Here is a 55812-nt window from a genome sequence, read left to right as displayed (position 1 = left end):
AGGCGGGGCAGGACCAGTTCAGCGGTTTCGAACGTGGTGAAACGCTCGCCGCAGGCAACGCACTCGCGACGACGGCGAACCTGGTCGCCTTCGGCAACGAGGCGCGAATCGATGACTTTGGTGTCGTTGGCACCGCAAAAGGGACAGTGCATGGTGGCAGGCAACAAAAAAAGGGAGGGCCATGGTAGCGCATCCCGCTCGCAAGACAAGTCTCGACCTTTGAGGTATATAGACGCGCATTCGATGCAGCCAAAGCGCTCGCCCTCGGCGATACTGCGCGATGTTGCGCTTATCCCCTGTTTTTTGCTTTTTTGCTGGAGCTGTTCATGACGCTACGTCCGCTCGCTGTACTCAGCCTCGTCGGCCTGCTTGCCGGCGCGCTTGTCGCCTGCAGCACGGCAGAGCCGCCCAAGCCTGCCCCGGCCAAGCCTGCGCCTAACGCCATCAAGCTGCCGGAAGGCCCGGGCCCGCTGCTGCCGTACCAGCGCGAAATCAGCGGCCAGTTGCTGGGCGTGCCGGCGGGCGCTGAAGTCGAACTCGCGCTGTTGGTCATCGATGAGCGCAATCGCCCGCAAAAACTGCTGAGCAGCACCAAGCTCACGGGCAACAACCAGTCGCTGCCCTTCCAGCTGCGTTTCAACCCCGAAGCTTTCCCTGACGGGGCGCGGGTTGAACTGCGTGGCCGCGCCAGCCAGTCTGGCCAGTTGATTCTGCACCTGCCCTCGGTGTTGATCGCCAAGCCTGAAACCCAGTCGCTGGGTCAGCTGCAATTCTTCAAGATGCCATGACCCCACCGGCTCATCTGCAAGCAGCGTTAAACGAGTTGCTGGGCGATGCCCGGCTGGTCGCGCAAACGCTGCCGGGCACGGATCTGAAGTTGTGGCTGATCGATGCCGAGAATATGGACCGCGCGTTCAGCCCGGATGAAACCCGCCGCATTCTCGAAGACCCTCCCTACTGGAGCTTCTGCTGGGCCAGCGGCCTGGCCTTGGCACGCTTTCTCGCCGAGCATCCGCAGTGGGTCGAGGGCAAGCGCGTGCTGGATTTTGGCGCGGGGTCCGGGGTTGCGGGGATTGCGGCAATGAAGGCCGGGGCGCTGGAAGTGGTGGCCTGCGATCTGGATCCGCTGGCCATCGAGTCGTGCAAGGCCAACGCGCAGTTGAACGATGTGGCGCTCAGCTATTCTGCGGATTTCTTCGCACAAGACGATCGCTTCGATCTGATTCTGGTGGCCGATGTGCTTTACGATCGCGCCAACCTGCCGTTGCTGGATCAGTTTTTGAGTCGCGGGAAACAGGCGCTGGTGGCCGATTCGAGGGTGCGCGATTTTCAGCACCCGGCGTATCAACGACTGGGGATTCTCGAGGCGCTGACCTTGCCCGATCTGGCCGAGCCCTGGGAGTTTCGCAAGGTGAGCCTGTATCACGCGCTCAGATGATCGCGGCTTGGCCTGTAGGAGCGCGCTTGCCCGCGATTGCGGTGTGTCAGCGGCAAATTCGGTACAGGTAGATCCTCATCGCGGGCAAGCGCGCTCCTACAATCAAAGCAGCGACTTTCAACAACACCCCCCAGCCCTTTATAGTTGCCGCCATTGAGCCTTTTTCGAGACTTGCGATGAGCCAGGACACGCCGTACATCTTCGATGCGACCACCGCCACCTTCGATCAGTTGGTCATCGAGAATTCCTTTCACAAGCCCGTGCTCGTGGATTTCTGGGCCGAGTGGTGCGCGCCGTGCAAGGTGCTGATGCCGCTGCTGCAACAGATCGCCGAGAGCTATCAGGGCGAGCTGCTGCTGGCCAAGATCGATTGCGACGCCGAGCCGGACGTCGTTGGCCGTTTCGGCATTCGCAGCCTGCCGACCGTGGTGCTGTTCAAGGATGGCCAGCCGGTCGATGGTTTTGCCGGAGCGCAGCCTGAGTCCGAAATCCGCAAGCTGCTCGAACCCCATGTGAAACTGCCGCCACCGGCTGCCGCTGACCCGCTGGCAACCGCCCAGGCGATGTTCGCCGAGAGCCACTTCGCTGAAGCCGAAGCCGTTCTGCAGACCATCCTGACCGAAGACAACACCAACGCCGCAGCGCTGATTCTGTACGCCCGCTGCCTGGCCGAGCGCGGCGAGCTGACCGAAGCCCGCGCCGTGCTGGATGCCGTGAAGGGTGATGAGCACAAGGCAGCGCTGGCTGGCGCCAAGGCCCAACTGACCTTCCTTGGCGAAGCGAAAGCCCTGCCGGACGCCGCCGACCTGAAAACCCGTCTGGCGCAAAATCCGCAGGACGACGAAGCGGCGTATCAACTGGCGATCCAGCAACTGTCCCGCCAGCAGTACGACGCCGCGCTGGACGGCCTGCTCAAGCTGTTCATACGCAACCGCAGCTACAACGAAGGCCAGCCGCACAAGACGTTGCTGCAGGTGTTCGATCTGCTGGGCAACGATCACTCGCTGGTCACCACCTATCGCCGGAAGTTGTTTGCTGCGTTGTACTGACCCAGCGATTTGCCCCCTCGCCATGGCCTGTTCTGGCATGCCGGGCCCGGTCTGTGGGAGCCAATTCATTCGCGAGAGGCCAGTACATCTGGCATATAGCCGTCGGACGTGCGATTTTTCGCGAATGAATTCGCTCCCACGGGGAGGGTGATGTATTTGTCCTGAAAAATCACTCGACCCAGTGATACTCCGGCGCATCGCCATGGCTTTCGATTCTGACGTTGGCACTGTGGCGCATGCGCACCATCAGGCGTTTGCCTGCCGCTGTGCTTCCCGCCAGGCCTTCCAGTTGCCCCAGCAGATCCGGCCCGCTCATGTGTCCGGCCTTGCGCAATAGGTCTTGAGCGATGTCCCAGACGGCATCGTTGCGACTGGCCAGTGGCTTGGTCGTGGTCGTGGTCGTAGTCGCGCCACTGTCCGCTTTGGCGTCTTGCGCCTGAACGCCCAGTTGCGCGCCCAGCTTCGCCCAGTCGCCATCGTCCATTTCCATAGTCAGATCCACCGGCAGGTCGCCGACGGTTCCACGGATTCGCAACATGATGTGTGTCCTCTGATTGGCGGTGTGGCATGGTCCCACAGGATTTCAGGCCCCGCATCCCTCCTGTGTTCATCTGGCGTTCAGGTTCGAACTCATAGCGTCAGACTGCGGAAAAAGTTAAGAACTCGCCGACTATATTGTTATAAGATCACATAACAATTTCTGACCCTCCTGGAGCCCTCCTCATGCGCCGTCTGCTACTCGCTTTGCCTTTCGCGCTGCTTCCCCTGGCCATCGCCCACGCCGCTGACGAACATGACCACGATCATGAGCACGGCAGCCTCGGCGCCCATGTGCATGGCGTGGCGCGGCTGGACATGGCGCTGGACGGCCGCACCCTGGAGTTCGAGCTGGACACCCCGGCGATGAACATCGTCGGTTTCGAGCACCCGGCCACCACCGACGCCGACAAGATGAAGCTGGCGCTGGCCCGTGAGTCGCTGCTCAAGCCCCACGGTCTGTTCAGTATTCCGGAAGCGGCAGGTTGCTCGGTAGTGAAAGCCAAACTGGAAAGCCCGCTGTTCGGTGACAAGGATGACGATCACGACGATGGCGATGCCGACGAGCATGAACACGAGCACAGTGAAATCCACGGTCGCTATCAGTTCACCTGCACAACACCTGCGGTACTCAACAAGCTGGACCTGACCCAGCTGTTCAACACCTTCCCGGCCACCCAGACCATTCAGGTCCAGTTGGTGACGCCGAAGCGCCAGATGGGTGCCGAAGTGCGTCCGAGCAACCCGATCGTCAAGTTCTAAGCCGCGCGCCTGCACACACGACCGGGGTTTCTCCGGTCGTTCATTTCTGGATATGACTCAGGCCATGACTCAAGCACTTATCGAGCTGTCCGAACTCGGCTTCACCTGGCCGGGGCACCCACAACTGCTGGACATCCCGGCGTTTCGTCTGGAGCCTGGCGAAACCCTGTTCCTCAAAGGCCCCAGCGGCAGCGGCAAGACCACGTTGCTGGGCTTGCTCGGCGGCGTGCAGAAGCCCAATAGCGGCAGCATTCGCCTGCTCGGCCAGGAGCTGACGCAACTGTCGGCCAGCGCCCGCGACCGTTTTCGTGTCGACCACACCGGTTACATTTTTCAGCAGTTCAACCTGTTGCCGTTTCTGTCGGTGCGGGAAAACGTCGAGCTGCCCTGCCATTTCTCCAAGCTGCGCGCTGAGCGGGCGACGCAACGCCACGGCAGTGTCGATCAGGCCGCCGCCACCCTGCTCGCCCACTTGGGCCTGAAAGACCCGCAGCTGCTCGAGCGTCGCGCCGATTCGCTGTCCATCGGCCAGCAACAGCGGGTCGCCGCTGCTCGCGCCTTGATCGGCCAACCGGAACTGGTGATCGCCGACGAACCCACTTCGGCGCTGGACGCCGATTCGCGGGAAGCCTTCATTCAACTGCTGTTCGCCGAATGCCGCGAGGCCGGGGCGAGCCTGTTGTTCGTCAGCCATGATCAGAGCCTGGCGCCGCTGTTCGACCGCAACCTGTCGCTGGCCGAACTCAATCGCGCCGCCGTCGCCCCCGAGGTTTGAGATGTATCTTCTTCGCCTGGCGCTGGCCAGTCTCGCCAACCGCCGCTTCACTGCCTCTCTCACGGCCTTTGCCATCGCGCTTTCCGTCTGCCTGCTGCTGGCGGTGGAGCGGGTGCGCACCGAGGCCCGCGCCAGCTTCGCCAGCACCATCAGCGGCACTGACCTGATCGTCGGCGCCCGTTCGGGCTCGGTGAACCTGCTGCTGTATTCGGTGTTTCGCATCGGCAACGCCACCAATAACATCCGCTGGGACAGCTTCGAGCACTTCGCCAACAGCAAGCAGGTGAAGTGGGCAATCCCGATTTCCCTGGGCGACAGCCATCGCGGTTATCGAGTGATGGGCACCAACGAATCGTATTTCGAGCACTACCAGTACGGCCGTCAGCAACATCTGGAAATGGCCGATGGCCGCCCGTTCGCCACTGATCCGTTCGAAGTGGTGCTCGGTGCGGAAGTCGCCGATGCGCTGCATTACAAGCTCGGCGACAAACTGGTATTGGCCCATGGCGTGGCCGTGGTGAGCCTGGTCAAGCATGACGACAAGCCGTTCACCGTGGTCGGCATTCTCAAGCGCACTGGCACGCCGGTGGACCGCACGCTGCACATCAGTTTGGGTGGCATGGAGGCGATTCACATCGACTGGCACAACGGCGTGCCCGCCCAGGGCGCTGGCCGCATCACCGCCGATCAGGCGCGCAACATGGACCTCACGCCCACGGCCATCACGGCGTTCATGCTCGGCCTGAACAACAAGATTTCCACGTTCGCCCTGCAGCGCGAGATCAACGAGTTCCGCGGCGAACCAATGCTGGCGATCCTGCCGGGCGTCGCGCTGCAAGAGCTGTGGAGCCTGATGGGCACGGCGGAAAAGGCGCTGTTCGTGATCTCGCTGTTTGTGGTGCTGACTGGCCTGATCGGCATGCTGACGGCGATTCTGACCAGCCTCAACGAGCGCCGCCGAGAGATGGCGATATTGCGGTCGGTCGGCGCGCGGCCGTGGCATGTGGCAAGCCTGCTGATTCTCGAGGCCTTCGCGCTGGCGTTGGCAGGCGCGGTCAGTGGTCTGGCGCTGCTGTACATCGGCATCGCTGCGGCTCAGGGTTACGTGCAGGCCAACTATGGTTTGTACTTGCCATTGTCGCTGCCCAGCGCTTATGAATGGACGCTGCTGGGCGGCATTCTCGGCGCCGCGCTGCTGATGGGCACCGTGCCGGCCTGGCGTGCCTATCGCCAGTCACTGGCCGATGGCCTGTCGATTCGCTTGTGAGGACGTTGTGATGCGCAGGGTGTGGCTGCTGTTTTCGTTGTTGGTCGCCTCGTCCGCCTGGGCGCAGGACCTGCGCGTGCTGACCTGGGAGGAGATGATCCCGCCCGACGCCCCGCCGGTGAAGCTGATCACCGCGCCGATCCACGACCTGTCGAAAATGGCGGACACCCTGTCGATGGAGTCCGCGCCCGCCGCCCATCAACTGGCGCCCCACGCCCCGGTGGTTAAAGCCCTCGACGGCCAGACGGTGCGGCTGCCCGGTTACATCGTGCCACTGGAGGTCAGCGAAGAAGGCCGCGTGACAGACTTTCTGCTGGTGCCTTATTTTGGCGCCTGCATTCACGTGCCGCCCCCGCCGCCGAACCAGATCGTCCACGTGATCAGCGAGCTGGGGGTCAAGGTCGACGAGCTGTACCAGCCGTACTGGATCGAAGGGCCGATGCAGGTCAAATCCAGCACGACGGACCTGGCCGATGCGGGGTATCAGATGGAAGCGGACAAGATTCTGGTTTACGAGCTGCCAGATCAGTAAGTGTAGGACGGGCGCCGCACATATCCTGTGGGAGCGAATTCATTCGCGAGAGGCCCTTACATTCTATAGATCGTCATCGGATGTACCGCCGCCTCGCGAATGAATTCGCTCCTACAGTAAAAGTTCACAACTCAACCCGTCGATCAGCTTTTCATTGAGCTGTGTCAAAACCCGCGCGCCAGACGCTTCGTAACATAGGGCATCCCTTTTCAACGCCCTTACGGAGCCCCCATGAACAAGTCCCTGCTCGGCGTCTCGCTGTTTGCGCTCGCCCTCGCCGTTCCTGTCGCCGCCGAAGCTCACCAGGCCGGTGACATCATCGTCCGCGCCGGTGCCGCGACCACCGCGCCCAACGAAGACAGCGGCAATCTCAAGCTTGATGGCGTCAAGGCGCCGGGCACCAAAGCGACCCTGGACAGCGACACGCAACTGGGCCTGACCTTCGCCTACATGCTGACCGATCACGTCGGTATCGAACTGCTCGCCGCCACGCCGTTCCAACACACCGTTGCCGTGAAAGGCCTGGGCGCCGGTCTGGACGGCAAGCTGGCAGACGTCAAACAGCTGCCGCCGACCCTGTCGCTGCAGTACTACCCGATGGACGCCAATTCGAAGTTCCAGCCTTACGCCGGCCTTGGCGTGAACTACACCTGGTTCTATGACGAAGACCTGAGCAGCAACCGCAAAGCCCAGGGCATGAGCAACCTGAGCCTGAAAAACTCGTGGGGCTGGGCCGGCCAGGTGGGCATGGACTACATGCTGACCGACAAAATCATGGTCAACGCCGCCGTTTGGTACGTCGACATCGACACCCAGGCGACCCTGGACGGCCCGTCGGCGCTGAGCGTCGGTCGCACCAAGGTGAACGTCGACGTCGACCCATGGGTGTACATGGTGGGTTTTGGTTACAAATTCTAAGCACCGCCCCCAAAAAAAGGCCCCGATCATCGGGGCCTTTTTATTGCACGGGCTTCAGCGCCCCAACAGCCGCGCCAGCCCGACATTTAGCGGCGTCGGCTCTGGCACTTTGAAGCGCTGCAGCAGACGGTGATTGTCGGCGCGGGAATGCTTGATGTCCCCCGAACGCGCCGGCAGATAGGTCACTGGCGGTAGCGAGCCGACCACCTGACCAAAGGCCGCCAGCAGCTCGTTCAGCGACGTGGTGGCATTCAGGCCGACGTTGATCGCGCCCTCTTCCACGACCGATGATTCCAGCCCCTGCACCACCAGATCGACCAGGTCTTCGACGTAGAAAAAGTCCCGGGTTTGCTCGCCATCGCCGAACACCGAAATCGGCAGGCCTTTCTCGGCGCGCTCGGCAAAAATGCTGATCACCCCGGAATACGGCGATGACGGGTCCTGGCGTGGCCCGAAGATATTGAAGAAGCGAAACACTACCGGCTCCAGACCGTGCTGGCGACGGTAGAAATCCAGGTAGTACTCGCTGGCCAGCTTGTCCGACGCGTAAGGGGTCAGCGGCGCCTTGGGCGTGTCTTCGGTGATGGACTGGCCTTCGCCGTTGTTGCCATAAACGGCGGCGCTGGAAGCAAACACCACGCGTTTGATCCCTGCCTGACGCATGGCCTCGCAGACATTCAGCGTGCCGATGAAATTGCTCTGGTGAGTCTTCACCGGATCGTCCACCGACGCCTGCACCGACGCGACTGCCGCCAGATGCGCGACCGACTGGCAGCCCATCGCGGCGCGGGCTACCAGGGCTGAATCGGCGACATCGCCCTCGATCAACTCGACCCGAGGGTTTTCCAGCGGCAGGTTGTTGCGTTTGCCCGCGGACAGATCATCCAGCACACGCACGGCATACCCCTTGGCGAGCAAGGCGTCGACCAGGTGCGAGCCGATGAAACCGGCGCCGCCGGTGATGAGGACAGGAGCATCAGACATGACGGTAATAGCGGTCCAGTAAGCTGGGCAAACCGGCACGCCAGGCGCGGGGTTTGATACCAAAGGTGTGAAGGATTTTCTTGCAGGCCAGCACCGCGTTCTGCGGTTCATCGCTGGCATCGGGGCTGGCGGCGTGGGCCTGGGCGGTGGGTGCTTCGATGGCCAGCGGACGCATCAGACGCGCTTCGGTCAGCACGGCCTGCCCCAGCGCCAGCGGCGTGGTGGCTTCGTGGCCGGCGTAATGATAGGTGCCCCACAACGGCGCCGCGCAATCGAGCTGTTTGAGCACCGAAATGATCACCCGCGCAGCATCGTCGACCGGTGTCGGATTCCCGCGACGGTCATCGGCCAGCAGCAGTTCGCCAGCGGTTTCGGCGCGGGTCAGAAAACGCCCGAGCACGCCGTCGGCGCTGTCATCGAGCAGCCAGCCGAAACGCAGCAGCACGTGCTGTGGGCAGGTCGCGCGCACGCTTTGTTCGATGCGCCACAGGGCCTGGCCGCGAACCCCCATCGGCATCGGTTCGTCTTTTTCGCTGTAGGCCGTGGCCCGCGAACCGTCGAACACGCGGTAGCTGGACGGTTGCACGAGAACGATGTTGTGGTGCTGGCACAGCTCGGCCAGACGTTCAATGGAGCGTTCCTGAGCGTCCAGCCGCTCTGCGCTCACGCTCTGCGACTGAAACCAGTCGTAGTAGTAAGCCAGGTTGATCAAGGCATCCGGGCGGGTGTCATCGAGCAGTTGCGTCAGGCTTGCCGCATCCCAACCGTCTTGCGGTGGACGCGGTGCGAGGAAGCCAATGTCCTCCTCGGCACCCAGACGAATCAACGCCTGCCCAAGGGCATTCCCGCCGCCCAACAGCATAAGGCGCATTCGCATAGAGTCAGCAGGCTCAGTCTTGGAATTCAATTGAAAAAAATAGATGAAAAACGGCCGCAAACATAACACGTCCTGTGGATAAGCCCCAAGGGGTGCACAGGCCACGGTTCTGCGCCTGACCTTTTATCTGTGGGAGTGAGCTCGCTCACGAAAGGGCCGGTACATTCACACCATCTCCAGCAACTCGACATCGGTCTTGGTGAGCAAGCTTACTCTCACAGGTTTAGCACGCTGGCCCTTCCAGCCCACCGATCACCGGGCCTTGCATCTGTCGCGTGGCGACCGCATAACTTGACCCATGAATCTCTCCGAGCCCCTTGAGCCGGTGCTAGACGCCTTTCATCCGGCGGTCAGTGCCTGGTTCAGCCAGACTTTCCCGGCCGTAACGGCGGCGCAGGCCCAGGCGTGGCCGTTGATCAAGCGCCGACAGTCCACCCTGATCGCCGCGCCCACCGGTTCGGGCAAGACGCTGACGGCGTTTTTGGCAGTGATCGACGATCTGGTTCATCAAGGGCTGGAAATGGGCGGCGAACTGCCGGATCAGACCTTCGTGGTCTATGTTTCGCCGCTCAAGGCGCTGTCCAACGACATCCAGATCAACCTGCAGAATCCGCTCGCTGGCATCACCGAACAGCTGCAACGTCAGGGCCTGCCGGGGCTGCGCATCAGCACCGCCGTGCGCACAGGCGACACACCACAGAAAGAACGTAACGCGATGCGCAAAACCGCGCCGCATATTCTGGTGACCACGCCGGAATCGCTGTATGTGCTGCTCGGTTCGGACTCGGGCCGACGCATGCTGTCGAGCACGCAAACCGTGATCGTCGATGAAATCCATGCCATCGCCGCGGGCAAACGTGGCAGCCATCTGGCGCTGAGTCTTCAGCGCTTGCAGGCGCTGTGTGACAACCCCCTGCTGCGCATCGGCCTTTCGGCGACGCAAAAACCCATCGAGCGGGTGTCGCGCTTTCTGGTCGGCAGCGACCCGGTCAGCAGGCCGTGTGCGATCGTCGACATCGGCCATGCCCGCCCGAGGGATCTGGCGATTGAAGTGCCGCCCGTGCCGCTGACTGCAGTGATGGCTAACGATGTCTGGCAACTGGTTTACGACCGCCTTGCAGAACTGGCCCGGGAACATCGGACCACGCTGATATTCGTGAATACCCGGCGTCTGGCCGAACGCATGGCGCGCTTTCTCAGCGAGCGGCTAGGCAAGCAAGCCGTGGCCGCGCACCACGGCAGTCTGGCCAAGGAACAACGTCTGGACGCCGAGCAACGGCTCAAACGCGGCGAGCTGCAAGTGCTGATTGCCACCGCGTCCCTTGAGCTGGGCATCGACATCGGCGATGTCGATCTGGTCTGTCAGATCAGTTCCCCGCGCTCCATCGCTGCCTTCCTGCAACGCGTAGGACGTTCCGGCCACCACGTCGGCGGCACGCCCAAAGGCCGGCTGTTTGCAGTCTCCCGCGATGACCTGATCGAATGCGCCGCGCTGCTGGACTGCGTGCGTCGTGGCGAGCTCGACACGCTGCTGATCCCCGAGGCGCCGCTGGACGTGCTGGCCCAGCAGATCATCGCCGAGGTCAGCTGTCAGGAGTGGCAAGAGCAGGCGCTGCTGGCGATGTTTCGCAAGGCCTCGCCCTACGCTAACGTCGACGAAAGCCACTATCAGGCGTTGCTGAGCATGCTTGCCGAAGGCTACAGCGGGCGTCAGGGCGTGCGCGCGGCGTATCTGCATCGCGATGCCGTGACCCGCACCTTGCGCGGTCGGCGGGGCAGCAAACTCACGGCCGTCACCAGCGGCGGGACGATTCCGGACAACGCCGATTACAGCGTGATTCTCGAACCTCAGGCGCTCAACATCGGCACGGTCAACGAAGACTTCGCGGTGGAAAGCCTCGCGGGCGACGTTTTCCAGCTGGGCAATACCTCTTATCGCATCCTGCGCATCGAGTCCGGTCGGGTGCGGGTCGAGGATGCGCAAGGCGTGCCGCCGAATATCCCGTTCTGGATGGGCGAGGCGCCGGGGCGCAGCGATGAGCTGTCGTTTGCAGTAGCCCGTTTGCAGGCCGATATCGATCAGCGGCTCAGCGAGCATCCCGGCCAACTGCGACCTTGCATCGACTGGTTGATGTCCACGCTGGGCCTGGGCCTGGACAGCGCCGAGCAATTGGTCGAGTACCTGGCGCGGGCGCGCTCTGCCCTTGGCGCCCTGCCGTCGCAGGACACGCTGGTGATGGAGCGTTTTTTCGACGAATCCGGCGGCACGCAGTTGGTGATCCACACGCCTTTCGGCAGCCGTATCAATCGCGCTTGGGGCCTGGCGCTGCGCAAGCGTTTCTGTCGTACCTTCAACTTTGAATTGCAGGCAGCGGCCAGCGAAGACGCGATTGTATTGTCGCTGTCCACCAGCCACAGCTTTGCGCTGGACGAGGTCTGGCGCTACCTGCATTCCAACAGCGCCGAGCACATCCTGATTCAGGCCGTGCTCGACGCCCCGCTGTTCGGTGTACGCTGGCGCTGGAATGCCGGTGTCGCCTTGGCCTTGCCGCGTTATGCGGGTGGGCGCAAAGTCGCGCCGCAGCTGCAACGCATGAAAAGCGAAGACTTGATCGCCACCGTATTCCCGGACCAGATCGCCTGCCTGGAAAACCTGGTCGGCGAACGGGAGGTCCCCGAGCATCCGCTGGTCGAGCAAACCCTCGATGACTGTCTGCATGAAGCCATGGACGCCGACGGCTGGCTGACCCTGCTGCGGCGCATGGAAAAAGGCGAGGTGCGCCTGATCAGTCGCGACCTACCAGCGCCCTCGCCGCTCGCCGCTGAAATCCTCAACGCCAAGCCCTACGCCTTTCTCGACGACGCCCCGTTGGAAGAACGTCGCACCCAGGCCGTGCTCCATCGCCGCTGGAGCGATCCGGAATCGGCCGATGATTTGGGCGCGCTGGATGCCGACGCAATCGTCGCGGTTGCCGAAGAGGCATGGCCGCAGCCGCAGAACCTCGACGAAATGCACGAAGCGTTGATGAGCCTGGGTTGCATCAGCGGCCCCGAGGCGCGGGATCAGAAAGACTGGATGAAGTGGCTCGAAAGCCTCGCTCGATCGGGCCGCGCCACGCGCTTGCAAGTCACGCCCGATCAGGCGTTGTGGATTGCCGTGGAGCGCCTGACCTGCGCGCAGGCAGTCTATCCCGCAGCCGAAATGCACCCGCCACTGGCCGCGTTGCAGGGTTTCGATGAGCTTTGGAACGAGGATGATGCCAAGGTCGACCTGGTGCGCGCTCGCCTCAGCGGGTTCGGCCCCTTGACCCTCTCAGCCATCGCAGAACCCTTGGCGCTGTCTGCGGGCGAGGTCGCCCAGGCACTGGCTCAGCTTGAGACCGAAGGCTACGTATTGCGGGGTCGCTTCAGCCCCGGCGCCAGCGAGGAGCAATGGTGCGAGCGGCATCTGCTGTCGCGCATTCATCGCTACACGGTCAAACGCCTGCGTCGGGAAATCGAGCCGGTTTCGCTGCAGGACTTCATGCGGTTTCTGTTCGACTGGCAGCACCTGTCCACATCAACGCAGAGCCAGGGCCACGCCGCATTACCGGAAGTGGTCCATCAGCTCGAAGGTTTTTCTGCCGCCGCTGGCGCTTGGGACAGCGACATTCTTCCTGCACGGCTGAAGGACTATTCCCAGAGCTGGCTGGATGACCTGTGTCGGTCCGGCAAGGTGGTGTGGATGCGTCTGACCAGTCGCAACAAGGTTGGCAGCGCGGCATTGCGCAGTACGCCTATTGTGCTGCTCCCGCGCCCGCAAGTGCGCCTGTGGAGCGGCCTGACCGAACAGCCTGTGCCCACCGAGCTATCGTTGCGGGCCCAGCGGGTGCATGAGGTGCTGTCGACGCAAGGCGCGATGTTCTTCGATGAGCTGACCGGTGAAGCGCACCTGCTGCGCACCGAACTGGAAAACGCTCTGCAGGAACTGGTCGGCGCGGGCCTTGTGAACGCCGACAGTTTCGCCGGTTTAAGAGCGCTGATTACCCCCGCCAGCAAACGCGCGGCACACACCAGTCGGCGCAATCGCGGGGCCTTCATCGGCGGGATGGACGACGCCGGGCGTTGGGCACTGCTACGCCGCTCAGCTGCGACACCGTCGGCACAGCTCGACAGCGATACCCTCGAACACATCGCCATGACCCTGCTGCGCCGCTACGGCGTGGTGTTCTGGCGTTTACTCGAACGCGAAGCCGACTGGCTCCCGAGTTGGCGCGAACTGCTGCGCACCTTCCATCGGCTGGAAGCACGCGGCGACATTCGAGGTGGGCGTTTCATCGCAGGGCTTGCGGGTGAGCAATTCGCCTTGCCTGAGGCCATTCCGGTGCTGCGAGAAGTGCGCAAGCGCCCGCTGGACGGCAACCTGATCGGCGTCAGTGGCGTCGACCCGCTGAATCTGGCAGGCACCCTGCTGCCGGGCGCGAAGGTCCCGGCGGTGATCGGCAATCGGTTGGTCTACCGCGACGGCATCCCCATCGCGGCGATCGTGGCAGGCAAGCCGCAGTACTGGGGCGAGCTGGATGCCGGGATGATGTTGCAGGTGCGGGACCGATTGTTTAGGTAGCGCCCGCTAAACCGGGCTTTCCGACCCGTCCTTGTTCACCACCGTCGTCTTGCCCGGCAAGGCCTGCTGCTCGTCGCCATCTTCCATCTGCGAGAACTGCCCGTTGTGCGGGCTCATCACCAGTTGTGGATACGTTTGCGCGAAGCGTACGTCTGGGGACTTATCCACAAGGCGCTTGAGTTTGTCGTTGAACGCTCGACTCACCGCATACTGCCCACCCGACGAGGTGCGGAATTGCGCAGTGATCACGATGCCGTTCATATCCATGCGGTCGAGACCGAACACTTCCAGCGGCCCTTGCAGTTTGCTCGCCAGCAGGAAGTCGTCGGTGATCGCCTGCCCCGCTTCGCGAATCAGCGAGGTCGCCGAATCCACATCCGAGTCGTAGGTGAACTGGAACGAGAAGAACGCGTAGGCGAACTGACGGGACTGGTTGGTGACTGCCTTGATCTGGCCGAAGGGCACCGAATGCACGAAGCCCTTGCCATCGCGCAGACGCAACGTGCGAATCGTCAGGCTTTCCACCGTACCCGCATGGCCGGAGTCGAGCACCACCCAGTCGCCGATGGAAATGGTGTCTTCGATGATGATGAACAGCCCGGTGATCACGTCCTGGACCAATTGCTGCGAGCCGAAACCGATGGCAAGACCCACCACCCCGGCACCCGCCAGTAGCGGCGCGACGTTGATCCCCAAGTTGGCCATTGTCGTGATCGTACAAATCACCACCAGGATGATTTTGATCGCGTTGCGCAGCAACGGCAGGATGGTCTTGACCCGCGTGCTGGGCTGGCGTGACGAGCGGTTGTTGGTCGGCGGCTTGAGGGCCTCCTGAATCGCTGTGTCCATCACCACCCAGAGCAGCCAAGTCACCAGGAAGATCAGACCGATGCTGCTCAGAGAATCACTGATGACCTTGCCGAGCGCATTGCGCTGGGCGAATTCGAACAGTGAAAAGCCCCAGATCCTGCCCAGCAGCTCGATGAATCCTACAGCCAAGGCAATGCGCAGCACGGCATGCAACAGGCTCAGCAAACGCTCCTTGTAAACCCGTGAGCTGCGCGCTTCGGCCGGTTTGAACATGTGTTGAAACAGCGTGCTGAGAAACACGGTCCCAATCAGCAGAATGGTGGTCAGCACGGCACAACGCAGGGCTTCCTGGCTGTCTTCGCCCGCACCGATCAGGTTGACCGCCGAGACCAGAATCATCAGCAGAATCGGCAGGTGCCACAGGCTCGAAAAAATCTTCAGCGTCTGCTGCAACGCGGGGCGCGACAGACGGGCACTCAGCGGGCGATTGCGGATCAAGTGCGCCACGGGGCGTCGCATGCGAATCACCACAATGCAGAACATCACCGAAGCCATCAGTCCGGTGAACGCTGCGACGCTGGTGGTCACGTTGCCGCCCAATTGCCGGGAGATCTGCGGGCTGGTCAGCGCGTCGCTCAAGGCCGCAAAGAAGCCGATGATGAACAGCGGATGCGGTGCGTATTCACGAATGACGCGAACCGCCGGCCGCTTGTGCCCCGCGTTAAACAGCATGATCACCGACATCAGTACCGAGGTCGAAAAAATACCGCTGCTGGTCGAGTACGCCAGACACAACGCCAGCGCCCGGCCAATCGACAGTGGCATGAAATGACTGACATAAAGCGTCAGCGGTAGACTGATCAGCGCCGGAAGGGTGAACGGCAGCACATAACTCAAAACGCCCTGCACCCGCTCGCGCCTGGTGAGCAAGCGATGCCGGGACACACGATTGGAGATGAGCAGGCCAACCCGGTTCAGCAGCACAAACGAGCCGATCCACACCGCTGACAAAATTAGAAAATCCCCGGCGATGGCCCAAGGCGAGCGGGATGAAGGCTTATTGACCAGAGCGCCCAGCTCATCGGCGGCACGGTCGGCGCGCAGTCGCCAGGAGTCGAGCAGGTGGCCATCCAGGTCCAGCTTGTCCTGCACGCTGTCGATGCTGGTGCTGATGACGCCGAGCAAGCCGCCCTTGACCAGAATTTCCGGCTTGGCGGGTTCAGCGGCGGGTACGGAATCGGCCGGGGCGCTGGACTGAGCGGTGCTCGCAGCGGGCGCATCGGCGGCCTGGACGTTGAACGTGCCGGCACAGAGCATCAGGCACAGCAGCAAGACAGATTTGAAGTTGGACAAAACGCAGGTCACTCCCTTTCAGTCATGAGGGCCGACGAAATCAAGGCCCACAGGAACTGATCGAAATTCGCCGCGCAAGTTCGGCCCTATCGGCAACCTTCATCGAAGACCGGCCTCACCCGATCAACGGAAACGGGATTTTTTCAAAGGCCGCTTGACCAAGGAGAACGATCATTCTACCGTAAGCCTCATGAACACACCGACGACAGACACACGGGAAAAAATCCTCGCGACCGCCGAGCAGTTGATCTACCGGAACGGGATTCACGCCACGGGCATGGACCTTCTGGTGAAGACTTCGGGCGTGGCCAGGAAAAGCATTTATCGTTACTTCGCCACCAAGGACGAAGTGGCCGCCGCCGCGCTCAACGCTCGCGACGTGCGCTGGATGAACTGGTTCAGGACCGAATCCGACAAGGCTGCAACGCCTGAAGCCCGCATTCTCAACATGTTCACGGTGCTCAAGGGCTGGTTCGAATCCGAGGGGTTTCACGGCTGCGCCTTTATCAACACCGCAGGCGAAGTGGGCGATCCGAATGACCCGATTCGCCTGATCGCCAAACTGCACAAACAGAAGTTGCTCGATTACGCGTTCGAACTGACCGAACAACTTAACATCGAGCGACCGTCAGCGCTGGCCAAACAGCTGCTGATCCTGATGGAAGGCGCGATCACCACGGCCCGCGTCATGGGTGATTACAGCGCCGCTGACAGCGCAAGGGATGTTGCGCTGTTGTTGCTAAAACAGGCCTGCTCGCCGTAGCGACCTGAGCTTTACGAACGCTCCACTTACCGTCTTATCCAACTTGCCTGGAGGCCTCGCCATGTCCAACGCTCAGACTCGCCCGCCCCTTCCGCCTTTCACCCGTGAATCGGCCATTGAAAAAGTCCGCCTGGCCGAAGACGGCTGGAACAGCCGCGATCCGGAAAAAGTATCACTGGCCTACACCCTCGACACCCAATGGCGTAACCGCGCCGAGTTCGCCACCAACCGCGAAGAAGCCAAAGCCTTCCTGACGCGCAAGTGGAAAAAGGAGCTCGACTACCGCCTGATCAAGGAGCTATGGGCCTTCACCGACAACCGCATCGCCGTGCGTTACGCCTACGAATGGCACGACGATTCGGGCAACTGGTTCCGCTCCTACGGCAACGAGAACTGGGAATTCAACGAAGACGGCCTGATGCAACGCCGCTTCGCATGCATCAACGACATGCCGATCGAGGAATCGGAGCGCAAATTCCACTGGCCACTGGGACGCCGTCCTGACGACCATCCCGGATTGACCGAACTGGGACTCTAAGCATCGCCCATGACAGAAATGACAAAGCCCCCGGCAGTGAACTGCACGGGGGCTTTGGTTTGATGCGCTACTGCGTCAGACCCTGAGGGCTAGAACGGAATATCGTCATCGAAGCTGTCGAAATCAGGGGCCGGCTGTGGCGCCTGTTGCGGAGCCGGGCGCGACTCGCGTTGTGGCTGCTGCTGCGGAGCAGCCTGTGGACGCGATTGCTGAGGACGAGGTGCGGAGTTCTGATAACCGCCACCGCCTTGACCTTGTTGAGCGTCGCCCTGTGGACGGCCGCCCAGCAGCTGCATGGTGCCCTGCATATCGACCACGATTTCAGTGGTGTAACGCTTGATGCCGTCTTTTTCCCACTCGCGGGTTTGCAGCTTGCCTTCGATGTAGACCTGAGAGCCTTTACGCAGGTACTCGCCGGCGATCTCTGCGACCTTGCCAAACATCGAAACGCGGTGCCATTCGGTCTTTTCGACTTTCTGACCGGTTTGCTTGTCGGTCCATTGTTCGCTGGTCGCCAGACTCAGGTTGGTCACGGCGTTACCGTTAGGCAAGTAGCGAACTTCGGGATCCTGGCCGCATGTGCCGACCAATATGACTTTGTTAACCCCACGGGCCATAACGTTCTCCTAGGCTTCAACCGTTTCCGACGCTGGATTGACCACGTCGTCGAAAGACGCCCGATCCAACAGTTCTTTGTCAAATTTGATATAGATGGCGGCCTCGTCAGCCACCACTACTGCATCTGTTACTCCACGTACGGCCAACACGCGGTCGGCCAGGCCTGTGTCGCGCTGAGCCTCGGGCGACAACGGCAAGCGAAGGCTGGTTACGTACGGAGGTTCGCGCATGGTAACAGCAAATGCCAGCCAGATGGCGGCAAGCCCCGCGCCGCCGAGGAACACCACGCCCAGCCCGCCATGCTGAAACAGCCACCCGCCAAGAATGCCGCCTGCCGCCGACCCGAGGAACTGGCTGGTGGAATAAATCCCCATCGCCGTGCCTTTGCCGCCCGCCGGAGACACCTTGCTGATCAGCGAAGGCAACGACGCTTCCAGCAGGTTGAACGCGGTAAAGAAAACCACAGTGCCGATCACCAGTGCCCGAAGCGTGTCACCGAATTCCCAAAAAAACAGCTCGGTGAGCATCAGCACCACGACGGCGCCGAGCAGGATACGCTTCATCTGACGCTTCTTCTCGCCATAGATGATGAACGGAATCATGGCGAAGAAAGAGATCAGCAGCGCGGTCAGGTAAACCCACCAGTGCTGCTCTTTGGGCAGACCAGCCTTTTCGACCAGCGCGAGCGGCAAGGCGACGAAACTGGACATGAGCATCGCGTGCAAGGCGAAGATTCCGAGATCCAGACGCAGCAGGTCAGGATGACGAAGCGTCGCCCCCAGCGCCTGACGCGCCAGACCGGATTCGCGGTGCTGAAGGGTCACGGTGGATTTAGGCACCACGAACGCGATGATAACGATACCGACCAGCGCCATGGCCCCTGTGGCCAGAAACAGACCGGACAGGCCGAATGCGCTGGTCAGGATTGGCCCGACCACCATGGCAACGGCGAACGACACACCGATGGTCATGCCGATCATGGCCATGGCCTTGGTACGATGCTGCTCGCGGGTCAGGTCGGAGAGCAGAGCCATCACGGCTGCGGAAATCGCGCCTGCGCCTTGCAGCACACGGCCTGCGATCACGCCCCAGATCGAAGTCGATTGCGCCGCCAGCACGCTGCCCAGGGCGAAAACGATCAACCCTATATATATGACGGGACGACGGCCGATGCGATCAGAGATGATGCCGAACGGAATTTGCAGCACCGCTTGAGTCAGGCCGTATGCGCCAATCGCCAGACCAATCAATGCCGGGCTTGCGCCTGCCAGGTCCATGCCATAGGTGGCCAGGACCGGCAATACCATGAACATGCCAAGCATACGGAACGCGAACACCAGCGCCAGACCGCCCGCCGCGCGGGTTTCGCTGCCACTCATGCGCTCGCTGTGAGAATCGTGCATGGAAGAACCTCATGTGAACCGGCGGCGATTCTACCAGTCCCATCGATGTACAGCACATACGACGCTTTGCCGCGTATCGCAGGAAATTTCTTTTTCCCCTGTACGCAGACTGGCCGCTCAATAGTGTGCATCCATCCAGTATTTGGCCGTATACTCCAGCGTTTTACGCCCGCCGTGCGAGGCCACCTTGGACAAGATCCTGATTCGTGGGGCTCGAACCCACAACCTGAAAAACATCGACCTTACCCTGCCGCGCGACAAACTGATCGTCATTACCGGGCTTTCCGGTTCCGGCAAATCGTCGCTGGCATTCGACACCCTCTACGCCGAAGGGCAACGCCGGTATGTCGAGTCGCTGTCGGCGTACGCCCGGCAGTTCCTGTCGATGATGGAAAAGCCTGACGTCGACACCATCGAAGGTCTGTCGCCGGCCATTTCCATCGAACAGAAGTCCACGTCCCACAACCCGCGCTCGACCGTCGGTACGATCACCGAAATCTACGACTATTTGCGTCTGCTGTACGCGCGTGTCGGCACGCCCCGTTGCCCGGACCACGACATCCCTCTAGAAGCCCAGACCGTCAGCCAGATGGTCGACCTCGTGCTGGCTCAGCCTGAAGGCGCCAAGCTGATGCTGCTGGCGCCGGTGGTTCGCGAGCGCAAGGGTGAGCACCTGGCTGTGTTCGAAGAGCTGCGCGCGCAAGGTTTCGTGCGCGCCCGGGTCAACGGCAAATTGTGCGAACTCGACGAACTGCCCAAGCTGGATAAACAGAAGAAGCACTCCATTGACGTGGTCGTCGACCGCTTCAAGGTCCGCGCCGACCTGCAACAGCGTCTGGCCGAGTCGTTCGAGACCGCGTTGAAACTGGCCGATGGCATCGCGTTGGTGGCCCCTATGGACGACGAGCCGGGCGAGGAAATCATCTTCTCGGCGCGCTTCGCTTGCCCGATCTGCGGCCACGCGATCAGTGAACTGGAACCCAAGCTCTTCTCGTTCAACAACCCTGCCGGCGCCTGCCCGACCTGCGACGGTCTGGGCGTGAAGCAGTTCTTCGACATCAAGCGACTGGTCAATGCCGAACTGACGCTCGCCGAAGGTGCAATTCGTGGCTGGGACCGGCGCAACGTTTATTACTTCCAGATGCTTGGTTCTTTGGCGAAGCATTATGGATTCAGCCTTGAAGTGCCGTTCAAGGAACTACCCTCCGACCAGCAGAAAGTCCTGCTCAACGGCAGTGGCTCGCAGAACGTGGACTTTCGCTACCTCAATGACCGCGGCGATATCGTCAAACGCGCCCACCCGTTCGAGGGCATCGTGCCAAATCTGGAGCGCCGCTACCGCGAAACGGAGTCGGCCACCGTGCGCGAAGAACTCGCCAAGTTCCTCAGCACCCAGCCATGCCCCGATTGCCGTGGCACGCGCCTGCGTCGTGAAGCGCGACACGTCTGGGTCGGCGAGAAAACGCTCCCGGCAGTGACCAACCTGCCCATCGGTGACGCCACGGAGTATTTCGCCGAGCTGAAGCTGACGGGTCGTCGTGGCGAGATCGCCGACAAGATTCTCAAGGAAATTCGCGAGCGCCTGCAGTTCCTGGTGAACGTGGGCCTGGACTACCTGACGCTGGATCGCAGCGCCGACACCCTGTCCGGTGGCGAGGCGCAGCGTATTCGCCTGGCCAGCCAGATCGGCGCGGGGCTGGTCGGGGTGATGTACATCCTCGACGAGCCGTCCATCGGCCTGCACCAGCGCGACAACGATCGCTTGCTCGATACCCTTCGCCATCTGCGCGACATCGGCAACACCGTGATCGTGGTCGAGCACGATGAAGACGCCATTCGTCTGGCGGACTACGTCGTCGACATTGGCCCCGGGGCGGGCGTGCACGGCGGCAACATCGTGGCCGAAGGCACGCCGCAGGAGGTCATGTCGCACCCTGACTCCCTGACCGGCAAATACCTGTCGGGCCGTGTGAAGATCGAAGTGCCGGGCAAACGCGCGCCGCGCAACAAGAAGCTGTCGTTGAAGCTTAAGGGGGCGCGTGGCAACAATCTGCGCAATGTCGATCTGGAAATCCCGATCGGCCTGCTGACCTGCGTGACCGGGGTATCTGGCTCAGGCAAGTCGACGCTGATCAACAACACACTGTTCCCCCTCAGCGCCACGGCCCTGAATGGTGCGACAACGCTGGAAGCTGCGACCCACGACAGCATCGATGGGCTGCAACATCTGGATAAGGTCGTGGACATTGACCAGAGCCCGATCGGTCGGACGCCGCGTTCCAACCCGGCCACCTACACCGGGCTGTTCACCCCGATCCGCGAGCTGTTTTCCGGTGTGCCTGAGTCGCGCTCCCGGGGTTACGGGCCGGGCCGCTTCTCGTTCAACGTCAAGGGCGGGCGCTGCGAGGCGTGCCAGGGCGATGGCCTGATCAAGGTTGAGATGCACTTTTTGCCGGATATCTACGTGCCGTGCGACGTGTGCAAGAGCAAGCGCTACAACCGTGAAACCCTCGAGATCAAATACAAAGGCAAAAGCATCCACGAAGTGCTGGAGATGACGATCGAGGAAGCCCGTACGTTCTTCGACGCTGTGCCGGCGCTGGCGCGTAAGCTGCAGACGCTCATGGATGTGGGTTTGTCCTACATCAAGCTCGGCCAGTCGGCGACAACGCTATCGGGCGGTGAAGCACAGCGTGTGAAGCTGTCTCGTGAGCTGTCCAAGCGCGATACGGGCAAAACGCTATACATCCTCGATGAGCCGACCACGGGCCTGCATTTCGCGGACATTCAGCAACTGCTGGACGTCCTGCATCGCTTACGCGACCACGGCAACACAGTGGTGGTGATCGAGCACAACCTGGACGTGATCAAGACAGCCGACTGGCTGGTGGACCTTGGCCCGGAAGGTGGCTCCAAAGGTGGCCAGATCATTGCCACCGGTACCCCTGAACAGGTCGCCGCGATGAAGCAGTCCTACACCGGCCACTACCTCAAGCCACTGTTGGAGCGTGATCGCATGTGATGGCGTGATTCACACCCGCAAACGAAAAAGCCCCTGTCATAGCAGTCATGACAGGGGCTTTTTTTTGGACGCAAATCAGAACTGCGATTGCAAGTAGTTTTCCAGACCAATGGATTTGATCAAACCCATCTGCTTTTCGAGCCAGTAGGTGTGGTCTTCTTCGGTGTCCGCCAGTTGCACCCTCAGGATGTCGCGGCTGACGTAGTCCTTGTGCTGCTCGCAGAGGGCGATGCCCTTGCACAGCGCGGCGCGAACCTTGTACTCAAGGCGCAGATCACTGGCGAGCATCTCAGGGACCGTGGTGCCCACATCCAGATCGTCGGGACGCATGCGCGGCGTACCTTCGAGCATCAGAATCCGACGCATCAACGCATCAGCGTGTTGTGCCTCTTCTTCCATCTCATGGTTAATACGCTCGTACAGCTTGCTGAAACCCCAATCCTCATACATCCGCGAGTGGATGAAGTATTGGTCGCGTGCAGCCAGTTCGCCGGTCAGCAGCGTGTTGAGGTAATCGATGACGTCCGGGTGGCCTTGCATCGCCGTGAATCTCCTTCGTGAAAGACGACAGTTTGAACCAACATGCGCACAAGGTCGACTTTTCAGAGGCAGAAAAACGTAGAAAATCAGTGAATTTCTGACATTTGGTGCCGAAAATACGAGTAAATGAGGAGGGTTCTCTTTATCACTAGCGATCAGCGCAATAATCATCCATTTCAAGTGATAACGCGTTGTATTCGCCTGAATTTCGCGCAACAAAAAACCGGGCACTAGGCCCGGTTCTTCGTAACGACTGACGTCTTATTCAGCAGCTTCTACAGAGCCACCGACAGGACGATCAACCAGTTCGACGTACGCCATAGGAGCGTTGTCGCCAGCGCGGAAACCGCACTTCAGGATGCGCAGGTAGCCACCCTCACGGGTTGCATAACGCTTGCCCAGATCGTTGAACAGCTTACCAACCATTTCTTTCGAACGAGTACGGTCGAAAGCCAGACGGCGGTTTGCAACGCTGTCTACCTTGGCCAGGGTGATCAGCGGCTCGGCAACGCGGCGCAGTTCCTTGGCTTTTGGCAGGGTAGTTTTGATCAGCTCGTGCTCGAACAGCGACACCGCCATGTTCTGGAACATAGCCTTGCGGTGAGAGCTGGTACGGCTCAGGTGACGTCCACTTTTACGATGACGCATGGTTCATTCCTTACCAAACACAACGTTCGGTGATTACGACGATCAGGCAGTCGCCTTGTCGTCCTTCTTAAGACTTGCAGGCGGCCAGTTGTCGAGGCGCATGCCGAGGGAGAGACCACGAGAAGCCAGAACGTCCTTGATTTCAGTCAGGGACTTCTTGCCCAGGTTCGGAGTCTTCAACAGTTCTACTTCGGTGCGCTGAATCAGATCGCCGATGTAGTAAATGTTCTCCGCCTTAAGGCAGTTGGCCGAACGTACGGTCAGTTCCAAATCGTCAACCGGACGAAGCAGGATCGGATCAATCTCGTCTTCCTGTTCGACTACAACCGGTTCACTGTCACCTTTGAGGTCGACGAACGCAGCCAACTGCTGTTGCAGAATGGTTGCAGCACGGCGGATAGCCTCTTCAGGATCCAGAGTACCGTTGGTTTCCAGATCGATAACCAGTTTGTCCAGGTTGGTACGTTGTTCGACACGGGCGTTTTCCACCACGTATGCGATACGACGAACCGGGCTGAACGAAGAGTCGAGCTGCAAGCGACCGATGCTGCGGCTTTCGTCTTCATCGCTCTGACGCGAGTCTGCTGGTTCATAACCGCGACCACGAGCTACAACGAGCTTCATGTTCAGGGCGCCGTTAGACGCCAGGTTAGCGATTACGTGATCGGGGTTAACGATCTCGACATCATGATCCAGCTGAATATCGGCAGCGGTAACCACCCCCGAACCCTTCTTCGACAAGGTCAGCGTAACTTCGTCTCGACCGTGCAGCTTGATAGCCAGACCTTTGAGGTTCAACAGGATTTCAATGACGTCTTCCTGTACACCTTCGATTGCGCTGTACTCATGGAGTACACCGTCAATCTCGGCCTCGACTACTGCACAGCCGGGCATGGAGGACAACAGGATGCGGCGCAGCGCGTTGCCCAGGGTATGGCCGAAACCACGCTCGAGAGGCTCGAGAGTGATTTTGGCGCGGGTTGGACTGACAACCTGCACGTCGATGTGACGAGGTGTCAGAAACTCATTTACCGAAATCTGCATGGATGCACCTATTTTCTAGCCCTTACTTGGAGTAGAGCTCGACAATCAGGCTTTCGTTGATGTCGGCGGACAGATCACTGCGAGCTGGAACGCTTTTGAAAACGCCAGATTTCTTCTCAGTGTCTACTTCTACCCATTCTACGCGGCCACGTTGGGCACACAGATCGAGAGCCTGGACAATACGCAGTTGGTTCTTCGCTTTTTCACGAATAGCAACGACGTCGCCAGCGCGAACCTGGAAGGACGGAACGTTAACGGTTTTGCCGTTTACGCTAACCGACTTGTGCGATACCAGCTGACGCGATTCGGCACGAGTCGAGCCGAAGCCCATGCGGTATACAACGTTGTCCAGACGGCATTCGAGCAGTTGCAGCAGGTTCTCACCAGTAGCGCCTTTCTTGCTGGCAGCTTGCTTGTAGTAACCGCTGAACTGACGCTCGAGAACGCCATAGATACGACGGACCTTCTGCTTTTCACGCAGTTGGGTACCGTAGTCGGACTGGCGACCGCGGCGTTGGCCGTGGATACCAGGTGCTGCTTCAATGTTGCACTTCGATTCGATAGCGCGCACGCCGCTCTTCAGGAAGAGATCGGTGCCTTCGCGACGAGCGAGTTTGCATTTTGGACCAATGTAACGAGCCATTCTTTACAATCTCCTGGATTACACGCGGCGCTTCTTCGGCGGACGGCACCCGTTGTGCGGGATAGGCGTCACGTCGGTGATGCTGGCGATCTTGTAGCCACAGCCGTTCAAAGCACGGACAGCGGATTCACGACCTGGACCTGGACCTTTGACGTTGACGTCGAGGTTTTTCAGGCCGTATTCCAGCGCAGCTTGCCCAGCACGCTCAGCAGCTACCTGAGCAGCGAACGGGGTGGACTTACGGGAACCGCGGAAACCCGAACCACCGGAGGTAGCCCAGGAAAGAGCGTTACCTTGACGGTCGGTGATGGTCACGATGGTGTTGTTAAAAGATGCATGGATGTGGGCGATGCCATCAACCACTGTCTTTTTAACTTTTTTACGAGGACGAGCAGCAGGTTTTGCCATGATTTAATTCCTGTCGATTCGCTGGGGCGATTACTTGCGGATCGGCTTACGCGGACCTTTACGGGTACGCGCGTTAGTCTTGGTACGCTGACCGCGTACTGGAAGACCACGACGATGACGCAGACCGCGATAGCAACCGAGGTCCATCAAGCGCTTGATTTTCATGTTGATTTCGCGACGCAGGTCACCTTCAGTGGTGAACTTCGCGACTTCGCCACGCAGCTGTTCAATCTGCTCGTCGCTCAGATCTTTGATCTTTGCCGCCGGGTTGACCCCGGTGACAGCACAGATTTTCTGTGCAGTCGTGCGACCAACACCATAGATGTAGGTCAGCGAGATAACAGTATGCTTGTTATCTGGAATGTTAACGCCTGCAATACGGGCCATTCAGTGGGACTCCAATTGACAGCTACCTACGCCCCGGAAGCCAAGAAATAGGGCGCGAGATAATATCGCTGTAATAACAAATAATCAACCCAGCAGCGCACTAGCTGCTGGGCTTTTAGCACAGATCACACTCAGCCTTGGCGCTGCTTGTGACGTGGTTCCGCGCTGCAAATTACTCGAACAACACCTTCGCGGCAAACAATCTTGCAGTTACGGCACAGCTTTTTCACCGATGCACGAACTTTCATCACCAACTCCTCGAACCTTATGGGTGCTTCAGCGCAGCATGCCGCTGCCGTAGCCCTTCAGGTTGGCTTTCTTCATCAGGGATTCATACTGGTGCGAAACGAGGTGAGATTGCACTTGGGACATGAAGTCCATTACAACCACGACCACGATCAGCAACGAGGTCCCACCAAGGTAGAACGGCACGTTGGCAGCCACCACCAGGAACTGGGGAAGCAGGCACACGGCCATCATATAAAGAGCACCGAACATGGTCAGACGAGTCAGAACGCCATCAATATAGCGTGCCGACTGTTCACCAGGACGGATACCCGGAATAAAGGCACCGGACTTCTTCAGGTTTTCCGCTACGTCTTTCGGATTGAACATCAACGCCGTATAGAAGAAGCAGAAGAAAATAATCCCTGCACTAAACAGCAGAATATTCAACGGCTGACCAGGAGCGATCGACTGCGAGATGTCCTGCAACCAGCCCATACCTTCAGACTGACCGAACCAGGCACCCAGCGAAGCCGGGAACAGCAAAATGCTGCTCGCAAAAATGGCCGGGATTACACCAGCCATGTTCACTTTCAGCGGCAAGTGGCTAGTCTGCGCTGCGAAGACCTTGCGGCCCTGCTGACGCTTGGCGTAGTGAACAGCGATACGACGCTGACCACGCTCAATGAACACCACAAAACCGATAATCGCTACTGCCAGCAAACCGATGGCGACCAAAGCGAAAATGTTGATATCACCCTGACGTGCAGACTCGAAAGACTGCCCGATCGCTCTCGGAAGACCGGCGACGATACCCGAAAAAATCAACATCGAGATACCGTTACCAACACCGCGCTCTGTGATCTGCTCGCCCAGCCACATCATGAACAGTGCACCAGCCACGAAGGTGGTGACCGCCACGAAGTGGAAGCCGATATCTGCAGAGAAAGCAACGCCCTGACCGGCCAGGCCAATGGACATGCCAATAGCTTGAACCAGAGCCAGGACGACGGTGCCATAGCGGGTGTATTGGCTGATCTTGCGACGACCAGCCTCACCTTCCTTCTTCAACTGCTCCAGCTGTGGGCTGACAGCGGTCATGAGCTGCATGATGATCGATGCCGAAATGTACGGCATGATCCCCAGTGCAAAGATGCTCATGCGCTCCAGCGCACCACCGGAAAACATGTTGAACAAGCTAAGAATGGTCCCCTCATTCTGTCGAAACAGGTCCGCCAGCCGATCGGGGTTGATACCTGGAACTGGGATATGCGCGCCGATCCGGTAGACGATAATCGCCAGGAACAGAAAACGCAGACGAGCCCAGAGCTCGGACAACCCGCCACTTTTGCTGAGCGCTGAGAGAGCACCTTGCTTAGCCATTTATTCCTCGAACTTGCCGCCAGCTGCTTCGATAGCCGCACGCGCACCTTTGGTGGCTGCGATACCTTTAAGGGTGACTGCGCGAGCAACCTCACCGGACAGCATGATTTTCACGCGCTGTACGTTTTGGTTGATCACGTTGGCATCCTTCAGGGACTGCACAGTTACGACGCCTTCAACCTTTGCCAGCTCGGAAGTGCGAACTTCTGCACGATCCATAGCTTTCAAGGAGACGAAGCCGAACTTGGGCAGGCGACGGTGCAACGGCTGTTGGCCGCCTTCGAAGCCCGGAGCGATGGTGCCACCGGAGCGGGAGGTCTGACCTTTGTGGCCGCGGCCACCTGTCTTACCCAAACCGCTACCGATACCACGGCCCGGACGATGCTTCTCGCGACGGGAACCCGGCGCAGGACTCAGATCATTGAGTTTCATCGATTAACCCTCGACGCGCAGCATGTAGTAAGCCTTGTTGATCATCCCACGGTTTTCCGGGGTATCAGCGACTTCTACAGTGTGACCGATGCGACGCAGACCCAGACCCTTAACGCACAGTTTGTGGTTAGGGATGCGGCCGGTCATGCTTTTGATCAAAGTGACTTTAACGGTAGCCATGATCAGATGATCTCCTCAACGTTCAGGCCGCGCTTGGCAGCGATGGACTCAGGAGACTGCATGGACTTCAAACCCTTGAACGTTGCGTGAACAACGTTGACCGGGTTGGTCGAACCGTAGCACTTGGCCAGAACGTTCTGAACGCCAGCAACTTCCAGGACAGCACGCATTGCGCCGCCGGCGATGATGCCAGTACCTTCAGAAGCAGGCTGCATGTAAACCTTCGAAGCGCCGTGAGCGGACTTCATGGCGTACTGCAGAGTGGTGCCGTTCAGGTCAACCTGGATCATGTTGCGGCGAGCAGCTTCCATGGCCTTCTGGATTGCAGCAGGCACTTCACGGGATTTGCCACGGCCGAAGCCAACACGCCCTTTACCATCACCTACCACGGTCAACGCGGTGAAAGTGAAGATACGGCCGCCTTTTACGGTTTTTGCTACGCGATTAACTTGAACCAGCTTCTCGATGTAGCCTTCGTCGCGTTTTTGGTCGTTATTTGCCATAACTTAGAACTCCAGCCCGCCTTCACGAGCAGCATCAGCCAGCGCCTTGACGCGACCGTGGTACTTGAAGCCGGAACGATCAAAAGCCACTTGCGATACACCAGCGGCTTTCGCACGCTCAGCGATCAGCTGGCCAACTTTAGTGGCCGCGTCGATGTTGCCAGTGGCGCCATCACGCAGTTCTTTGTCCAAAGTCGAGGCATTTGCCAGGACTTTGCTGCCGTCGGCCGAGATGACCTGGGCGTAAATGTGCTGCGAAGAGCGGTACACGCAGAGACGCACGACTTCGAGTTCGTGCATTTTCAGGCGTGCTTTGCGAGCGCGACGCAGTCGGGTAACTTTTTTGACGGTCATTTGCTATGCCCTACTTCTTCTTGGCTTCTTTACGACGGACAACTTCGTCCGCGTAACGCACGCCTTTGCCTTTGTACGGCTCTGGACGACGGAAGTCGCGGATTTCCGCGGCCACTTGACCAACCAGCTGCTTATCGATGCCCTTGATCAGGATATCGGTCTGGCTCGGGGTCTCAGCGGTAACGCCTTCCGGCAGTTCGTAGTCCACTGGGTGCGAGAAGCCAAGTGCCAGGTTCAGCACCGAGCCTTTTGCTTGCGCTTTGTAACCAACACCGACCAGCTGGAGCTTGCGCTCGAAGCCTTGGCTTACGCCCTGGACCATGTTGTTTACCAACGCACGAGTGGTACCGGCCATTGCGCGAGTCTGTTGATCGCCATTGCGAGCAGCGAAACGCAGCTCACCAGCTTCTTCAACGATCTCAACGGACGAATGAATGTTCAGGTCCAGAGTGCCTTTTGCACCCTTCACCGAAAGCTGCTGGCCGACGAGTTTGACTTCGACGCCTGCTGGCAGCTTAACGGGGTTCTTAGCTACGCGTGACATGCTTATCCCCCCTTAGAACACTGTGCAAAGCACTTCGCCGCCGACACCGGCAGCGCGCGCAGCACGATCCGTCATCACACCTTTGTTGGTGGAGACGATAGACACACCGAGACCGCCACGAACTTTTGGCAGATCATCGACGGACTTGTACTGGCGCAGGCCTGGACGGCTGACGCGCTTGACTTCTTCGATGACCGGACGGCCTTCGAAGTACTTCAGCTCGATGGACAGCAGTGGTTTGATTTCGCTGCTGATCTGATAACCCGCAATGTAACCTTCGTCCTTCAGGACTTTGGCAACAGCTACCTTCAACGTGGAAGATGGCATGCTTACGACGGACTTTTCAGCCATCTGGGCATTACGGATACGAGTTAGCATGTCCGCTAACGGGTCCTGCATACTCATGGGCTAGACGCTCCTGATACAAAAAAAATAAGCCTTGCGGCTACAGCTTATCGCCTTGAAATTCCGGGCACGTGAAAACACGGGCTCTGGCGAGCCGGCAATTCTAGACGCACCCCGGAAACGAATCAAGCCCCAAAAGGGGCTTGATTGAATTCAGGTGTCGCGCTGGTCGGATGCCGAGGCGTCGTGCAGCGCGAAACGAGAAGTATTGCTTACCAGCTGGCTTTAACCAGACCTGGTACGTCACCACGCATTGCCGCTTCACGCAGTTTGTTACGGCCCAGGCCGAACTTGCGGTAAACGCCGTGCGGACGACCAGTCAGGCGGCAACGGTTACGCATGCGCGAAGCGCTTGCGTCACGTGGTTGCTTCTGCAGCGCAACGGTAGCTTCCCAACGTGCTTCTGGACTTGCGTTCAGATCCACGATGATTGCTTTCAGCGCTGCACGCTTGGTGGCGTACTTGGCAACGGTGAGCTGACGCTTCAGCTCACGGTTTTTCATGCTCTTCTTGGCCATGGTCCTACTCCAATCAGTTGCGGAACGGGAACTTGAAAGCACGCAGCAATGCGCGACCTTCGTCGTCCGAACGAGCAGTGGTGGTCAGGGTAATGTCCAGACCGCGCAGGGCATCGATCTTGTCGTAATCGATTTCCGGGAAAATGATCTGCTCTTTTACGCCCATGCTGTAGTTGCCACGACCATCGAAGGACTTGGCATTCAGGCCGCGGAAGTCGCGAACCCGTGGCAGGGAGATCGACAGCAGACGATCCAGGAACTCATACATACGCTCGCGGCGCAGGGTCACTTTGACGCCGATCGGCCAACCTTCACGGACTTTAAAGCCAGCGATGGATTTCCGAGCGTGAGTCACAACGACTTTCTGGCCGGTGATCTTTTCCAGGTCTGCAACTGCGTGCTCGATGATTTTTTTGTCGCCGATCGCTTCGCCCAGACCCATGTTCAGGGTGATCTTGGTAATGCGTGGAACTTCCATCACGTTCGCCAGCTTAAGTTCTTCCTTAAGCTTCGGTGCGATTTCCTTCCAGTAAATCTCTTTCAGTCGTGCCATGGTCTTCTACCTAGCAGTGTTCAAGCATCAACCGCTTTTTGGGTCGACTTGAAGACACGAATTTTTTTGCCATCTTCAACTTTGAAACCAACGCGGTCAGCCTTGTTGGTTGCACTGTTGAAAATGGCGACGTTGGAAGCGTGCAGTGGCGCTTCTTTCTCGACGATACCGCCCTGTACGCCCGACATCGGGTTAGGCTTGGTATGACGCTTCACCAGGTTGATCCCACCAACGACCAGACGGTCATCAGCGAGAACCTTGAGCACCTTACCGCGCTTACCTTTGTCTTTGCCGGCGATCACGATGATCTCGTCGTCACGACGAATCTTTTGCATGTCGGATCTCCTTACAGCACTTCTGGGGCGAGCGAGACGATCTTCATGAACTTCTCAGTACGAAGTTCACGGGTCACTGGCCCAAAGATACGGGTGCCGATCGGCTCTTGCTTGTTGTTCAACAGAACAGCAGCGTTGCCGTCAAAGCGGATGATGGAGCCGTCTGCACGACGAACACCGTGGCGAGTGCGGACTACAACAGCAGTCATCACCTGGCCTTTTTTCACCTTACCGCGCGGAATTGCTTCCTTGACGGTCACTTTGATGATGTCACCGATACCAGCGTAACGACGATGAGAGCCACCAAGCACCTTGATGCACATAACGCGGCGAGCGCCGCTGTTATCGGCCACATCGAGCATGGATTGAGTCTGAATCATATAATTTCTCCGACCCCTAGCCCTTAGACTTCCACAGCGCGTTCGAGAATATCAACCAGCGCCCAAGACTTGGTCTTGGCCATCGGACGAGTTTCACGAATCGTGACCTTGTCGCCGATGTGGCACTGATTGGTTTCGTCGTGCGCGTGCAGCTTAGTCGAACGCTTAACGTATTTACCGTAGATAGGGTGCTTAACGCGACGCTCGATCAGTACGGTGATGGTCTTGTCCATCTTGTCGCTGACGACACGGCCAGTCAGCGTACGGACGGTTTTTTCGGCTTCAGCCATGATTACTTACCTGCCTGCTGGTTGAGCACAGTCTTCACGCGAGCGATGTCACGCTTAACTTGCGAGAGCAGGTGAGACTGCCCCAACTGGCCAGTTGCTTTCTGCATACGCAGATTGAACTGGTCGCGCAGCAAGCCGAGCAGTTGCTCGTTCAGTTGCTGTGCTGATTTTTCACGAAGTTCATTCGCTTTCATCACATCACCGTCCGCTTAACAAAGGAGGTGGCGAGTGGCAGCTTCGCAGCAGCCAGGGCAAATGCCTCACGCGCCAACTCTTCGGAAACACCCTCGATTTCATACAGGACTTTGCCTGGCTGAATCTGGGCAACCCAGTACTCCACGTTACCCTTACCTTTACCCATCCGAACTTCGAGGGGCTTTTTGGAAATCGGCTTGTCCGGGAATACACGGATCCAGATCTTGCCACCACGTTTTACGTGACGGGTCAGGGCACGACGCGCTGACTCGATCTGACGAGCGGTGAGACGACCACGAGCAACAGACTTCAGCGCGAACTCGCCGAAGCTGACTTTGCTACCGCGCAGTGCCAGACCACGGTTGTGGCCGGTCATTTGCTTGCGGAACTTCGTACGCTTTGGTTGCAACATTTGGCGTACCCCTTACTTAGCAGCTTTTTTACGAGGCGCTGGTGCTTGTGGTTTCAGTTCTTCTTGGCGACCACCAATTACTTCGCCTTTGAAGATCCAAACCTTTACACCGATCACACCGTAAGTGGTGTGAGCTTCGTAGTTGGCATAGTCGATGTCGGCACGCAGGGTGTGCAGTGGCACACGACCTTCGCGATACCATTCAGTACGTGCGATTTCAGCACCGCCGAGACGACCGCTCACTTGGATTTTGATGCCCTTGGCACCAATGCGCATTGCGTTCTGTACGGCGCGTTTCATGGCGCGACGGAACATCACACGACGCTCCAGCTGCTGAGCTACGCTCTGAGCAACCAGCATACCGTCGAGCTCCGGCTTGCGGATCTCTTCGATATTGATGTGCACAGGCACACCCATTTGCTTGGTCAGGTCCTGACGCAGTTTCTCAACATCTTCACCTTTCTTCCCGATAACGATACCTGGACGAGCGGTGTGGATGGTGATGCGTGCAGTTTGAGCCGGACGATGGATATCGATACGGCTAACGGACGCGCTTTTTAGTTTGTCTTGGAGATACTCACGCACCTTCAGATCTGCGAGCAAATAGTCCGCATAAGTCCGACCGTCTGCGTACCAGACGGAGGTGTGCTCCTTGACGATTCCCAGGCGAATGCCAATGGGATGTACTTTCTGACCCATCTCTTCGACTCCGTTACTTGTCAGCAACCTTGACAGTGATATGGCAAGACCGCTTGACGATGCGATCAGCACGGCCTTTGGCACGTGGCATGATGCGCTTCAGCGAACGCCCTTCGTTGACGAAAACGGTGCTGACTTTCAGGTCATCAACGTCTGCGCCTTCGTTGTGCTCGGCGTTGGCTACGGCCGACTCCAGCACTTTCTTCATGATCTCGGCGGCTTTCTTACTGCTGAAAGCCAACAGGTTGAGCGCTTCGCCCACCTTCTTCCCGCGGATCTGGTCGGCGACCAAGCGGGCTTTCTGGGCGGAGATTCGAGCGCCCGACAACTTAGCGGCTACTTCCATCGTTCCTTACCCCTTAACGCTTGGCTTTCTTGTCAGCCACGTGCCCGCGATATGTACGGGTACCGGCGAACTCGCCCAGTTTGTGGCCGACCATGTCTTCGTTCACGAGAACAGGAACATGCTGACGACCGTTATGCACAGCAATGGTCAAACCGACCATTTGTGGCAGGATCATCGAACGACGCGACCAGGTCTTAACTGGTTTGCGATCGTTCTTTTCCGCCGCCACTTCGATCTTCTTCAGTAGGTGAAGATCAATAAAAGGACCTTTTTTCAGAGAACGTGGCACTGTCGTATCCCTCTATTTACTTGCGACGACGGACGATCATTTTGTCGGTACGCTTATTACCACGAGTCTTCGCGCCCTTAGTCGGGAAGCCCCACGGCGATACCGGATGACGACCACCAGAGGTACGACCTTCACCACCACCATGTGGGTGGTCAACCGGGTTCATGGCAACACCACGAACGGTTGGGCGAACGCCACGCCAGCGCTTGGCACCCGCTTTACCCAGCGAACGCAGGCTGTGCTCGGAGTTCGAAACTTCACCCAGAGTTGCACGGCATTCGGACAGGACTTTACGCATTTCACCGGAGCGAAGACGCAGAGTCACGTAGACACCTTCACGAGCGACCAACTGAGCCGAAGCGCCAGCGGAACGAGCGATCTGTGCACCTTTACCAGGCTTCAGTTCGATACCGTGAACAGTGGAACCCACTGGGATGTTGCGCAGTTGCAGAGCGTTACCTGGCTTGATTGGAGCCAGAGCGCCTGCGATCAGCTGGTCGCCAGCACTCACGCCTTTAGGCGCGATGATGTAACGACGCTCGCCGTCTGCGTACAGCAGCAGGGCGATGTGAGCAGTACGGTTTGGATCGTATTCGATACGCTCGACGGTGGCAGTGATGCCATCCTTGTCGTTGCGACGGAAGTCGACCAGACGGTAATGCTGCTTATGACCACCACCTACGTGACGTGTAGTGATACGGCCATTGTTGTTACGACCACCAGACTTCGATTTTTTCTCGAGCAGCGGTGCGTGAGGAGCGCCTTTATGCAGCTCCTGGTTGACCACCTTGACCACAAAACGGCGGCCAGGGGAAGTCGGTTTGCATTTAACGATTGCCATGATGCACCCCTTCCTTACTCAGCACTGCTGCTGAAATCGAGATCTTGGCCTGGCTGAAGGGAGATAACTGCCTTCTTCCAGTCATTACGCTTGCCCAGACCGCGAGCAGTGCGCTTGGTTTTACCCAGAACATTCAGGGTAGTCACGCGCTCTACTTTCACGCTGAACAGGCTTTCGACGGCCTTCTTGATTTCCAGCTTGGTTGCATCAGTAGCAACCTTGAAAACGAACTGACCTTTTTTGTCTGCCAGAACCGTAGCCTTCTCGGAAACGTGCGGGCCAAGCAGAACTTTAAATACGCGTTCCTGGTTCATCCCAGCAGCTCCTCGAATTTCTTCACGGCCGACACAGTGATCAACACTTTGTCGTATGCGATCAGACTAACTGGATCGGAACCTTGCACGTCACGTACATCAACGTGTGGCAGGTTACGAGCAGCCAGGTACAGGTTCTGATCAACAGCGTCCGACACGATCAAAACGTCGGTCAGGCTCATGTTGTTCAGCTTGCCCAGCAGGTCTTTGGTTTTCGGCGACTCAACGGCGAAATCCTGAACCACGACCAGACGATCAGTACGAACCAGCTCAGCGAGGATGGAGCGCAGTGCTGCGCGGTACATCTTCTTGTTGAGCTTCTGAGAGTGGTCCTGAGGACGTGCTGCAAAAGTGGTACCGCCGCCACGCCAGATTGGGCTACGGATAGTACCGGCACGAGCACGGCCAGTACCCTTCTGACGCCATGGGCGCTTACCGCCACCGGAAACGTCGGAACGGGTCTTTTGCTGCTTGCTACCTTGACGGCCGCCAGCCATGTAGGCCACGACTGCTTGGTGAACCAGCGTCTCGTTGAACTCGCCGCCAAATGTCAGTTCGGAAACTTCGATCGCTTGAGCGTCATTTACATTTAATTGCATGTCAGCTTCCCCTTAACCGCGAGCCTTGGCTGCTGGACGTACAACCACGTTGCCGCCAGTAGCGCCAGGAACAGCGCCCTTGACCAACAACAGATTGCGTTCAGCGTCCACGCGCACTACTTCCAGGGACTGCACGGTCACGCGCTCAGCGCCCATATGACCGGACATTTTTTTGCCCTTGAATACACGACCAGGAGTCTGGCACTGGCCGATAGAGCCCGGGACGCGGTGGGAAACGGAGTTACCGTGGGTGTTGTCCTGACCGCGGAAATTCCAACGCTTGATGGTACCGGCGAAGCCTTTACCTTTCGACTGGCCGGTAACATCTACCAGTTGGCCAGCTGCGAAGATTTCTGCATTGATCAGATCGCCAGCCTTGTATTCGCCTTCTTCAAGACGAAATTCCAGGACGGTACGACCAGCGGCAACGTTCGCTTTAGCGAAGTGACCTGCCTGAGCTGCAGTCACGCGCGAAGCACGACGCTCACCGACAGTGACTTGCACTGCACGATAGCCATCGCTTTCTTCGGTTTTGAACTGGGTGACGCGATTCGGCTCGATCTCAATGACCGTGACCGGAATGGAGACACCTTCTTCGGTGAAAATACGGGTCATGCCCGCTTTTCGACCGACTACACCAATAGTCATGTTGTAAACCTCATGAGTGTACGGGGCTTTCACCCGCTATGGCCGCCCATTTCAGAGCGTTACACGACCAAGACCCGAGTCTTAGCCGAGGCTGATCTGCACTTCCACGCCTGCCGCAAGATCAAGCTTCATAAGTGCATCAACGGTTTTATCCGTTGGCTGGACGATGTCCAGAACACGCTTATGAGTGCGGATCTCGTACTGGTCACGCGCATCTTTATTGACGTGCGGGGAGACCAGAACGGTGAACCGCTCTTTACGGGTTGGCAGTGGAATTGGACCACGCACTTGAGCACCAGTACGTTTCGCGGTTTCCACGATTTCCTGGGTGGATTGGTCGATCAGGCGATGGTCAAAGGCCTTCAACCTGATACGGATTTGCTGATTTTGCATTGGATTTCAGACTCCGGCTGCTATTCCCACCGAGCGCAATACGCCCGTTAAAAGGAGGCGCAATTCTATAGACGGCCCTGATAGGTGTCAACCCAATAAAAAAGGCCCCCGCTAAGCGGGGGCCTTCTCAAAAAATCGAGCTATCTCAGAAGAGATAATTACTCGATGATTTTAGCTACAACGCCAGCACCAACGGTACGGCCGCCTTCGCGGATAGCGAAACGCAGGCCGTCTTCCATTGCGATGGTTTTGATCAGGGTAACAGTCATCTGAATGTTGTCACCTGGCATTACCATCTCAACGCCTTCTGGCAGTTCGCAGTTACCAGTCACGTCAGTAGTACGGAAGTAGAACTGTGGACGGTAGCCTTTGAAGAAAGGAGTATGGCGACCGCCTTCTTCTTTCGACAGAACGTAGACTTCTGCGGTGAACTTGGTGTGCGGCTTGACCGAACCTGGCTTGACCAGAACCTGACCACGCTCAACGTCGTCACGCTTGGTGCCACGCAGCAGAACGCCGCAGTTCTCGCCAGCACGACCTTCGTCCAGCAGCTTGCGGAACATCTCAACACCGGTGCAGGTGGTGGTGGTGGTGTCACGCAGACCAACGATTTCCAGAGCGTCTTGAACGCGGACGATGCCACGCTCGATACGACCGGTAACAACGGTACCACGACCCGAGATCGAGAATACGTCTTCGATTGGCATCAGGAACGGCTTGTCGATAGCACGCTCAGGCTCTGGGATGTAGCTGTCCAGAGTCTCAACCAGCTTCTTGACAGCGGTGGTGCCCATTTCGTTGTCGTCTTTGCCTTCCAGCGCCATACGAGCAGAACCGATGATGATCGGAGTGTCGTCGCCTGGGAAGTCGTAGGTGGACAGCAGGTCACGAACTTCCATCTCGACCAGTTCCAGCAGCTCAGCGTCGTCTACCAGGTCAGCCTTGTTCAGGAAAACCACGATGTACGGAACGCCTACCTGACGGGACAGCAGGATGTGCTCACGGGTTTGTGGCATCGGACCATCAGCGGCCGAGCAAACCAGGATCGCGCCGTCCATCTGGGCAGCACCGGTGATCATGTTCTTCACGTAGTCAGCGTGACCTGGGCAGTCAACGTGAGCGTAGTGACGAATTTTCGAGTTGTACTCGACGTGCGCGGTATTGATGGTGATACCGCGAGCCTTTTCTTCTGGAGCCGAGTCGATCTTGTCGAACTCAACAACGGCCGAACCGAAAACTTCGGAGCAGACGCGAGTCAGAGCAGCGGTCAGAGTGGTTTTACCGTGGTCAACGTGACCGATGGTGCCAACGTTGACGTGCGGAAGGGAACGATCAAATTTTTCTTTAGCCACGACAGTGAACTCCTAGCCTAAAGGGGCTGAATCAGCCTTGTTTTTTAACGAGAGCTTCGACGATGTTCGACGGAGCTTCGGAGTATTTGGAGAATTCCATAGAGTAGCTTGCGCGACCCTGAGACATGGATCGAACGTCGGTCGCGTAACCGAACATTTCACCCAACGGAACCTCGGCGCGGATAACCTTGCCGGAAACCGTATCTTCCATACCCTGGATCATGCCGCGACGACGGTTCAGGTCACCCATCACGTCACCCATGTAGTCCTCAGGTGTTACAACTTCTACCTTCATGATCGGCTCAAGCACCACACCACCGCCCTTCTGGGCCAGTTGCTTGGTCGCCATGGAGGCAGCCACCTTGAACGCCATCTCGTTGGAGTCGACGTCGTGGTAAGAACCATCAAAGACGGTCGCCTTCAGGCCAATGAGCGGATAGCCGGCAACAACACCGTTCTTCATCTGCTCTTCAATGCCTTTCTGGATAGCCGGGATGTATTCCTTAGGAACCACACCACCCACCACTTCGTTCAGGAATTGCAGACCTTCCTGACCTTCGTCAGCAGGTGCAAAACGGATCCAGCAGTGACCAAACTGACCACGACCGCCGGACTGACGAACGAACTTGCCTTCGATCTCGCAGTTCTTCGTGATCTTCTCACGATAAGAAACCTGCGGTTTACCGATGTTGGCTTCGACGTTGAACTCACGGCGCATCCGGTCAACCAGGATGTCCAGGTGCAATTCGCCCATACCAGAGATGATCGTTTGACCAGTCTCTTCATCGGTCTTGACGCGGAAAGAAGGGTCTTCCTGAGCCAGCTTGCTCAGAGCGATACCCATTTTTTCCTGGTCATCTTTGGTTTTCGGCTCAACAGCAACCGAAATAACCGGCTCTGGGAAGTCCATACGCTCGAGGATGATTGGCTTATCCAGGGCGCACAGGGTTTCACCGGTGGTTACATCTTTCATGCCGATTAGGGCAGCGATGTCACCCGCCAGTACTTCCTTGATTTCTTCACGGGTGTTGGCATGCATCTGAACCATACGGCCCACACGCTCTTTCTTGCCTTTCACCGAGTTCAGAACCGAGTCACCGGAGTTCAGAGCGCCCGAGTAGACGCGAACGAAAGTGATCGAACCCACGAACGGGTCGGTCGCGATCTTGAACGCCAGAGCCGAGAACGGCTCGTTGTCGTCGGCATGACGCTCGTCGTGACGAACGGCCGGATCGTCCTTGTCCAGCTCCTTGTCATCAGGGTTGATACCCTTGATGGCAGGAATTTCGACAGGCGCTGGCAAGTAGTCGACGACGGCGTCGAGAACCAGGGGAACACCCTTGTTCTTGAACGACGAACCGCAAACAGCGAGAACGATTTCACCGGCGATAGTACGCTGACGCAGAGCAGCCTTGATCTCTTCGATCGTCAGCTCTTCGCCTTCCAGGTACTTGTTCATCAGCTCTTCGGTGGCTTCAGCGGCAGCTTCAACCATGTTGTTGCGCCATTCTTCGGCCAGCTCTTGCAGCTCAGCAGGGATTGCTTCGCGACGAGGGGTCATGCCCTTGTCAGCGTCATCCCAGTAAACGGCTTCCATGGTCATCAGGTCGATCTGACCCTGGAAGTTGTCTTCCGAACCGATAGCAAGCTGGATAGGCACCGGAGTGTGACCCAGTCGCTTTTTGATCTGATCGACGACGCGCAGGAAGTTGGCACCAGCACGGTCCATCTTATTTACGTAAACAAGACGCGGAACGCCGTATTTGTTGGCCTGACGCCATACGGTTTCCGACTGAGGCTCAACACCCGAAGTACCGCAGAATACAACCACAGCACCGTCGAGTACACGCAGCGAACGCTCTACTTCAATGGTGAAGTCAACGTGGCCAGGGGTATCGATGATGTTGAAGCGATAGCGGTCTTTATGCTGCTTGACAGAGCCCTGCCAGAAAGCAGTGGTCGCAGCAGAAGTAATGGTAATACCACGCTCCTGCTCCTGCACCATCCAGTCCATGGTCGCGGCGCCATCATGCACCTCGCCCATTTTGTGGTTTACGCCAGTGTAAAAAAGGACGCGCTCGGTGGTGGTGGTTTTACCAGCATCCACGTGAGCAACGATACCAATGTTACGGTAGCGGTTAATCGGAGTAGTACGAGCCATAAAGCCCTCGCAAAAATAGTGACGCTGAGATTAGAAGCGGTAGTGCGAGAAAGCCTTGTTGGCTTCAGCCATACGGTGCACGTCTTCACGCTTCTTGACCGCAGCACCTTTGCCTTCAGCGGCGTCCAGCAATTCGCCAGCCAAGCGCAGAGCCATGGATTTCTCACCGCGCTTGCGCGCGAAGTCTACCAGCCAGCGCATTGCCAGCGCATTACGACGGGAAGGACGTACTTCAACCGGAACCTGGTAAGTAGCACCACCAACGCGGCGCGACTTCACTTCGACCAGCGGAGCGATGGCGTCGAGTGCTTTTTCGAAGAGTTCCAGGGGGTCGGTACCCGCCTTGCGTGCTTTAACGGTATCCAGAGCACCGTAAACAATACGCTCGGCAACGGCTTTCTTGCCGCTTTCCATTACGTGGTTCATGAACTTGGCGAGAATCTGGGATCCGTACTTCGGATCGTCAAGAATCTCACGCTTGGCTGCTACGCGACGTCTTGGCATTGATAAGCCCTCAAACGGTCTTCAGGTTCGCTCGGGACACACATCGAATGCGCTGCCCGACCTTACTCTTATCGACTCAATAAATTTAATAAACCGCAAAACGACCGAATTACTTCGGACGCTTGGTACCGTACTTCGAACGACCCTGGTTACGGCCTTTAACGCCGGAGGTATCCAGAGAGCCGCGAACGGTGTGGTAACGAACACCTGGCAAGTCTTTTACACGGCCGCCACGGATCAGGACGACGCTGTGCTCTTGCAGGTTGTGGCCTTCACCGCCGATGTACGAGGAAACCTCGAAACCGTTGGTCAGGCGCACACGGCATACTTTACGCAGTGCCGAGTTAGGTTTTTTCGGCGTGGTGGTGTACACACGAGTGCACACGCCACGACGTTGCGGGCAGTTCTGCAGCGCAGGTACGTCGGATTTCTCGACGATACGCTTACGCGGCTGACGTACCAGCTGGTTGATAGTTGCCATCTACTAGCTCCACTGTTGTCTTGCGACGCTATTGTCTTGCAAGAAAAGCAAAATGGCAGGACGCAAAGTCCCGCCAGATTTTGGGGTACAGGAGTCTAAAGAGGATCCTGCCCCCAGTCAAGACAGAGCCCCGAACCGTGCATCCGCCCTCCCCCGGCCAAAACAGACTGCCGGGGTCAGGTAGCTGCGCGAATCAGGGCCCTACTCTCAATTACTGCTCGAGTTCAACGCTTCGGTCAGCGCGGCTTCGACTTCACTCGCGCTCACACGCAACGGCTTCTCGGCATCACGACGACGCTTACGCTCGCTGTGATACGCCAGACCGGTACCGGCCGGGATCAGTCGACCCACTACCACGTTCTCTTTCAGGCCGCGCAGGTAATCGCGCTTGCCGGTTACGGCAGCTTCGGTCAGCACGCGCGTCGTTTCCTGGAAGGATGCCGCCGAGATGAACGACTCGGTGGACAACGATGCCTTGGTGATACCAAGCAGCACACGCGTGAATTTCGCGATGAACTTCTCGTCCTGCGCCAGGCGCTCGTTCTCGACCAGTACGTGGGTGAGTTCCATCTGGTCGCCCTTGATGAAGCTCGAATCACCCGACTCGCTGATCTCGACCTTACGCAGCATCTGACGAAGGATCGTTTCGATGTGCTTGTCGTTGATCTTCACGCCTTGCAGGCGGTAAACGTCCTGAATCTCGTTGACGATGTATTTCGCCAGCGCGCTCACACCCAGCAGACGCAGAATGTCGTGCGGATCGCTAGGACCGTCGGAGATAACCTCACCACGGTTGACTTGCTCACCTTCGAAGACGTTCAGGTGACGCCACTTAGGAATCAGCTCTTCGTACGGATCGCTACCGTCGTTCGGCGTAATCACCAGACGACGCTTGCCCTTGGTCTCTTTACCGAACGCGATCGTACCGCTGACTTCCGCCAGGATCGATGCTTCTTTCGGACGACGCGCTTCGAACAAGTCGGCAACCCGCGGCAGACCACCGGTGATGTCACGGGTCTTGGAAGTCTCTTGCGGGATACGGGCAATAACATCACCCACGCCCACCTGAGCACCGTCCGCAACACCCACCAGGGCGTTCGCCGGCAGGAAGTATTGAGCCGGTACGTCGGTACCTGGCAGCAACAGATCCTTGCCATCGACACCGACCATCTTGACCGCAGGGCGAATGTCTTTGCCTGCAGCAGGACGGTCTTTGGCGTCCAGTACTTCGATGTTGGTCAGACCGGTCAGTTCGTCGGTCTGGCGCTTGATCGTAATACCTTCTTCCATGCCCACGTAGGTCACGGTACCTTTCATTTCGGTAACGATCGGGTGGGTGTGCGGGTCCCACTTGGCCACGATAGAGCCAGCGTCGACCTTGTCGCCTTCCTTCACCGAGATCACAGCACCGTACGGCAGCTTGTAACGCTCGCGCTCGCGACCGAACTCGTCGGCGATCGCCAGTTCGCCGGAACGCGATACCGCGACCAGGTTGCCGTCGGCACGCTCAACGTGCTTCAGGTTGTGCAGACGGACTACACCGCCGTTCTTGACCTGAACGCTGTCAGCAGCGGAAGTACGGCTTGCCGCACCACCGATGTGGAACGTACGCATCGTCAGCTGGGTACCCGGCTCACCGATCGACTGGGCAGCGATAACGCCGACCGCTTCGCCGATGTTCACCTGGTGACCACGGGCCAGATCGCGGCCGTAGCACTTGGCGCAGATGCCGTAGCGGGTTTCGCAGCTGATCGGCGAACGCACGATCACTTCGTCGATGCTGTTCAGCTCGATGAACTCGACCCACTTCTCGTCTACCAGCGTGCCGGCAGGAACGATAACGTCTTCGGTGCCTGGCTTGAACACGTCACGGGCGATCACACGACCCAGTACACGCTCACCCAGAGGCTCTACAACGTCGCCGCCTTCAATGTGCGGCGTCATCAGCAGGCCCTGCTCGGTACCACAATCGACCTCGGTCACGACCAGGTCTTGCGCCACGTCTACCAGACGACGCGTCAGGTAACCGGAGTTCGCGGTTTTCAACGCGGTATCCGCAAGACCCTTACGCGCACCGTGAGTCGAGATGAAGTACTGGAGTACGCTCAGACCTTCACGGAAGTTCGCGGTGATCGGCGTCTCGATGATCGAGCCGTCCGGCTTGGCCATCAGACCACGCATACCGGCCAGCTGACGGATCTGTGCTGCGGAACCCCGCGCACCCGAGTCGGCCATCATGTACATCGAGTTGAACGATTCCTGGTCCACAGTCTCGCCATGACGGTCGACAACTTTCTCTTTCGAGAGGTTGGCCATCATCGCCTTGGAGACTTCATCGTTAGCCTTGGACCAGAGGTCGATTACCTTGTTGTATTTCTCGCCTTGGGTTACCAAGCCGGACGCATACTGGCTTTCGATCTCTTTAACTTCTTCGGTCGCGGTATCGATGATGCGAGCTTTCTCATCCGGGATAACGAAGTCGTTAACGCCGATGGAAACACCCGAGATCGTCGAGTAGGCAAAACCGGTGTACATCAGCTGGTCGGCGAAGATCACGGTCTCTTTCAGACCAACCACGCGGTAGCACTGGTTGATCAGCTTGGAGATCGCCTTTTTCTTCATCGGCTGGTTGACCACGTCGTACGACAGGCCAGCCGGGACCACTTGGAACAGCAGCGCACGGCCGACTGTAGTGTCGACGATACGGGTGTTCTTGACGCTGTTGCCGTCACGGTCGTTCACGGTTTCGTTGATACGAACCTTGATTTTCGCGTGCAGGGCAGCTTCGCCGGCGCGGAATACACGGTCGACTTCCTGCAGGTCCGCGAACACACGGCCTTCGCCCTTGGCATTGATCGCTTCACGGGTCATGTAGTACAGACCCAGTACAACGTCCTGCGACGGAACGATGATTGGCTCACCGTTGGCTGGCGACAGGATGTTGTTGGTGGACATCATCAGCGCACGCGCTTCGAGCTGGGCTTCCAGCGTCAGCGGTACGTGAACAGCCATCTGGTCACCGTCGAAGTCGGCGTTGTATGCCGCACAAACCAGCGGGTGCAGCTGGATTGCCTTGCCTTCGATCAGAACCGGTTCAAACGCCTGGATACCCAGACGGTGAAGGGTCGGTGCACGGTTGAGCAGCACTGGGTGTTCGCGAATCACTTCAGCGAGAACGTCCCAGACCTCTGGCAGCTCGCGCTCGACCATCTTCTTGGCAGCCTTGATGGTGGTCGCCAGACCACGCATTTCCAGCTTGCCGAAAATGAACGGCTTGAACAGTTCGAGAGCCATCTTCTTAGGCAGACCGCACTGGTGCAGACGCAGGGTCGGACCTACGGTAATAACCGAACGACCCGAGTAGTCAACGCGCTTACCGAGCAAGTTCTGACGGAAACGACCTTGCTTACCCTTGATCATGTCAGCCAGGGATTTCAGAGGACGCTTGTTCGAACCGGTAATGGCGCGACCGCGACGACCGTTGTCCAGCAGCGCATCCACAGCTTCCTGCAGCATGCGTTTTTCGTTGCGCACGATGATGTCCGGAGCGGACAGATCCAGCAGGCGCTTCAAACGGTTGTTACGGTTGATCACTCGACGATACAGATCGTTGAGATCGGAAGTCGCAAAACGACCGCCATCCAGCGGGACCAGTGGACGCAGATCTGGCGGCAGAACCGGCAGAACGGTCAACACCATCCACTCAGGCAGGTTGCCGGAACCCTGGAAGGCTTCCATCAACTTCAGGCGCTTGGACAGCTTCTTGATCTTGGTTTCGGAGTTGGTTTGCGGAATCTCTTCGCGCAGACGGCCAATCTCGTGCTCCAGATCGATAGCGTGCAGCAGTTCGCGGACAGCTTCAGCCCCCATGCGGGCGTCGAAGTCGTCACCGAACTCTTCGAGGGCTTCGAAGTACTGCTCGTCGTTCAGCAGCTGACCTTTTTCAAGGGTGGTCATGCCTGGATCGATAACGACGTAGCTCTCGAAGTAGAGAACACGTTCGATATCACGCAGGGTCATGTCCATCAGCAGGCCAATACGGGACGGCAGCGATTTCAGGAACCAGATGTGGGCAACCGGCGATGCCAGTTCGATGTGAGCCATGCGCTCACGACGGACCTTGGCCAGTGCAACTTCAACGCCGCACTTCTCGCAGATCACGCCACGATGCTTCAAGCGCTTGTACTTACCGCACAGGCACTCGTAATCCTTGACCGGGCCAAAGATCTTGGCGCAGAACAGGCCGTCACGCTCAGGCTTGAACGTACGGTAGTTGATGGTTTCCGGCTTTTTAACTTCACCGAACGACCACGAACGGATCATCTCAGGCGATGCCAATCCGATTCGGATGGCGTCGAACTCTTCGACTTGACCCTGGTTTTTCAGCAAATTCAGTAGGTCTTTCAAGGCCTTTCCTCCTGGCGGAGCAGAGAGTGGTCATGCCGACCCACTCTCGATTCGCGTCACGTGTTATTCGGTTTCCAGATCGATATCGATACCGAGCGAACGGATTTCTTTGATCAACACGTTGAAGGACTCGGGCATGCCCGGCTCCATACGGTGATCGCCGTCCACGATGTTTTTGTACATCTTGGTACGACCGTTCACATCGTCCGACTTCACTGTGAGCATTTCTTGCAGAGTGTACGCCGCGCCGTATGCTTCCAGCGCCCAGACCTCCATCTCCCCGAAACGCTGACCACCGAACTGCGCCTTACCACCCAGCGGCTGCTGGGTGACCAGGCTGTAAGAACCAGTGGAACGCGCGTGCATCTTGTCGTCCACCAAGTGGTTCAGCTTCAGCATGTACATGTAGCCAACAGTTACCGGACGCTCGAATTTGTTACCGGTACGACCGTCAAACAGTTGCATCTGGCCACTGTCTGGCATGTCCGCCAGGCGCAGCATCGCCTTGATTTCGCTTTCCTTGGCACCGTCGAAAACCGGAGTTGCCATTGGAACGCCGCCACGCAGGTTCTTCGCCAGATCCAGGATTTCCTGATCAGACAGGTCGTCCAGGTTTTCCTGACGGCCGCCGATCTCGTTGTAGATCTCGCTCAGGAACTTGCGCAGTTCAACGACTTTACGCTGCTCTTCGAGCATGCGGTTGATCTTCTCGCCCAGACCCTTGGCCGCGAGGCCCAGGTGAGTTTCGAGAATCTGACCAACGTTCATACGCGAAGGTACACCCAACGGGTTGAGGACGATATCCACAGGTGTGCCATTGGCATCGTGTGGCATGTCTTCAACCGGCATGATCACGGAGACCACACCCTTGTTACCGTGGCGACCGGCCATTTTGTCGCCCGGCTGGATGCGGCGACGGATGGCAAGGTAGACCTTGACGATTTTCAGCACGCCTGGAGCCAGGTCATCGCCCTGCTGCAGTTTGCGCTTCTTGTCTTCGAACTTGTCGTCCAGCAGACGGCGACGATCAACGATGTAAGCCTGAGCTTTCTCAAGTTGTTCGTTCAGCGCGTCTTCAACCATGCGCAGTTTGAACCACTGGCCATGCTCGAGACCGTCGAGGACTTCGTTGGTGATTTCCTGACCTTTCTTCAGGCCAGCACCACCTTCGACGGAACGACCGACCAGCGCCTGACGCAGACGCTCGAAGGTTGCGCCTTCAACGATGCGGAACTCTTCGTTCAGATCCTTGCGGATCTCGTCCAGCTGGCTCTTCTCGATGGACAGAGCACGAGCATCACGCTCAACGCCGTCGCGGGTGAAGACCTGAACGTCGATGACAGTACCTTTGGTACCGGTCGGTACGCGCAGGGAGGTGTCTTTAACGTCGCTGGCTTTTTCACCGAAGATTGCACGCAGCAGTTTTTCTTCTGGCGTCAGTTGGGTCTCGCCTTTCGGAGTGACCTTACCGACCAGAATGTCGCCTGCGCCAACCTCAGCACCTACATAAACGATACCGGCTTCGTCGAGTTTGTTCAGCGCTGCCTCACCCACGTTCGGGATGTCAGCGGTGATTTCCTCTGGGCCAAGCTTGGTGTCACGGGCCACACAGGTCAGTTCCTGAATGTGGATCGTGGTGAAGCGGTCTTCCTGAACAACACGTTCGGACAGGCAGATGGAGTCTTCGAAGTTGAAGCCGTTCCACGCCATGAACGCGATGCGCATGTTCTGACCCAGCGCCAGTTCACCCATGTCAGTGGACGGGCCGTCGGCCATGATGTCGCTACGCTGAACGCGATCACCCTTGCTCACCAGCGGACGCTGGTTGATGCAGGTGTTCTGGTTCGAGCGGGTGTATTTGGTCAGGTTGTAGATGTCGACACCGGCTTCGCCTGGCTCAACTTCGTCATCGGCAACACGAACCACGATACGGCTGGCATCAACGGAGTCGATCACGCCACCACGACGAGCCACGACGCAAACGCCGGAGTCACGGGCAACGTTGCGCTCCATGCCGGTACCTACCAGCGGCTTGTCGGCACGCAGGGTGGGTACAGCCTGACGCTGCATGTTCGAACCCATCAACGCACGGTTGGCGTCGTCGTGCTCAAGGAACGGAATCAGCGACGCTGCAACCGAAACAACCTGCTTCGGCGAAACGTCCATCAAGGTGACGTCTTCCGGCGCCTTGACGGTGAATTCGTTCAGGTGACGAACAGCGACCAGCTCGTCGATCAGGTGGCCTTTGTCGTTCATGGTCGCCGAAGCCTGCGCGATCACGTGATCGGCTTCTTCAATAGCGGACAGGAAGACGATCTCGTCGGTCACCAGACCTTCTTTGACCACGCGGTACGGGCTTTCCAGGAAGCCGTACTGGTTGGTGCGGGCATAGGCTGCCAACGAGTTGATCAGACCGATGTTCGGACCTTCCGGCGTTTCGATAGGGCAAACGCGACCGTAGTGTGTCGGGTGTACGTCACGAACTTCGAAACCTGCGCGCTCACGGGTCAGACCGCCCGGGCCGAGGGCAGATACACGGCGCTTGTGCGTGATCTCCGACAGCGGGTTGTTCTGGTCCATGAACTGGGACAGCTGGCTGGAACCGAAGAATTCTTTGACCGCAGCGGCGACCGGCTTGGCGTTGATCAGGTCCTGAGGCATCAGGCCTTCGCTTTCTGCCATCGACAGACGCTCTTTGACCGCACGCTCAACACGTACCAGACCCACACGGAACTGGTTCTCGGCCATCTCGCCTACGCAACGGACCCGACGGTTACCCAAGTGGTCGATGTCGTCGACGATGCCTTTGCCGTTACGGATATCGACCAGGGTCTTGAGGACCGCAACGATATCTTCCTTGCACAGCACGCCAGAACCTTCGATCTCGGTGCGACCGATACGACGGTTGAACTTCATCCGGCCTACAGCCGACAGATCGTAACGCTCCGGGCTGAAGAACAGGTTGTTGAACAGGGTCTCGGCAGCATCCTTGGTTGGCGGCTCGCCAGGACGCATCATGCGGTAGATCTCGACCAGGGCTTCCAGCTGGTTGCCGGTCGAATCGATCTTCAGCGTGTCAGAGATGAACGGACCGCAATCGATGTCGTTGGTGTACAACGTTTCGATGCGAACAACCTGAGCCTTGGCAATCTTGGCCAGGATTTCGGTGTTCAGCTCGGTGTTGCATTCAGCAATGATTTCGCCGGTGGCTGGGTGAACAATGGCCTTGGCAGTGGTACGGCCGAGCACGTAGTCCAGCGGAACGTCGAGGGCTTTGATACCCGCTTTTTCCAGCTGGTTGATGTGGCGCGCGGTAATACGGCGGCCTTGCTCGACGATGACCTTGCCCTTGTCGTCCAGGATATCCAGAACGGCAATTTCACCACGCAGACGCTGAGGCACCAGCTCCAGGCTCAGGTTTTCGCCCTGCACGTGGAATACGTTGGTGGTGTAGAAAGCGTCCAGCACTTCTTCAGTGGTGTAGCCCAGCGCGCGCAGCAGAACCGAAGCAGGCAGCTTGCGACGACGGTCGATACGGACGAATACGCAGTCTTTCGGATCGAATTCGAAGTCCAGCCACGAGCCACGGTAAGGAATGACGCGAGCGGAGTACAGCAGTTTGCCGGAACTGTGCGTCTTGCCGCGGTCGTGGTCGAAAAACACGCCCGGGGAACGGTGCAGCTGGGAAACGATAACGCGCTCGGTACCGTTGATAACGAAGGTACCGTTCTCAGTCATCAGGGGGATTTCACCCATGTAGACTTCTTGCTCTTTGATGTCCTTGATCGCTTTGTTCGACGATTCTTTGTCGAAAATGATCAGGCGGACTTTTACCCGCAAAGGTACGGCGTACGTTACGCCGCGCAACACACATTCCTTGACATCAAAAGCCGGTTCGCCCAGACGATATCCGACGTACTCCAGGGCAGCATTGCCGGAGTAGCTGATGATCGGGAAAACGGATTTGAAGGCCGCATGCAGGCCCACGTCGCGGAACTGATCTTTAGTCGCTCCCGCTTGCAAGAATTCACGATACGAATCCAGCTGGATGGCCAGGAGGTAAGGCACATCCATGACGTCCGGCAACTTGCTAAAGTCCTTGCGGATACGTTTTTTCTCAGTGTATGAGTAAGCCATCAGCGTTCCCCAGCTTGGTCACCTGCTTGTTTGGCCTCTCCCGACGGAAGCGGCCAGAAAATCTTGCAAACCCCATGGTTTGCGCCACCATTCGCGGTGGTTGAAGCACGTTACGGCGTCGACCTGATCGACTGCCAATAACGGAAAAAGGCCGGTGGCAAAAGCCACCAGCCATCAGCCGTTCGCTCAACGCTTGGGCTGGAGACGCAAGGTCGAAATTACTTGACTTCGACTTTAGCGCCAGCTTCTTCCAGCTTCTTCTTGGCGTCAGCAGCGGCTTCTTTCGAAACGCCTTCAGCAACGACCTGAGGAGCGGTGTCAACTTTCTCTTTGGCTTCTTTGAGGCCCAGACCGGTCAGTTCACGAACGGCCTTGATCACGTTGACTTTCTTCTCGCCGGCTTCAACCAGAACAACGTTGAATTCGGTTTGCTCTTCAACAACAGCGGCAGCAGCAGCTGGACCAGCAGCAGCAACAGCAGCGGTCACGCCGAAGGTTTCTTCCATCGCTTTGATCAGCTCAACAACTTCCAGAACGGTTTTCTGGCCGATTGCTTCGATGATTTGCTCGTTAGTCAGAGACATGACTATATATCCTGTATTGGGGGTGACGGCCTACGCGACCATCAAATTAAACATATGATTTCGAAAGTGCTTGCGATGCCTTAGGCAGCAGAAGCTTCTTTCTGGTCGCGAATAGCTGCCAAAGTACGAGCCAGCTTGCTGGTAGCGCCTTGAATCACGCTCATCAGCTTCGCAATGGCTTCGTCGCGGGTCGGCAGGGTAGCCAACACGTCGATTTCGTTTGCGGCAAGGAACTTGCCGTCGAACGCAGCTGCCTTGATCTCGAACTTGTCCTGACCTTTAGAGAACTCTTTGAACAAACGGGCAGCAGCGCCAGGATGTTCGTTGGAGAACGCAATCAAGGTAGGGCCAGTGAAGACGTCGTTGAGGACACTGAATTCAGTGTCAGCAACCGCACGCTTGAGCAGGGTGTTACGTACGACACGTACGTAAACGCCAGCTTCACGAGCCTCTTTACGGAGTCCGGTCATCGCGCCTACAGTCACGCCACGGGCATCAGCCACAACAGCGGACAGAGCGACTTTGGCAGCCTCGTTGACTTCAGCGACGATGGCCTTCTTGTCTTCGAGTTTAATTGCCACGGGTTTAACTCCTGCTTGTTACCGTTTCATCTGGCCGAGGCCTGATGTCGTTTTGGTGTCTGATTCGGTAAGGAACCGGGAGCACCATCTGCGTAGGCTTGTGTTTTAAGACTTGCGCCGCCTACGGTCTTGGATAGCCCCCGCCAGGCAGGGACCCCAATCTTTGCAGCGGTGCGGCGAACCGCACCCTGCCAGTCTTACGCGTTCAACGAACCTTGGTCGATGACCAGGCCTGGACCCATGGTGGTGCTCAGGGTAACGCGCTTGACGTAAATACCTTTCGAGGAAGCTGGCTTGATACGCTTCAAATCAGCGATCAGGGCTTCAACGTTCTCGCGCAGCTTGTCAGCTTCGAAACCGACTTTGCCAACGGAGGTGTGGATGATGCCGTTTTTGTCGGTGCGATAACGAACCTGACCCGCTTTTGCGTTTTTAACCGCAGTAGCAACGTCTGGAGTCACGGTACCGACTTTAGGGTTAGGCATCAGGCCACGAGGACCCAGAACCTGACCCAGCTGACCTACTACGCGCATTGCATCCGGGGATGCGATAACGACGTCATAGTTCAGGTCGCCGCCTTTCATTTCGGCAGCCAGGTCGTCCATACCAACGCGGTCAGCGCCGGCAGCCAAAGCAGCTTCAGCAGCTGGACCCTGGGTGAAGACAGCAACGCGAACGGTCTTGCCAGTGCCGTGTGGCAGCACGGTAGCGCTACGAACGACCTGGTCGGATTTACGCGGGTCAACACCGAGGTTCACAGCAACGTCGAAGGACTCGCTGAATTTAACGGTCGACAGCTCAGCCAGCAGGACTGCAGCGTCGTTGAAGCTGTAAGACTTGCCCGCTTCGATTTTCGAAGCGATTGCCTTTTGGCGCTTGGTCAGCTTAGCCATTACACACCCTCCACGTTAAGGCCCATGCTACGAGCAGAACCGGCGATGGTACGCACGGCTGCATCCAGGTCAGCTGCAGTCAGATCAGCCTTTTTAGCCTTGGCGATATCTTCCAGCTGAGCACGGGTAACAGTGCCGACTTTGACGGTGTTAGGACGAGCCGAACCGCTGGTCAGGCCAGCAGCTTTCTTCAGCAGAACCGAAGCAGGGGTACTTTTGGTTTCAAAAGTGAAGCTACGGTCGCTGTATACAGTGATGATCACTGGAGTCGGCAGGCCTGGTTCCATACCCTGAGTACGGGCGTTGAAAGCCTTGCAGAACTCCATGATGTTCACGCCGTGCTGACCCAGAGCCGGACCAACAGGTGGGCTTGGGTTAGCCTGAGCGGCCTTCACTTGAAGCTTGATGTAAGCGGTAATCTTCTTGGCCATGAGGCACTCCAATTACGGGTTCAGACGCCTCGAAAGGCTCCCCGGTTACTTGCGCGTTTATCCCAGTGACGACAAAACCCCACAGCCCAAGGCTGTGGGGTATGGGATTCCAAATTCAACTATGCCTTTTCGACCTGGCTGAACTCGAGCTCTACCGGAGTAGAGCGTCCGAAAATGAGCACTGCGACCTGAATCCGGCTCTTCTCGTAGTTAACTTCTTCAACCGTACCGTTGAAATCCGCGAACGGACCGTCGGTAACACGAACCACTTCACCCGGTTCGAACAGCGTTTTGGGCTTGGGCTTGTCGCTACCATCGGCAACGCGACGCAGAATCGCCTCTGCTTCTTTATCAGTGATCGGTGCAGGCTTATCAGCCGTACCGCCAATGAAACCCATCACACGAGGCGTGTCCTTGACCAAGTGCCAAGTACCCTCGTTCATGTCCATCTGGACAAGCACATAACCAGGGAAGAATTTACGCTCGCTCTTGCGCTTCTGGCCGTTGCGCATCTCTACCACTTCTTCGGTAGGGACCAGAATTTCGCCGAAGCCATCTTCCATGCCTGCCAGTTTCACACGCTCAATCAGAGAGCGCATGACATGCTTCTCGTAACCCGAGTAGGCATGCACTACGTACCAACGCTTAGCCACGGGACACCCTTAGCCGACAATCAGGGAAACAAGCCAGCCGAGCAGGGAATCGAGCCCCCACAACAGCAGCGCCATAACCAGAACCACAGCAACCACGATAAGGGTTGTCTGGGTGGTTTCTTGACGAGTAGGCCATACGACTTTACGAATCTCAGCGCGAGCTTCCTTGGCCAACACGAAGAAAGCCTTGCCCTTGCCAGTCTGCAAACCCACATAGGCTGCGATAGCGGCAATCACGAGCAAAGCGAGCACGCGATACAGGATTGGCTGCGCCGAGTAGTATTGATTTCCGACGACACCCACCACGACCAGGAGGACTACAACGAGCCACTTCACAAGATCAAAACGGGAGTCAGGGGCTTCAGCCTTTGGATTCATCTACGAAAATCCTGTGAAAAGAAAGCCAGACACGTTAAGCGAATCTGGCAGGTCAGGAGGGAATCGAACCCCCAACCTACGGTTTTGGAGACCGTCGCTCTGCCAATTGAGCTACTGACCTAAAAGCTACATCAGGCCGACCATTATGCGGACCCGACAGGAAGATTTCAACAGCTATTCGATTGAGGCGAAACCCACCACACCGACACTGCAAGGAACCACCATCACTCAGGCCTGAAGCCAAAACACCGAGCTACTCGTGACACCTAAAACAAAGGCAGATACTTTCATATCTGCCTTAGTAATGGAGCTCTTGAGCGGATTTGAACCGCTGACCTCACCCTTACCAAGGGTGTGCTCTACCAACTGAGCTACAAGAGCGAAACACATTGCACAAACAGCAAACTTGGAGCGGGTAGCGGGAATCGAACCCGCATCATCAGCTTGGAAGGCTGAGGTTCTACCACTAAACTATACCCGCAGAGCATGCTACTTACGCTCAAATATGGTGGAGGGGGAAGGATTCGAACCTTCGAAGTCGTAGACGTCAGATTTACAGTCTGATCCCTTTGGCCGCTCGGGAACCCCTCCTAAGCGAGGCGACATTCTATCTCATGCCACCCTTCTGTCAACCGTTTTTTTCAATAAAATCTTGAAGTTACAAACGTTGACCTTCGCTTCGCTAGCATTCCAACTTGGCTTGCACTGCGAAGCGGGCGCCATTCTATGCAAACTATTCCGAGGTTGCAATGCTTTCGCATGACATTATTTTACTTTTTATCTGCGGGAAGTCCTGACGCAGTCTTCCTACCAATGCGTCGTCCACCAAGCGGCGACTTTCGGGAGCAACCCTAATCCAATTGCCACTCACCGAATCGCCCATCACCCGGCCAGAGCGGACCTGGATATCCAGACTTGTCAGCCGTTGCTCGATCGTTTTTGCGGACTCCTGGGAGACATCAGCTCCCCCGAGGTAAATACACTGGCTATCCGCCGCTGTCGTGGTGCTGTCCGATCCGGACGCAGACTCACTCAAGAGGCGGATATTCTGCTGGCCGCCTTTATAGAGCGACAGCGGTGTTACTTCTTTTGGCCTCAGAGGAGCTCCCTGCTGGTGCCACACGTAATACAGCCCGTTCAACATCACCAACAGCAAAAACACCCAGCGCATAGCGGCCTCATCCTTACTGCGTAGATTACTTGCGCAATCTCAGACTCAACTCTCCACCACTGAAGGAGCGCACCTGGTCGTTTATTTTCAAACGAAGTGCACCCACGGCATCCACACCCATTACAACACCTTCGATCGCGCCTGAGCCTGCCAGCAACGTTACGGGCTCGTTTTGCCACAAATGGTTACGCTCCCACTCCTCTTGAAAGACCGCAAACCCGCCCTCGCGATGGGCAGCCAGGTGGGTGTTCAGCTCTGCACTTAGCAAAGAGGCAATATTATTGCGATCCACCGCAGCGCCCGTCTCTAGCATCACGGATGTCCAGGACTGATCCACCTCGTCTGAAGCGCGCATATTAATGTTGATGCCGATACCGATCACGACATGGCACACGTCCGCGGGGTCTCCAGTAAGCTCTAACAACACGCCTGCGAGCTTTCGCCGGCGAACCAGAATGTCGTTGGGCCATTTCAGACCCGCATCCTTCACCCCCAGCCCTCGCAACGCATTGACGACCGCCAGCCCGACGACAAGGCTCAAGCCCTCAAGTTGCCGCATACCGCCGTCCACACGCAACACGAGGCTGTAGTAGAGATTCTCGGCAAAGGGGCTGACCCATTTGCGCCCGCGACGTCCACGGCCAGCGGTCTGCTGCTCGGACATCACCACGAGAGGCAAAGGCTCGCCCTGGGCCGCTAGGCGCATTGCCTCGGCATTAGTGGAGTCAATGGTGTCATGGACTCGAATCGACCAGCCCAACTCGTAATGGCTTGCCGCCAGCCGCTGCTGATCCAGCAAAAACAGAGGGCTGCTCAGGCGATAGCCGCGACCGCGTACCTTGTGTATTTCGATGCCGGTGTCAGCCTGCAACTGCTGGAGGCGCTTCCAGACGGCGCTGCGACTCACGCCCAACACCGCGCCCAGATCCTCACCCGAATGAAATTCGCCATCACTCAGGAGCTTTAACAGCGTCCGCATCAGTGATCCGCCTTGGAATAAGGGACGCATGATAGCCACGCCCAAAGCCGATGCATAGAAGCCCGAACCTGCCACATGACAGTCTCAGCAACCTGGGGCAGCGAATTCATTCGCGAGACTTCAGTTCAGACTGATTAAGGTGGGTCGCATGCGGCTCCCCATCGCGATTGACTTCGCTCCCACAGGTCGGGGCAGGACAAAGGCCGGAGCTGATAATTTTCTTGGCGCAAAAACAAAACCCCATCTGCGTGAGCAGATGGGGTTCTGGAATTTAATCTTGACGATGACCTACTCTCACATGGGGAAACCCCACACTACCATCGGCGATGTATCGTTTCACTTC

At 58.0% G+C, this 55812-nt stretch carries 62 protein-coding genes, 4 tRNA genes and 1 pseudogene (1 of these 67 only partly in view); 13 read left to right on the top strand and 54 right to left on the bottom strand.

Going from position 1 to position 55812, the window contains the following annotated elements; all coding sequences use genetic code 11:
* Positions 1-152 carry the 5' portion of a transcriptional regulator NrdR gene (gene nrdR, locus AC07V9_RS15105; RefSeq protein WP_165869747.1) on the bottom strand. Its footprint begins 313 nt before the window's first position, so only the first 152 of its 465 coding nucleotides appear in the window; the start codon lies at positions 150-152; the stop codon falls past the left edge of the window.
* A gap of 174 nt (positions 153-326) precedes the next feature.
* On the opposite strand from nrdR, the gene AC07V9_RS15100 reads away from it, so the two are divergent.
* The 3 genes from AC07V9_RS15100 to trxA all read left to right on the top strand — a co-directional run bounded on the left by AC07V9_RS15100 (position 327) and on the right by trxA (position 2487).
* Positions 327-788, top strand: coding sequence for a YbaY family lipoprotein (locus AC07V9_RS15100; RefSeq protein WP_495016482.1), 462 nt, complete (start codon positions 327-329; stop codon positions 786-788).
* Positions 785-1438 carry a class I SAM-dependent methyltransferase gene (locus AC07V9_RS15095; RefSeq protein WP_495016481.1) on the top strand — a complete coding sequence of 218 codons (654 nt, stop codon included), beginning with the start codon at positions 785-787 and terminating at the stop codon, positions 1436-1438. The genes AC07V9_RS15100 and AC07V9_RS15095 overlap by 4 nt, the downstream gene beginning before the upstream one ends.
* A 176-nt stretch (positions 1439-1614) precedes the next feature.
* Positions 1615-2487: a thioredoxin gene (trxA, locus tag AC07V9_RS15090; RefSeq protein ID WP_495016480.1), complete on the top strand. Its 873-nt coding sequence runs from the start codon at positions 1615-1617 to the stop codon at positions 2485-2487.
* Between the two features lie 169 nt (positions 2488-2656).
* On the opposite strand, the gene AC07V9_RS15085 is transcribed toward trxA, so the two are convergent.
* Positions 2657-3025 carry a hypothetical protein gene (locus AC07V9_RS15085; protein ID WP_495016479.1) on the bottom strand — a complete coding sequence of 123 codons (369 nt, stop codon included), beginning with the start codon at positions 3023-3025 and terminating at the stop codon, positions 2657-2659.
* A gap of 185 nt (positions 3026-3210) precedes the next feature.
* Between AC07V9_RS15085 and AC07V9_RS15080 the strand changes: the two genes are divergently transcribed.
* From AC07V9_RS15080 to AC07V9_RS15060, 5 genes and pseudogenes are all read left to right on the top strand, one after another.
* Positions 3211-3786, top strand: coding sequence for a DUF2796 domain-containing protein (locus tag AC07V9_RS15080; RefSeq protein WP_495016478.1), 576 nt, complete (start codon positions 3211-3213; stop codon positions 3784-3786).
* 64 nt (positions 3787-3850) lie between these two features.
* Positions 3851-4560, top strand: a pseudogene (locus tag AC07V9_RS15075) (ABC transporter ATP-binding protein); the annotation flags it as partial.
* A 2-nt stretch (positions 4561-4562) separates the two neighbouring features.
* The gene (locus AC07V9_RS15070; protein ID WP_495016477.1) at positions 4563-5828 is read left to right on the top strand and encodes an ABC transporter permease; all 1266 of its coding nucleotides are present in this window, start codon (positions 4563-4565) and stop codon (positions 5826-5828) included.
* A gap of 10 nt (positions 5829-5838) precedes the next feature.
* Positions 5839-6360: a DUF3299 domain-containing protein gene (locus tag AC07V9_RS15065; protein ID WP_495016476.1), complete on the top strand. Its 522-nt coding sequence runs from the start codon at positions 5839-5841 to the stop codon at positions 6358-6360.
* Between the two features lie 231 nt (positions 6361-6591).
* Positions 6592-7278 (top strand): OmpW/AlkL family protein, encoded by a 687-nt coding sequence (locus AC07V9_RS15060; protein WP_495016475.1) that lies wholly within the window; start codon positions 6592-6594, stop codon positions 7276-7278.
* Between the two features lie 54 nt (positions 7279-7332).
* Here AC07V9_RS15060 and AC07V9_RS15055 read toward each other — a convergent pair whose 3' ends face one another.
* The gene (locus AC07V9_RS15055; protein ID WP_495016474.1) at positions 7333-8262 is read right to left on the bottom strand and encodes an NAD-dependent epimerase/dehydratase family protein; all 930 of its coding nucleotides are present in this window, start codon (positions 8260-8262) and stop codon (positions 7333-7335) included.
* Positions 8255-9139 (bottom strand): sugar nucleotide-binding protein, encoded by an 885-nt coding sequence (locus AC07V9_RS15050; protein WP_495016473.1) that lies wholly within the window; start codon positions 9137-9139, stop codon positions 8255-8257. Before AC07V9_RS15050 ends, AC07V9_RS15055 begins: the two co-directional genes overlap by 8 nt.
* Positions 9140-9437: 298 nt before the next feature.
* On the opposite strand from AC07V9_RS15050, the gene AC07V9_RS15045 reads away from it, so the two are divergent.
* A complete protein-coding gene (locus AC07V9_RS15045) occupies positions 9438-13742 on the top strand; it encodes an Lhr family helicase (protein WP_495016472.1) in 4305 nt (1434 codons plus the stop codon).
* Positions 13743-13748: 6 nt separating this feature from the next.
* Here the strand turns inward: AC07V9_RS15045 and AC07V9_RS15040 are convergent, their stop codons facing one another.
* Positions 13749-15869, bottom strand: coding sequence for a mechanosensitive ion channel family protein (locus AC07V9_RS15040; protein WP_495016606.1), 2121 nt, complete (start codon positions 15867-15869; stop codon positions 13749-13751).
* A gap of 226 nt (positions 15870-16095) precedes the next feature.
* On the opposite strand from AC07V9_RS15040, the gene AC07V9_RS15035 reads away from it, so the two are divergent.
* Together AC07V9_RS15035 and AC07V9_RS15030 are read left to right on the top strand one after the other, a co-directional pair.
* Positions 16096-16668, top strand: coding sequence for a TetR/AcrR family transcriptional regulator (locus AC07V9_RS15035; protein ID WP_495016471.1), 573 nt, complete (start codon positions 16096-16098; stop codon positions 16666-16668).
* Between the two features lie 61 nt (positions 16669-16729).
* Complete coding sequence (locus AC07V9_RS15030; RefSeq protein WP_495016470.1) at positions 16730-17206, top strand: nuclear transport factor 2 family protein; 477 nt, start codon at positions 16730-16732, stop codon at positions 17204-17206.
* Positions 17207-17295: 89 nt separating this feature from the next.
* On the opposite strand, the gene AC07V9_RS15025 is transcribed toward AC07V9_RS15030, so the two are convergent.
* Together AC07V9_RS15025 and AC07V9_RS15020 are read right to left on the bottom strand one after the other, a co-directional pair.
* Entirely contained in the window at positions 17296-17823 is a 528-nt protein-coding gene (locus AC07V9_RS15025) for a single-stranded DNA-binding protein (protein ID WP_166598549.1), read from the bottom strand.
* Positions 17824-17832: 9 nt separating this feature from the next.
* The gene (locus AC07V9_RS15020) at positions 17833-19227 is read right to left on the bottom strand and encodes an MFS transporter (RefSeq protein WP_495016469.1); all 1395 of its coding nucleotides are present in this window, start codon (positions 19225-19227) and stop codon (positions 17833-17835) included.
* A 187-nt stretch (positions 19228-19414) separates the two neighbouring features.
* Here AC07V9_RS15020 and uvrA point away from each other — a divergent pair, with 187 nt between their 5' ends.
* The gene (gene uvrA / locus AC07V9_RS15015; protein ID WP_495016468.1) at positions 19415-22249 is read left to right on the top strand and encodes an excinuclease ABC subunit UvrA; all 2835 of its coding nucleotides are present in this window, start codon (positions 19415-19417) and stop codon (positions 22247-22249) included.
* A gap of 75 nt (positions 22250-22324) precedes the next feature.
* On the opposite strand, the gene bfr is transcribed toward uvrA, so the two are convergent.
* From bfr to birA, 47 genes are all read right to left on the bottom strand, one after another.
* The gene (gene bfr / locus AC07V9_RS15010) at positions 22325-22789 is read right to left on the bottom strand and encodes a bacterioferritin (RefSeq protein ID WP_062384501.1); all 465 of its coding nucleotides are present in this window, start codon (positions 22787-22789) and stop codon (positions 22325-22327) included.
* A 261-nt stretch (positions 22790-23050) separates the two neighbouring features.
* A complete protein-coding gene (gene rplQ / locus AC07V9_RS15005) occupies positions 23051-23437 on the bottom strand; it encodes a 50S ribosomal protein L17 (RefSeq protein ID WP_062384499.1) in 387 nt (128 codons plus the stop codon).
* Positions 23438-23479: 42 nt separating this feature from the next.
* Complete coding sequence (locus AC07V9_RS15000) at positions 23480-24481, bottom strand: DNA-directed RNA polymerase subunit alpha (RefSeq protein WP_007970428.1); 1002 nt, start codon at positions 24479-24481, stop codon at positions 23480-23482.
* Between the two features lie 22 nt (positions 24482-24503).
* A complete protein-coding gene (gene rpsD, locus AC07V9_RS14995; protein WP_495016467.1) occupies positions 24504-25124 on the bottom strand; it encodes a 30S ribosomal protein S4 in 621 nt (206 codons plus the stop codon).
* Between the two features lie 18 nt (positions 25125-25142).
* On the bottom strand, positions 25143-25532 hold the full coding sequence (rpsK, locus tag AC07V9_RS14990; RefSeq protein ID WP_002555466.1) for a 30S ribosomal protein S11: 390 nt from the start codon (positions 25530-25532) through the stop codon (positions 25143-25145).
* A 30-nt stretch (positions 25533-25562) separates the two neighbouring features.
* Entirely contained in the window at positions 25563-25919 is a 357-nt protein-coding gene (gene rpsM, locus AC07V9_RS14985; RefSeq protein ID WP_003186020.1) for a 30S ribosomal protein S13, read from the bottom strand.
* Between the two features lie 131 nt (positions 25920-26050).
* Positions 26051-26167: a 50S ribosomal protein L36 gene (gene rpmJ, locus AC07V9_RS14980; protein WP_495016466.1), complete on the bottom strand. Its 117-nt coding sequence runs from the start codon at positions 26165-26167 to the stop codon at positions 26051-26053.
* Between the two features lie 28 nt (positions 26168-26195).
* The gene (gene secY / locus AC07V9_RS14975) at positions 26196-27527 is read right to left on the bottom strand and encodes a preprotein translocase subunit SecY (protein WP_062384496.1); all 1332 of its coding nucleotides are present in this window, start codon (positions 27525-27527) and stop codon (positions 26196-26198) included.
* Complete coding sequence (rplO, locus tag AC07V9_RS14970) at positions 27528-27959, bottom strand: 50S ribosomal protein L15 (RefSeq protein ID WP_495016465.1); 432 nt, start codon at positions 27957-27959, stop codon at positions 27528-27530.
* A 3-nt stretch (positions 27960-27962) separates the two neighbouring features.
* A complete protein-coding gene (gene rpmD / locus AC07V9_RS14965; RefSeq protein WP_093468886.1) occupies positions 27963-28139 on the bottom strand; it encodes a 50S ribosomal protein L30 in 177 nt (58 codons plus the stop codon).
* Positions 28140-28141: 2 nt separating this feature from the next.
* Positions 28142-28642, bottom strand: coding sequence for a 30S ribosomal protein S5 (gene rpsE, locus AC07V9_RS14960; protein ID WP_108240400.1), 501 nt, complete (start codon positions 28640-28642; stop codon positions 28142-28144).
* A gap of 3 nt (positions 28643-28645) precedes the next feature.
* Entirely contained in the window at positions 28646-28996 is a 351-nt protein-coding gene (gene rplR / locus AC07V9_RS14955; protein ID WP_037017727.1) for a 50S ribosomal protein L18, read from the bottom strand.
* A 10-nt stretch (positions 28997-29006) separates the two neighbouring features.
* Positions 29007-29540 (bottom strand): 50S ribosomal protein L6, encoded by a 534-nt coding sequence (rplF, locus tag AC07V9_RS14950; RefSeq protein ID WP_495016464.1) that lies wholly within the window; start codon positions 29538-29540, stop codon positions 29007-29009.
* Positions 29541-29552: 12 nt separating this feature from the next.
* Positions 29553-29945 carry a 30S ribosomal protein S8 gene (gene rpsH, locus AC07V9_RS14945; protein WP_003186040.1) on the bottom strand — a complete coding sequence of 131 codons (393 nt, stop codon included), beginning with the start codon at positions 29943-29945 and terminating at the stop codon, positions 29553-29555.
* Positions 29946-30157: 212 nt separating this feature from the next.
* Positions 30158-30463, bottom strand: coding sequence for a 30S ribosomal protein S14 (gene rpsN, locus AC07V9_RS14940; RefSeq protein ID WP_003228726.1), 306 nt, complete (start codon positions 30461-30463; stop codon positions 30158-30160).
* A 13-nt stretch (positions 30464-30476) separates the two neighbouring features.
* Entirely contained in the window at positions 30477-31016 is a 540-nt protein-coding gene (rplE, locus tag AC07V9_RS14935; protein ID WP_495016463.1) for a 50S ribosomal protein L5, read from the bottom strand.
* A 20-nt stretch (positions 31017-31036) separates the two neighbouring features.
* Positions 31037-31351, bottom strand: a complete 315-nt coding sequence (gene rplX / locus AC07V9_RS14930; RefSeq protein ID WP_108240405.1) for a 50S ribosomal protein L24 — start codon at positions 31349-31351, stop codon at positions 31037-31039.
* Between the two features lie 11 nt (positions 31352-31362).
* Positions 31363-31731 (bottom strand): 50S ribosomal protein L14, encoded by a 369-nt coding sequence (gene rplN / locus AC07V9_RS14925; RefSeq protein WP_002555479.1) that lies wholly within the window; start codon positions 31729-31731, stop codon positions 31363-31365.
* 23 nt (positions 31732-31754) lie between these two features.
* Positions 31755-32021: a 30S ribosomal protein S17 gene (rpsQ, locus tag AC07V9_RS14920; RefSeq protein WP_040071277.1), complete on the bottom strand. Its 267-nt coding sequence runs from the start codon at positions 32019-32021 to the stop codon at positions 31755-31757.
* A gap of 2 nt (positions 32022-32023) precedes the next feature.
* Complete coding sequence (gene rpmC, locus AC07V9_RS14915; protein ID WP_002555481.1) at positions 32024-32215, bottom strand: 50S ribosomal protein L29; 192 nt, start codon at positions 32213-32215, stop codon at positions 32024-32026.
* The gene (gene rplP, locus AC07V9_RS14910; RefSeq protein WP_003228729.1) at positions 32215-32628 is read right to left on the bottom strand and encodes a 50S ribosomal protein L16; all 414 of its coding nucleotides are present in this window, start codon (positions 32626-32628) and stop codon (positions 32215-32217) included. Before rplP ends, rpmC begins: the two co-directional genes overlap by 1 nt.
* A gap of 12 nt (positions 32629-32640) precedes the next feature.
* On the bottom strand, positions 32641-33327 hold the full coding sequence (gene rpsC, locus AC07V9_RS14905) for a 30S ribosomal protein S3 (RefSeq protein ID WP_008065719.1): 687 nt from the start codon (positions 33325-33327) through the stop codon (positions 32641-32643).
* A 13-nt stretch (positions 33328-33340) separates the two neighbouring features.
* Entirely contained in the window at positions 33341-33673 is a 333-nt protein-coding gene (gene rplV / locus AC07V9_RS14900; RefSeq protein WP_003103908.1) for a 50S ribosomal protein L22, read from the bottom strand.
* A 13-nt stretch (positions 33674-33686) separates the two neighbouring features.
* The gene (gene rpsS, locus AC07V9_RS14895) at positions 33687-33962 is read right to left on the bottom strand and encodes a 30S ribosomal protein S19 (RefSeq protein ID WP_002555486.1); all 276 of its coding nucleotides are present in this window, start codon (positions 33960-33962) and stop codon (positions 33687-33689) included.
* 16 nt (positions 33963-33978) lie between these two features.
* Complete coding sequence (rplB, locus tag AC07V9_RS14890) at positions 33979-34803, bottom strand: 50S ribosomal protein L2 (protein WP_495016462.1); 825 nt, start codon at positions 34801-34803, stop codon at positions 33979-33981.
* 14 nt (positions 34804-34817) lie between these two features.
* Positions 34818-35117 (bottom strand): 50S ribosomal protein L23, encoded by a 300-nt coding sequence (gene rplW / locus AC07V9_RS14885; protein WP_008374165.1) that lies wholly within the window; start codon positions 35115-35117, stop codon positions 34818-34820.
* On the bottom strand, positions 35114-35716 hold the full coding sequence (gene rplD / locus AC07V9_RS14880) for a 50S ribosomal protein L4 (RefSeq protein WP_093468874.1): 603 nt from the start codon (positions 35714-35716) through the stop codon (positions 35114-35116). Before rplD ends, rplW begins: the two co-directional genes overlap by 4 nt.
* Before the next feature lie 12 nt (positions 35717-35728).
* Positions 35729-36364: a 50S ribosomal protein L3 gene (rplC, locus tag AC07V9_RS14875; protein WP_108240409.1), complete on the bottom strand. Its 636-nt coding sequence runs from the start codon at positions 36362-36364 to the stop codon at positions 35729-35731.
* Positions 36365-36445: 81 nt separating this feature from the next.
* Complete coding sequence (gene rpsJ, locus AC07V9_RS14870) at positions 36446-36757, bottom strand: 30S ribosomal protein S10 (RefSeq protein WP_003186070.1); 312 nt, start codon at positions 36755-36757, stop codon at positions 36446-36448.
* A gap of 158 nt (positions 36758-36915) precedes the next feature.
* Complete coding sequence (tuf, locus tag AC07V9_RS14865) at positions 36916-38109, bottom strand: elongation factor Tu (protein WP_192309353.1); 1194 nt, start codon at positions 38107-38109, stop codon at positions 36916-36918.
* Positions 38110-38140: 31 nt separating this feature from the next.
* Positions 38141-40270 carry an elongation factor G gene (fusA, locus tag AC07V9_RS14860; protein ID WP_495016461.1) on the bottom strand — a complete coding sequence of 710 codons (2130 nt, stop codon included), beginning with the start codon at positions 40268-40270 and terminating at the stop codon, positions 38141-38143.
* 30 nt (positions 40271-40300) lie between these two features.
* A complete protein-coding gene (gene rpsG, locus AC07V9_RS14855; RefSeq protein WP_007970418.1) occupies positions 40301-40774 on the bottom strand; it encodes a 30S ribosomal protein S7 in 474 nt (157 codons plus the stop codon).
* Between the two features lie 109 nt (positions 40775-40883).
* A complete protein-coding gene (gene rpsL / locus AC07V9_RS14850; protein WP_003186084.1) occupies positions 40884-41255 on the bottom strand; it encodes a 30S ribosomal protein S12 in 372 nt (123 codons plus the stop codon).
* A gap of 207 nt (positions 41256-41462) precedes the next feature.
* Complete coding sequence (rpoC, locus tag AC07V9_RS14845) at positions 41463-45662, bottom strand: DNA-directed RNA polymerase subunit beta' (protein ID WP_495016460.1); 4200 nt, start codon at positions 45660-45662, stop codon at positions 41463-41465.
* Between the two features lie 63 nt (positions 45663-45725).
* Positions 45726-49799 carry a DNA-directed RNA polymerase subunit beta gene (gene rpoB, locus AC07V9_RS14840; RefSeq protein ID WP_495016459.1) on the bottom strand — a complete coding sequence of 1358 codons (4074 nt, stop codon included), beginning with the start codon at positions 49797-49799 and terminating at the stop codon, positions 45726-45728.
* Between the two features lie 218 nt (positions 49800-50017).
* The gene (gene rplL / locus AC07V9_RS14835; protein WP_495016458.1) at positions 50018-50383 is read right to left on the bottom strand and encodes a 50S ribosomal protein L7/L12; all 366 of its coding nucleotides are present in this window, start codon (positions 50381-50383) and stop codon (positions 50018-50020) included.
* 80 nt (positions 50384-50463) lie between these two features.
* On the bottom strand, positions 50464-50964 hold the full coding sequence (rplJ, locus tag AC07V9_RS14830; protein ID WP_495016457.1) for a 50S ribosomal protein L10: 501 nt from the start codon (positions 50962-50964) through the stop codon (positions 50464-50466).
* A 197-nt stretch (positions 50965-51161) separates the two neighbouring features.
* Positions 51162-51857 (bottom strand): 50S ribosomal protein L1, encoded by a 696-nt coding sequence (gene rplA / locus AC07V9_RS14825; protein WP_495016456.1) that lies wholly within the window; start codon positions 51855-51857, stop codon positions 51162-51164.
* Positions 51857-52288 (bottom strand): 50S ribosomal protein L11, encoded by a 432-nt coding sequence (gene rplK / locus AC07V9_RS14820; RefSeq protein ID WP_495016455.1) that lies wholly within the window; start codon positions 52286-52288, stop codon positions 51857-51859. The genes rplA and rplK overlap by 1 nt, the downstream gene beginning before the upstream one ends.
* 119 nt (positions 52289-52407) lie before the next feature.
* Positions 52408-52941 carry a transcription termination/antitermination protein NusG gene (gene nusG / locus AC07V9_RS14815; RefSeq protein ID WP_002555501.1) on the bottom strand — a complete coding sequence of 178 codons (534 nt, stop codon included), beginning with the start codon at positions 52939-52941 and terminating at the stop codon, positions 52408-52410.
* Positions 52942-52950: 9 nt separating this feature from the next.
* On the bottom strand, positions 52951-53319 hold the full coding sequence (secE, locus tag AC07V9_RS14810; RefSeq protein WP_495016454.1) for a preprotein translocase subunit SecE: 369 nt from the start codon (positions 53317-53319) through the stop codon (positions 52951-52953).
* 45 nt (positions 53320-53364) lie between these two features.
* Positions 53365-53440 (bottom strand) — tRNA-Trp (locus AC07V9_RS14805).
* Positions 53441-53624: 184 nt separating this feature from the next.
* Positions 53625-53700: transfer RNA gene (locus tag AC07V9_RS14800), tRNA-Thr, on the bottom strand.
* A 26-nt stretch (positions 53701-53726) separates the two neighbouring features.
* Positions 53727-53800 (bottom strand) — tRNA-Gly (locus AC07V9_RS14795).
* A 25-nt stretch (positions 53801-53825) separates the two neighbouring features.
* A tRNA-Tyr gene (locus tag AC07V9_RS14790) sits at positions 53826-53910 on the bottom strand.
* 142 nt (positions 53911-54052) lie between these two features.
* Positions 54053-54490 (bottom strand): hypothetical protein, encoded by a 438-nt coding sequence (locus AC07V9_RS14785; protein WP_495016453.1) that lies wholly within the window; start codon positions 54488-54490, stop codon positions 54053-54055.
* A gap of 25 nt (positions 54491-54515) precedes the next feature.
* The gene (birA, locus tag AC07V9_RS14780; protein ID WP_495016452.1) at positions 54516-55469 is read right to left on the bottom strand and encodes a bifunctional biotin--[acetyl-CoA-carboxylase] ligase/biotin operon repressor BirA; all 954 of its coding nucleotides are present in this window, start codon (positions 55467-55469) and stop codon (positions 54516-54518) included.
* Positions 55470-55617: 148 nt separating this feature from the next.
* On the opposite strand from birA, the gene AC07V9_RS14775 reads away from it, so the two are divergent.
* Positions 55618-55812: hypothetical protein (locus tag AC07V9_RS14775; RefSeq protein WP_495016451.1), on the top strand; the 195-nt coding region annotated here is incomplete at its 3' end.

It is taken from the genome of Pseudomonas sp. GW821-FHT02A11 (assembly GCF_059421985.1).
The sequence above is the reverse complement of the archived record's forward strand: the minus strand, read 5'-3'. Positions and strand labels throughout refer to the sequence as shown.

Coding starts and splice junctions, on each gene's coding strand:
- rpsQ (WP_040071277.1), bottom strand. CDS start 32,021: ATGGCTGAAGCCGAAAAAACCGTCCGTACGCTGACTGGCCGTGTCGTC.
- rplK (WP_495016455.1), bottom strand. CDS start 52,288: ATGGCCAAGAAGATTACCGCTTACATCAAGCTTCAAGTGAAGGCCGCT.
- AC07V9_RS15035 (WP_495016471.1), top strand. CDS start 16,096: ATGAACACACCGACGACAGACACACGGGAAAAAATCCTCGCGACCGCC.
- rpmJ (WP_495016466.1), bottom strand. CDS start 26,167: ATGAAAGTTCGTGCATCGGTGAAAAAGCTGTGCCGTAACTGCAAGATT.
- AC07V9_RS15070 (WP_495016477.1), top strand. CDS start 4,563: ATGTATCTTCTTCGCCTGGCGCTGGCCAGTCTCGCCAACCGCCGCTTC.
- AC07V9_RS15020 (WP_495016469.1), bottom strand. CDS start 19,227: ATGCACGATTCTCACAGCGAGCGCATGAGTGGCAGCGAAACCCGCGCG.
- rplV (WP_003103908.1), bottom strand. CDS start 33,673: ATGGAAGTAGCCGCTAAGTTGTCGGGCGCTCGAATCTCCGCCCAGAAA.
- rpsJ (WP_003186070.1), bottom strand. CDS start 36,757: ATGCAAAATCAGCAAATCCGTATCAGGTTGAAGGCCTTTGACCATCGC.
- AC07V9_RS15045 (WP_495016472.1), top strand. CDS start 9,438: ATGAATCTCTCCGAGCCCCTTGAGCCGGTGCTAGACGCCTTTCATCCG.
- rplF (WP_495016464.1), bottom strand. CDS start 29,540: ATGTCACGCGTAGCTAAGAACCCCGTTAAGCTGCCAGCAGGCGTCGAA.
- AC07V9_RS15030 (WP_495016470.1), top strand. CDS start 16,730: ATGTCCAACGCTCAGACTCGCCCGCCCCTTCCGCCTTTCACCCGTGAA.
- rpsC (WP_008065719.1), bottom strand. CDS start 33,327: ATGGGTCAGAAAGTACATCCCATTGGCATTCGCCTGGGAATCGTCAAG.
- secY (WP_062384496.1), bottom strand. CDS start 27,527: ATGGCTAAGCAAGGTGCTCTCTCAGCGCTCAGCAAAAGTGGCGGGTTG.
- bfr (WP_062384501.1), bottom strand. CDS start 22,789: ATGCAAGGCCACCCGGACGTCATCGATTACCTCAACACGCTGCTGACC.
- rpsE (WP_108240400.1), bottom strand. CDS start 28,642: ATGGCAAATAACGACCAAAAACGCGACGAAGGCTACATCGAGAAGCTG.
- rpmC (WP_002555481.1), bottom strand. CDS start 32,215: ATGAAAGCGAATGAACTTCGTGAAAAATCAGCACAGCAACTGAACGAG.
- birA (WP_495016452.1), bottom strand. CDS start 55,469: ATGCGGACGCTGTTAAAGCTCCTGAGTGATGGCGAATTTCATTCGGGT.
- rpsM (WP_003186020.1), bottom strand. CDS start 25,919: ATGGCCCGTATTGCAGGCGTTAACATTCCAGATAACAAGCATACTGTT.
- rplO (WP_495016465.1), bottom strand. CDS start 27,959: ATGAAACTCAATGATCTGAGTCCTGCGCCGGGTTCCCGTCGCGAGAAG.
- rpsL (WP_003186084.1), bottom strand. CDS start 41,255: ATGGCAACTATCAACCAGCTGGTACGTCAGCCGCGTAAGCGTATCGTC.
- rpsG (WP_007970418.1), bottom strand. CDS start 40,774: ATGCCAAGACGTCGCGTAGCAGCCAAGCGTGAGATTCTTGACGATCCG.
- AC07V9_RS15000 (WP_007970428.1), bottom strand. CDS start 24,481: ATGCAGATTTCGGTAAATGAGTTTCTGACACCTCGTCACATCGACGTG.
- rplB (WP_495016462.1), bottom strand. CDS start 34,803: ATGGCAATCGTTAAATGCAAACCGACTTCCCCTGGCCGCCGTTTTGTG.
- AC07V9_RS15025 (WP_166598549.1), bottom strand. CDS start 17,823: ATGGCCCGTGGGGTTAACAAAGTCATATTGGTCGGCACATGCGGCCAG.
- AC07V9_RS15040 (WP_495016606.1), bottom strand. CDS start 15,869: ATGCTCTGTGCCGGCACGTTCAACGTCCAGGCCGCCGATGCGCCCGCT.
- trxA (WP_495016480.1), top strand. CDS start 1,615: ATGAGCCAGGACACGCCGTACATCTTCGATGCGACCACCGCCACCTTC.
- rpmD (WP_093468886.1), bottom strand. CDS start 28,139: ATGGCTACCGTTAAAGTCACTTTGATCAAAAGCATGACCGGCCGCATC.
- rpoB (WP_495016459.1), bottom strand. CDS start 49,799: ATGGCTTACTCATACACTGAGAAAAAACGTATCCGCAAGGACTTTAGC.
- rplD (WP_093468874.1), bottom strand. CDS start 35,716: ATGCAATTAAATGTAAATGACGCTCAAGCGATCGAAGTTTCCGAACTG.
- rpsN (WP_003228726.1), bottom strand. CDS start 30,463: ATGGCCAAGAAGAGCATGAAAAACCGTGAGCTGAAGCGTCAGCTCACC.
- rplC (WP_108240409.1), bottom strand. CDS start 36,364: ATGACTATTGGTGTAGTCGGTCGAAAAGCGGGCATGACCCGTATTTTC.
- rpsK (WP_002555466.1), bottom strand. CDS start 25,532: ATGGCAAAACCTGCTGCTCGTCCTCGTAAAAAAGTTAAAAAGACAGTG.
- AC07V9_RS14785 (WP_495016453.1), bottom strand. CDS start 54,490: ATGCGCTGGGTGTTTTTGCTGTTGGTGATGTTGAACGGGCTGTATTAC.
- AC07V9_RS15065 (WP_495016476.1), top strand. CDS start 5,839: ATGCGCAGGGTGTGGCTGCTGTTTTCGTTGTTGGTCGCCTCGTCCGCC.
- AC07V9_RS15080 (WP_495016478.1), top strand. CDS start 3,211: ATGCGCCGTCTGCTACTCGCTTTGCCTTTCGCGCTGCTTCCCCTGGCC.
- rplL (WP_495016458.1), bottom strand. CDS start 50,383: ATGTCTCTGACTAACGAGCAAATCATCGAAGCAATCGGCCAGAAAACC.
- rplA (WP_495016456.1), bottom strand. CDS start 51,857: ATGGCTAAGCTGACCAAGCGCCAAAAGGCAATCGCTTCGAAAATCGAA.
- rplN (WP_002555479.1), bottom strand. CDS start 31,731: ATGATTCAGACTCAATCCATGCTCGATGTGGCCGATAACAGCGGCGCT.
- AC07V9_RS15060 (WP_495016475.1), top strand. CDS start 6,592: ATGAACAAGTCCCTGCTCGGCGTCTCGCTGTTTGCGCTCGCCCTCGCC.
- rplE (WP_495016463.1), bottom strand. CDS start 31,016: ATGGCACGACTGAAAGAGATTTACTGGAAGGAAATCGCACCGAAGCTT.
- rplR (WP_037017727.1), bottom strand. CDS start 28,996: ATGACCGTCAAAAAAGTTACCCGACTGCGTCGCGCTCGCAAAGCACGC.
- fusA (WP_495016461.1), bottom strand. CDS start 40,270: ATGGCTCGTACTACTCCGATTAACCGCTACCGTAACATTGGTATCGTT.
- rplP (WP_003228729.1), bottom strand. CDS start 32,628: ATGTTGCAACCAAAGCGTACGAAGTTCCGCAAGCAAATGACCGGCCAC.
- rplX (WP_108240405.1), bottom strand. CDS start 31,351: ATGCAAAAGATTCGTCGTGACGACGAGATCATCGTGATCGCCGGCAAA.
- rpsH (WP_003186040.1), bottom strand. CDS start 29,945: ATGAGTATGCAGGACCCGTTAGCGGACATGCTAACTCGTATCCGTAAT.
- rplW (WP_008374165.1), bottom strand. CDS start 35,117: ATGAACCAGGAACGCGTATTTAAAGTTCTGCTTGGCCCGCACGTTTCC.
- AC07V9_RS15055 (WP_495016474.1), bottom strand. CDS start 8,262: ATGTCTGATGCTCCTGTCCTCATCACCGGCGGCGCCGGTTTCATCGGC.
- rplQ (WP_062384499.1), bottom strand. CDS start 23,437: ATGCGTCATCGTAAAAGTGGACGTCACCTGAGCCGTACCAGCTCTCAC.
- AC07V9_RS15050 (WP_495016473.1), bottom strand. CDS start 9,139: ATGCGAATGCGCCTTATGCTGTTGGGCGGCGGGAATGCCCTTGGGCAG.
- rpsD (WP_495016467.1), bottom strand. CDS start 25,124: ATGGCTCGTTACATTGGTCCAAAATGCAAACTCGCTCGTCGCGAAGGC.
- AC07V9_RS15085 (WP_495016479.1), bottom strand. CDS start 3,025: ATGTTGCGAATCCGTGGAACCGTCGGCGACCTGCCGGTGGATCTGACT.
- AC07V9_RS15100 (WP_495016482.1), top strand. CDS start 327: ATGACGCTACGTCCGCTCGCTGTACTCAGCCTCGTCGGCCTGCTTGCC.
- AC07V9_RS15095 (WP_495016481.1), top strand. CDS start 785: ATGACCCCACCGGCTCATCTGCAAGCAGCGTTAAACGAGTTGCTGGGC.
- secE (WP_495016454.1), bottom strand. CDS start 53,319: ATGAATCCAAAGGCTGAAGCCCCTGACTCCCGTTTTGATCTTGTGAAG.